General features: G+C 70.1%; 49 protein-coding genes (2 of these 49 running past the window's edge). 29 read left to right on the top strand and 20 right to left on the bottom strand.

Annotated elements, in window-relative coordinates:
• The 3 genes from ACWDEW_RS09435 to ACWDEW_RS09445 all read right to left on the bottom strand — a co-directional run.
• Window positions 1–516, bottom strand: the beginning of a protein-coding gene (locus ACWDEW_RS09435) for an MFS transporter (protein ID WP_450511130.1). Its footprint begins 786 nt before the window's first position; the window shows 516 of its 1,302 coding nt (coding positions 1–516); its start codon is at window positions 514–516; its stop codon lies beyond the left edge, outside the window.
• Between the two features lie 92 nt (window positions 517–608).
• The gene (locus tag ACWDEW_RS09440) at window positions 609–1,163 is read right to left on the bottom strand and encodes a methylated-DNA--[protein]-cysteine S-methyltransferase (protein ID WP_450511132.1); all 555 of its coding nucleotides are present in this window, start codon (window positions 1,161–1,163) and stop codon (window positions 609–611) included.
• Between the two features lie 45 nt (window positions 1,164–1,208).
• On the bottom strand, window positions 1,209–2,084 hold the full coding sequence (locus ACWDEW_RS09445) for a glycerophosphodiester phosphodiesterase (RefSeq protein ID WP_450511134.1): 876 nt from the start codon (window positions 2,082–2,084) through the stop codon (window positions 1,209–1,211).
• 279 nt (window positions 2,085–2,363) lie between these two features.
• On the opposite strand from ACWDEW_RS09445, the gene ACWDEW_RS09450 reads away from it, so the two are divergent.
• The 7 genes from ACWDEW_RS09450 to ACWDEW_RS09480 all read left to right on the top strand — a co-directional run bounded on the left by ACWDEW_RS09450 (window position 2,364) and on the right by ACWDEW_RS09480 (window position 11,041).
• Window positions 2,364–3,227: an MHYT domain-containing protein gene (locus ACWDEW_RS09450; protein ID WP_450511136.1), complete on the top strand. Its 864-nt coding sequence runs from the start codon at window positions 2,364–2,366 to the stop codon at window positions 3,225–3,227.
• Between the two features lie 40 nt (window positions 3,228–3,267).
• Window positions 3,268–5,406, top strand: coding sequence for an excinuclease ABC subunit UvrB (gene uvrB / locus ACWDEW_RS09455; protein WP_450511137.1), 2,139 nt, complete (start codon window positions 3,268–3,270; stop codon window positions 5,404–5,406).
• Window positions 5,407–5,564: 158 nt separating this feature from the next.
• On the top strand, window positions 5,565–6,143 hold the full coding sequence (locus tag ACWDEW_RS09460) for a TerD family protein (RefSeq protein WP_200710494.1): 579 nt from the start codon (window positions 5,565–5,567) through the stop codon (window positions 6,141–6,143).
• A 50-nt stretch (window positions 6,144–6,193) separates the two neighbouring features.
• Window positions 6,194–8,197: a TerD family protein gene (locus ACWDEW_RS09465; RefSeq protein ID WP_450511139.1), complete on the top strand. Its 2,004-nt coding sequence runs from the start codon at window positions 6,194–6,196 to the stop codon at window positions 8,195–8,197.
• 234 nt (window positions 8,198–8,431) lie between these two features.
• Window positions 8,432–9,433, top strand: coding sequence for a TerC family protein (locus ACWDEW_RS09470; protein WP_450511141.1), 1,002 nt, complete (start codon window positions 8,432–8,434; stop codon window positions 9,431–9,433).
• A gap of 128 nt (window positions 9,434–9,561) precedes the next feature.
• A complete protein-coding gene (locus tag ACWDEW_RS09475) occupies window positions 9,562–9,876 on the top strand; it encodes a hypothetical protein (RefSeq protein ID WP_450511143.1) in 315 nt (104 codons plus the stop codon).
• A gap of 61 nt (window positions 9,877–9,937) precedes the next feature.
• Window positions 9,938–11,041 carry a calcium:proton antiporter gene (locus ACWDEW_RS09480; RefSeq protein ID WP_450511145.1) on the top strand — a complete coding sequence of 368 codons (1,104 nt, stop codon included), beginning with the start codon at window positions 9,938–9,940 and terminating at the stop codon, window positions 11,039–11,041.
• A gap of 5 nt (window positions 11,042–11,046) precedes the next feature.
• Here ACWDEW_RS09480 and ACWDEW_RS09485 read toward each other — a convergent pair whose 3' ends face one another.
• Window positions 11,047–12,318 carry an MFS transporter gene (locus ACWDEW_RS09485; protein ID WP_450511392.1) on the bottom strand — a complete coding sequence of 424 codons (1,272 nt, stop codon included), beginning with the start codon at window positions 12,316–12,318 and terminating at the stop codon, window positions 11,047–11,049.
• Window positions 12,319–12,490: 172 nt separating this feature from the next.
• Here ACWDEW_RS09485 and aroQ point away from each other — a divergent pair, with 172 nt between their 5' ends.
• Entirely contained in the window at window positions 12,491–12,964 is a 474-nt protein-coding gene (aroQ, locus tag ACWDEW_RS09490) for a type II 3-dehydroquinate dehydratase (protein WP_026178372.1), read from the top strand.
• A 52-nt stretch (window positions 12,965–13,016) separates the two neighbouring features.
• Here the strand turns inward: aroQ and ACWDEW_RS09495 are convergent, their stop codons facing one another.
• From ACWDEW_RS09495 to ACWDEW_RS09515, 5 genes are all read right to left on the bottom strand, one after another.
• Window positions 13,017–13,778, bottom strand: coding sequence for an amino acid ABC transporter ATP-binding protein (locus tag ACWDEW_RS09495; RefSeq protein WP_450511147.1), 762 nt, complete (start codon window positions 13,776–13,778; stop codon window positions 13,017–13,019).
• Window positions 13,775–14,692 (bottom strand): amino acid ABC transporter permease, encoded by a 918-nt coding sequence (locus ACWDEW_RS09500; protein ID WP_450511149.1) that lies wholly within the window; start codon window positions 14,690–14,692, stop codon window positions 13,775–13,777. Before ACWDEW_RS09500 ends, ACWDEW_RS09495 begins: the two co-directional genes overlap by 4 nt.
• Window positions 14,689–15,573: an ABC transporter substrate-binding protein gene (locus ACWDEW_RS09505; protein WP_450511151.1), complete on the bottom strand. Its 885-nt coding sequence runs from the start codon at window positions 15,571–15,573 to the stop codon at window positions 14,689–14,691. Before ACWDEW_RS09505 ends, ACWDEW_RS09500 begins: the two co-directional genes overlap by 4 nt.
• Before the next feature lie 306 nt (window positions 15,574–15,879).
• The gene (locus tag ACWDEW_RS09510; RefSeq protein WP_450511153.1) at window positions 15,880–16,536 is read right to left on the bottom strand and encodes an MBL fold metallo-hydrolase; all 657 of its coding nucleotides are present in this window, start codon (window positions 16,534–16,536) and stop codon (window positions 15,880–15,882) included.
• Window positions 16,537–16,546: 10 nt separating this feature from the next.
• The gene (locus ACWDEW_RS09515; RefSeq protein WP_450511155.1) at window positions 16,547–17,233 is read right to left on the bottom strand and encodes a maleylpyruvate isomerase family mycothiol-dependent enzyme; all 687 of its coding nucleotides are present in this window, start codon (window positions 17,231–17,233) and stop codon (window positions 16,547–16,549) included.
• 225 nt (window positions 17,234–17,458) lie between these two features.
• Here ACWDEW_RS09515 and uvrA point away from each other — a divergent pair, with 225 nt between their 5' ends.
• A complete protein-coding gene (gene uvrA / locus ACWDEW_RS09520) occupies window positions 17,459–20,437 on the top strand; it encodes an excinuclease ABC subunit UvrA (protein WP_450511156.1) in 2,979 nt (992 codons plus the stop codon).
• 74 nt (window positions 20,438–20,511) lie between these two features.
• Here the strand turns inward: uvrA and ACWDEW_RS09525 are convergent, their stop codons facing one another.
• Both ACWDEW_RS09525 and ACWDEW_RS09530 read right to left on the bottom strand, forming a co-directional pair.
• Window positions 20,512–21,423 carry a carbohydrate kinase family protein gene (locus ACWDEW_RS09525; RefSeq protein ID WP_450511158.1) on the bottom strand — a complete coding sequence of 304 codons (912 nt, stop codon included), beginning with the start codon at window positions 21,421–21,423 and terminating at the stop codon, window positions 20,512–20,514.
• Window positions 21,420–22,523, bottom strand: coding sequence for a LacI family DNA-binding transcriptional regulator (locus tag ACWDEW_RS09530; protein WP_450511394.1), 1,104 nt, complete (start codon window positions 22,521–22,523; stop codon window positions 21,420–21,422). Before ACWDEW_RS09530 ends, ACWDEW_RS09525 begins: the two co-directional genes overlap by 4 nt.
• A 219-nt stretch (window positions 22,524–22,742) precedes the next feature.
• On the opposite strand from ACWDEW_RS09530, the gene ACWDEW_RS09535 reads away from it, so the two are divergent.
• The gene (locus ACWDEW_RS09535; RefSeq protein WP_450511160.1) at window positions 22,743–23,165 is read left to right on the top strand and encodes a Rieske 2Fe-2S domain-containing protein; all 423 of its coding nucleotides are present in this window, start codon (window positions 22,743–22,745) and stop codon (window positions 23,163–23,165) included.
• A gap of 27 nt (window positions 23,166–23,192) precedes the next feature.
• On the opposite strand, the gene ACWDEW_RS09540 is transcribed toward ACWDEW_RS09535, so the two are convergent.
• The gene (locus ACWDEW_RS09540; protein WP_450511162.1) at window positions 23,193–24,137 is read right to left on the bottom strand and encodes a hypothetical protein; all 945 of its coding nucleotides are present in this window, start codon (window positions 24,135–24,137) and stop codon (window positions 23,193–23,195) included.
• A 213-nt stretch (window positions 24,138–24,350) separates the two neighbouring features.
• Window positions 24,351–24,722 (bottom strand): response regulator, encoded by a 372-nt coding sequence (locus ACWDEW_RS09545; RefSeq protein ID WP_450511164.1) that lies wholly within the window; start codon window positions 24,720–24,722, stop codon window positions 24,351–24,353.
• 173 nt (window positions 24,723–24,895) lie between these two features.
• Between ACWDEW_RS09545 and ACWDEW_RS09550 the strand changes: the two genes are divergently transcribed.
• The 15 genes from ACWDEW_RS09550 to pgi all read left to right on the top strand — a co-directional run bounded on the left by ACWDEW_RS09550 (window position 24,896) and on the right by pgi (window position 45,972).
• Entirely contained in the window at window positions 24,896–26,296 is a 1,401-nt protein-coding gene (locus tag ACWDEW_RS09550) for an extracellular solute-binding protein (RefSeq protein ID WP_450511166.1), read from the top strand.
• A 197-nt stretch (window positions 26,297–26,493) separates the two neighbouring features.
• Complete coding sequence (locus ACWDEW_RS09555; RefSeq protein WP_450511168.1) at window positions 26,494–29,202, top strand: nitrate- and nitrite sensing domain-containing protein; 2,709 nt, start codon at window positions 26,494–26,496, stop codon at window positions 29,200–29,202.
• A gap of 321 nt (window positions 29,203–29,523) precedes the next feature.
• Window positions 29,524–30,195: a response regulator transcription factor gene (locus ACWDEW_RS09560; protein WP_450511170.1), complete on the top strand. Its 672-nt coding sequence runs from the start codon at window positions 29,524–29,526 to the stop codon at window positions 30,193–30,195.
• An 86-nt stretch (window positions 30,196–30,281) separates the two neighbouring features.
• Entirely contained in the window at window positions 30,282–32,324 is a 2,043-nt protein-coding gene (gene uvrC, locus ACWDEW_RS09565) for an excinuclease ABC subunit UvrC (RefSeq protein WP_450511172.1), read from the top strand.
• Window positions 32,321–33,328 carry an RNase adapter RapZ gene (gene rapZ / locus ACWDEW_RS09570; RefSeq protein WP_450511174.1) on the top strand — a complete coding sequence of 336 codons (1,008 nt, stop codon included), beginning with the start codon at window positions 32,321–32,323 and terminating at the stop codon, window positions 33,326–33,328. The genes uvrC and rapZ overlap by 4 nt, the downstream gene beginning before the upstream one ends.
• A complete protein-coding gene (locus ACWDEW_RS09575) occupies window positions 33,325–34,392 on the top strand; it encodes a gluconeogenesis factor YvcK family protein (RefSeq protein ID WP_450511176.1) in 1,068 nt (355 codons plus the stop codon). The genes rapZ and ACWDEW_RS09575 overlap by 4 nt, the downstream gene beginning before the upstream one ends.
• Complete coding sequence (gene whiA / locus ACWDEW_RS09580; protein WP_019067568.1) at window positions 34,383–35,372, top strand: DNA-binding protein WhiA; 990 nt, start codon at window positions 34,383–34,385, stop codon at window positions 35,370–35,372. The genes ACWDEW_RS09575 and whiA overlap by 10 nt, the downstream gene beginning before the upstream one ends.
• Before the next feature lie 298 nt (window positions 35,373–35,670).
• Window positions 35,671–38,628: a M14 family zinc carboxypeptidase gene (locus ACWDEW_RS09585; protein ID WP_450511178.1), complete on the top strand. Its 2,958-nt coding sequence runs from the start codon at window positions 35,671–35,673 to the stop codon at window positions 38,626–38,628.
• Window positions 38,629–38,817: 189 nt separating this feature from the next.
• On the top strand, window positions 38,818–39,828 hold the full coding sequence (gene gap, locus ACWDEW_RS09590) for a type I glyceraldehyde-3-phosphate dehydrogenase (RefSeq protein WP_450511180.1): 1,011 nt from the start codon (window positions 38,818–38,820) through the stop codon (window positions 39,826–39,828).
• 159 nt (window positions 39,829–39,987) lie between these two features.
• Window positions 39,988–41,199: a phosphoglycerate kinase gene (locus ACWDEW_RS09595; protein ID WP_450511182.1), complete on the top strand. Its 1,212-nt coding sequence runs from the start codon at window positions 39,988–39,990 to the stop codon at window positions 41,197–41,199.
• A gap of 6 nt (window positions 41,200–41,205) precedes the next feature.
• Complete coding sequence (tpiA, locus tag ACWDEW_RS09600; protein WP_450511183.1) at window positions 41,206–41,982, top strand: triose-phosphate isomerase; 777 nt, start codon at window positions 41,206–41,208, stop codon at window positions 41,980–41,982.
• Window positions 41,983–42,086: 104 nt separating this feature from the next.
• Window positions 42,087–42,320: a preprotein translocase subunit SecG gene (gene secG / locus ACWDEW_RS09605; RefSeq protein ID WP_403655307.1), complete on the top strand. Its 234-nt coding sequence runs from the start codon at window positions 42,087–42,089 to the stop codon at window positions 42,318–42,320.
• A 206-nt stretch (window positions 42,321–42,526) separates the two neighbouring features.
• Window positions 42,527–42,862 carry an RNA polymerase-binding protein RbpA gene (locus ACWDEW_RS09610; RefSeq protein ID WP_003957010.1) on the top strand — a complete coding sequence of 112 codons (336 nt, stop codon included), beginning with the start codon at window positions 42,527–42,529 and terminating at the stop codon, window positions 42,860–42,862.
• Between the two features lie 134 nt (window positions 42,863–42,996).
• Window positions 42,997–44,265: an MFS transporter gene (locus ACWDEW_RS09615; protein ID WP_450511185.1), complete on the top strand. Its 1,269-nt coding sequence runs from the start codon at window positions 42,997–42,999 to the stop codon at window positions 44,263–44,265.
• Between the two features lie 54 nt (window positions 44,266–44,319).
• Window positions 44,320–45,972, top strand: a complete 1,653-nt coding sequence (gene pgi / locus ACWDEW_RS09620; protein ID WP_450511187.1) for a glucose-6-phosphate isomerase — start codon at window positions 44,320–44,322, stop codon at window positions 45,970–45,972.
• A 72-nt stretch (window positions 45,973–46,044) separates the two neighbouring features.
• Here pgi and pgl read toward each other — a convergent pair whose 3' ends face one another.
• Genes pgl through tkt form a run of 5 tightly spaced genes read right to left on the bottom strand, consistent with a single transcriptional unit; the run spans window position 46,045 to window position 52,732 of the window.
• A complete protein-coding gene (gene pgl, locus ACWDEW_RS09625) occupies window positions 46,045–46,827 on the bottom strand; it encodes a 6-phosphogluconolactonase (protein WP_450511189.1) in 783 nt (260 codons plus the stop codon).
• A 6-nt stretch (window positions 46,828–46,833) separates the two neighbouring features.
• Window positions 46,834–47,967, bottom strand: a complete 1,134-nt coding sequence (opcA, locus tag ACWDEW_RS09630) for a glucose-6-phosphate dehydrogenase assembly protein OpcA (protein WP_450511191.1) — start codon at window positions 47,965–47,967, stop codon at window positions 46,834–46,836.
• Window positions 47,964–49,487 carry a glucose-6-phosphate dehydrogenase gene (gene zwf / locus ACWDEW_RS09635; protein WP_450511192.1) on the bottom strand — a complete coding sequence of 508 codons (1,524 nt, stop codon included), beginning with the start codon at window positions 49,485–49,487 and terminating at the stop codon, window positions 47,964–47,966. The genes opcA and zwf overlap by 4 nt, the downstream gene beginning before the upstream one ends.
• 4 nt (window positions 49,488–49,491) lie before the next feature.
• Window positions 49,492–50,610: a transaldolase gene (gene tal, locus ACWDEW_RS09640; RefSeq protein ID WP_427923183.1), complete on the bottom strand. Its 1,119-nt coding sequence runs from the start codon at window positions 50,608–50,610 to the stop codon at window positions 49,492–49,494.
• 34 nt (window positions 50,611–50,644) lie between these two features.
• Window positions 50,645–52,732 carry a transketolase gene (gene tkt, locus ACWDEW_RS09645; RefSeq protein ID WP_450511194.1) on the bottom strand — a complete coding sequence of 696 codons (2,088 nt, stop codon included), beginning with the start codon at window positions 52,730–52,732 and terminating at the stop codon, window positions 50,645–50,647.
• Between the two features lie 356 nt (window positions 52,733–53,088).
• On the opposite strand from tkt, the gene ACWDEW_RS09650 reads away from it, so the two are divergent.
• The 4 genes from ACWDEW_RS09650 (at window position 53,089) to ACWDEW_RS09665 (ending at window position 56,437) form a co-directional block, all read left to right on the top strand.
• Window positions 53,089–54,042 carry a heme o synthase gene (locus ACWDEW_RS09650; RefSeq protein ID WP_051105887.1) on the top strand — a complete coding sequence of 318 codons (954 nt, stop codon included), beginning with the start codon at window positions 53,089–53,091 and terminating at the stop codon, window positions 54,040–54,042.
• Window positions 54,043–54,121: 79 nt separating this feature from the next.
• Entirely contained in the window at window positions 54,122–54,454 is a 333-nt protein-coding gene (locus ACWDEW_RS09655) for a hypothetical protein (protein WP_450511196.1), read from the top strand.
• 105 nt (window positions 54,455–54,559) lie between these two features.
• Window positions 54,560–55,666, top strand: coding sequence for an amidohydrolase family protein (locus ACWDEW_RS09660; RefSeq protein ID WP_200712126.1), 1,107 nt, complete (start codon window positions 54,560–54,562; stop codon window positions 55,664–55,666).
• A gap of 18 nt (window positions 55,667–55,684) precedes the next feature.
• The gene (locus ACWDEW_RS09665) at window positions 55,685–56,437 is read left to right on the top strand and encodes a nucleotidyltransferase domain-containing protein (protein ID WP_450511198.1); all 753 of its coding nucleotides are present in this window, start codon (window positions 55,685–55,687) and stop codon (window positions 56,435–56,437) included.
• 1 nt (window position 56,438) lies between these two features.
• On the opposite strand, the gene ACWDEW_RS09670 is transcribed toward ACWDEW_RS09665, so the two are convergent.
• Both ACWDEW_RS09670 and ACWDEW_RS09675 read right to left on the bottom strand, forming a co-directional pair.
• Window positions 56,439–57,449: a COX15/CtaA family protein gene (locus ACWDEW_RS09670; RefSeq protein WP_450511199.1), complete on the bottom strand. Its 1,011-nt coding sequence runs from the start codon at window positions 57,447–57,449 to the stop codon at window positions 56,439–56,441.
• Window positions 57,450–57,495: 46 nt separating this feature from the next.
• Window positions 57,496–57,671, bottom strand: partial view of an ABC transporter permease gene (locus ACWDEW_RS09675; protein ID WP_450511397.1) — the 3' end only. Its footprint extends 541 nt past the window's final position; only the last 176 of its 717 coding nucleotides appear in the window; the start codon falls outside the window, past its right edge; it ends in the stop codon at window positions 57,496–57,498.

Here is a 57,671-nt window from a genome sequence, read left to right on the forward strand (position 1 = left end):
GCTACGGCCCGCGGGCGCGGCGATGTTGGGTCCGAGGACCGCCCCTATGGTCGTCGCCCACACGACACGGGAGATGGACCGGGCCCGCTGCTCCGGCTCGGCCAGGTCGGCGGCGGCGAACCGGGACTGCAGATTCGCCGACGACGCCGCCCCGAAGCAGGCCATGCCGCCCAGCAGCAGCGGAAAGCTCCCGATGGTCGCCGCGAGCACCACGACACCGGCTCCCAGCGCCCCGACCAGATAGCCGAGGACCAGACCGGGACGCCGGCCGCGCGCCGTCATCAGCGCCGCGAGCGGCATCGACAGCAGCGCGGTGCCCGTGACGGTCGCCGTGGGCGCCAGTCCGGACAGCGACTCGGTCCCGCTGATCTGCTTGGCCAGTACGGCGGCCAGGGCGATCCCGGTGGCGACACCGAGTCCGCCCAGGATCTGGGTCGTGATGAGCACGCCGGAGGTCCGGCGTCGCAGTGCGGGCAGCCCTTCGGCCGTGACGGCCCGCTCCTCCAGGGCGGTCACGGCGCGCACCCGGTACCGCCGTGGCCGCACGCGCAGGTGCAACCGGTCTTCCCCAGCACGGTCTCTCCCCCCGTAGTCCTCTGCCCGAGCCCTCAGAACAACGGCTCCGGCAGCACCCCCTCCAGCGCCAGCAGCTTCCTCTTCGTCTCCAGGCCGCCCCCGAACCCGCCGATGCCGCCGTCGCTCTCCACGACCCGATGGCACGGCACCACGACCGGCAGCGGATTGGAACCCATCGCCACCCCCACCGCCTGGGCCGCGCGCGGCTGACCCACCCGCCCGGCCAGATCGCCGTACCCGACGACCGAGCCGTACGGCACACCGGACGCCAGCTCGCGCAGCACCTGCCGGTTGAAGCCGGAGATCAGGGACCAGTCGAGCGGCAGGTCGAAGTCGCGTTGCGTTCCGGCGAAGTAGGCCTCGAACTGACGTATCGCCTCGGCCAGCAAGGGGGAGTCGGGCGCCTCGACCGGTTCGGTGCCCAGCCGGGACGCCAGCCGGTCGAGTGTCCTGTCGCGCACCGCGTCCGTGGCGTGGAACACGACGTTGACCAGGCCGTCCTGTGTCGCGGCCAGCAGCAGCGGACCGATGTCGGTGCCGACGACGGTCCACACGACCCGCTGCTCGTTCTGCCCATGGCTGTCCATGCGCCCACCGTACGGCCCGGCACTGACAACGCCCCGCGAGCTGTCTCAGAACCCGCTCAGCGCGGACCGCACCACATCCGGTTTGTTGGTGATGATCCCGTCCACGCCGTACCCGGCGACCTTCCACGCCGTGGGCGCGTCGTCGACGGTCCAGGCGTACACCTCCATCGGAGTGCCGTGCGGGCCGGTGAACCCGTGCACGGCGGAGACGTAGCTCGTGGAGATCGAGCCGTACGACGGGTTGATCAGGTCGGTGAAGGCGGCGTACTCGTGCAGGGCCGAGACGGAAGGCGTGCCGAGGAAACCGGTCCTGATGCCCGGGGCGAGGTCGTGCACGATCCGGATGCTGTCCGCGCTGAAGCTCTGCACGATCAGTCGGCTGTCGAGGTGGGACTGGTCCACCCACCCTTCGTTGCCCAGGACCTTGAGGGTCTGCTGCTCGATGCCCGGGTACAGCTCCGGGTTCTTGATCTCCAGGAGCAGGCTCTGGTGGTTGTGCTCCACCTCGCGCATGTACTGCGTGAGCGTGGGTACGCGTGTGCCGGTGTACGCGGGGCCGAACCAGCTGCCCGCGTCGAGGCGGGCGATCTCGGCGGCGGTGAAGTCCTTCACCTTCCAGGGGGCCCGGTCGGGGAACACCGTCGCGACGTCGGTGGTGCGCTTCAGGCTGTCGTCGTGGATGACGACGAGTTCGCCGTCCTTGGTGCGCTGGACGTCGTTCTCCACCCACTGGAAACCGAGCCGGGCCGCCTTGTCGATGGAGGCCAGGGTGTTCTCGGGGGCGTAGGCGGACGCGCCGCGATGGGCGACCACGGTGGGCCACTGGGCGGCGTCACCGGCACTGGCCCGGGGGGAGGGGAGCAGGAGCGCGGCGGCCCCCAGGAGCGCGGTGGTCGAGGCGGCAACTGCGCGCAGGTGCATGCGTACTCCTCGCGTCGAGCGATCACATACGGCTCAAGAATGACAGCGGAACGTCACTACCTGTGGGGTACAGGATGGACACAGAATGAATGGAGTTGCCCAAGTCCGCTCACCGGTGCCGCACAAGTGGGGCAGGGCCGTGTTTCTTTGCCGGAAAATCGTTCGACCATTCCGGTGGGGGTCATACTCTCTGCGTCGACCCTGACCGTTCCTGCGGTCCTGGGGCTGGGCGGGTTTCAGGAATTTGCGGGACGGAACAGGGCAGAAGGGTTACTGCGTATGGAGGGCACGGTCGACGGTTTCAGCTACGGACTCGTCACGCCGCTGGTGGCCTACCTCATGGCCTGCCTCGGCGGTGCGCTCGGCCTGCGCTGCACCACCAGATCGATGCTCGTGGCCCAGTCCTGGAGGCCCGGCTGGCTCGCCCTGGGATCGGCGGCGATCGGTTCCGGCATATGGACGATGCACTTCGTCGCGATGATGGGTTTCTCGGTCCGCCAGACACCGGTCCACTACGACAAGCCGATGACCTTCGCGAGCCTCGCCGTCGCCATCGTCATGGTGGGTGTCGGGATCTTCATCGTCGGCTACCGGGGAGCCAGGGGGACGGCCCTGTTCACCGGCGGCACCCTCACCGGCCTGGGCATCGCCTCGATGCACTACCTGGGCATGGCCGGCATGCGCTTCAACGGAAAGCTCGAATACAACACCTTCACCGTCACGGCCTCCGTCGTCATAGCGGTCGTCGCCGCGATCAGCGCCCTGTGGGCGGCCGGACAGATCCGCGGATTCCTGTGGAGCGTGGGCGCGAGCCTCATCATGGGGCTCGCCGTCACCGGCATGCACTACACCGGGATGGCCGCACTCACCGTCCACGTCCACGGCACGGCCGCGACCACCGACGGGGTCTCCGCCGCGTCACTGCTCGCGCCCATGATGATCGGCCCCCTCGCCTTCCTCCTCCTGGCCGGTGTCGTCGTGATGTTCGACCCGCTGATGGTCATGGGGAAGCCCGCCGGGCTCGCCGTCGAGCACAAGCCCGGCGTCCCGGCCGGCGCCGTCGTCCCGCACCCCCGGCGCACCCCGGTCCGCGCCGACCGCGACTTCGGACACCGCCGCTCCCGCACCCCGCAGAACCGCTGATCCGACCCCGTTGTCAGTGGGGGGTCGTACGGTTGGTTCCATGCGGCCCGTTTCCCACATCGAACGCACGGTGGCGCCTTTCGAGGTCGTCAGTTCCTACCAGCCCAGCGGCGACCAGCCGGCGGCCATCGCCGAGCTGGCCCGGCGCGTCGAGGCAGGTGAGAAGGACGTCGTCCTGCTCGGCGCGACCGGCACCGGCAAGTCCGCCACCACCGCGTGGATGATCGAGAAGCTCCAGCGCCCCACCCTCGTGATGGCGCCGAACAAGACCCTGGCCGCCCAGCTGGCCAACGAGTTCCGCGAACTGCTGCCGAACAACGCGGTCGAGTACTTCGTCTCGTACTACGACTACTACCAGCCCGAGGCCTACGTCCCGCAGTCGGACACCTACATCGAGAAGGACTCCTCGGTCAACGAGGAGGTCGAGCGCCTGCGCCACTCCGCGACCAACTCGCTGCTCACCCGCCGCGACGTCATCGTGGTCGCCTCGGTCTCCTGCATCTACGGCCTCGGTACTCCACAGGAGTACGTGGACCGCATGGTCCCCCTCAAGGTCGGCGACGAGATCGACCGCGACCAGCTGCTGCGCCGCTTCGTGGACATTCAGTACACGCGCAACGACCTGGCGTTCACCCGGGGCACCTTCCGCGTCCGCGGCGACACCATCGAGATCTTCCCGGTCTACGAGGAACTGGCCGTCCGCATCGAGATGTTCGGCGACGAGATCGAGGCCCTCTCCACCCTCCACCCGCTCACCGGCGAGATCATCAGCGAGGACGAGCACCTCTACGTGTTCCCGGCCTCCCACTACATCGCCGGCCCCGAGCGCATGGAGCGGGCCGTCAACGACATCGAGAAGGAACTCGGCGAGCGGCTGGCCGAGATGGAGAAGCAGGGCAAGCTCCTGGAGGCCCAGCGCCTGCGGATGAGGACCACGTACGACCTGGAGATGCTCCGCCAGATCGGCTCCTGCTCCGGCGTCGAGAACTACTCGATGCACTTCGACGGCCGTGAGCCCGGCTCCCCGCCGAACACCCTGATCGACTACTTCCCCGAGGACTTCCTCCTCGTCATCGACGAGTCGCACAACACGGTCCCGCAGATCGGCGCGATGTACGAGGGCGACGCCTCCCGCAAGCGCACCCTCGTCGACCACGGCTTCCGGCTGCCCTCCGCCCTGGACAACCGCCCCCTGAAGTGGGAGGAGTTCCAGAAGCGCATCGGACAGACGGTCTACCTGTCGGCGACCCCCGGCAAGTACGAACTCTCGCGCGCGGACGGCACCGTCGAGCAGATCATCCGTCCCACCGGTCTCATCGACCCCGAGGTCGTCGTCAAGCCCACCGAGGGCCAGATCGACGACCTGGTGCACGAGATCCGCAAGCGCACCGAGAAGGACGAGCGCGTCCTGGTCACCACCCTCACCAAGAAGATGGCCGAAGACCTCACCGACTACTTCCTCGAACTCGGCATCCAGGTCCGCTACCTGCACAGCGACGTCGACACCCTGCGCCGCATCGAGCTGCTGCGCGAGCTGCGCTCCGGCGAGTTCGACGTCCTGGTCGGCATCAACCTCCTCCGCGAGGGCCTCGACCTGCCCGAGGTGTCCCTGGTCGCCATCCTGGACGCCGACAAGGAGGGCTTCCTGCGCTCCGGCACCTCCCTGATCCAGACCATCGGCCGCGCGGCGCGCAACGTCTCCGGGCAGGTCCACATGTACGCCGACAAGATCACCCCGGCGATGGAGAAGGCCATCGAGGAGACCAACCGCCGCCGGGAGAAGCAGGTCGCGTACAACACGGCGCACGGCATCGACCCCCAGCCGCTCCGCAAGAAAATCAACGACATCGTCGCGCAGATCGCCCGCGAGGACGTCGACACGGAGCAGCTGCTCGGCTCCGGTTACCGCAAGGCGGCCAAGGACGGCAAGGGCGCCAAGGCCCCCGTGCCCGCGCTCGGCGGCAAGGCTGCGAAGGCGTCCAAGTCGGCCAAGGGGAAGGCCAACGGGGCGCCGACCGACCGTCCCGCGGCCGAACTCGCCGAGCAGATCGAGGAGATGACCGCGCGCATGCGCGCCGCCGCCGCGGACCTCCAGTTCGAGGTCGCCGCCCGGCTGCGCGACGAGGTGCACGAGATGAAGAAGGAACTGCGGCAGATGAAGGAGGGCGGCCTGGCCTGATCGCCCGGGTGGACCGCCGGACCTCGGGATATGCGCTCTGTGTTGCAAGACCGACACAAAGTCCGATGCGGGGTTCGGCACTGTCAGTGCCGCTGCGTAGGGTTCTGGGCAGCCGCGGATTCCGCGGCAACAGGGGACAGTTCGAGAGGGGAACAGCCGTGACCGTCAACATGACCAAGGGTCAGGCCATCAGTCTTGAGAAGAACGACGGGACCGGCCTGACCGCGGTGCGCATGGGGCTCGGCTGGCAGGCGGCTCCCCGGCGCGGTCTGTTCGGCTCACGCACCCGGGAGATCGACCTCGACGCGTCCGCCGTGCTGTTCGCCGACAAGCAGCCGGTCGACGTGGTGTTCTTCCGCCACCTGGTGAGCGACGACGGCTCCGTGCGCCACACCGGCGACAACCTCGTCGGCGGTGTCGGCCAGGGCGGCGACGACGAGGCCATCCTCGTCGACCTCGCGCGCGTGCCGGTCCACATCGACCAGATCGTCTTCACCGTGAACTCCTTCACGGGCCAGACCTTCCAGGAGGTGCAGAACGCGTTCTGCCGCCTGGTCGACGAGACCAACGGCCAGGAACTGGCCCGCTACACGCTGGCGGGCGGCGGCCAGTACACGGCCCAGATCATGGCGAAGGTGCACCGCTCCGGCTCCGGCTGGACCCTGACGGCCCTCGGCACACCGACCAACGGCCGCACCTTCCAGGACCTGATGCCGGCGATCCTGCCGCACCTTTAGGGCGGCCCGGCGCACACCACACGACACGGCTGAGCAGGGGGACGAGAGCGATGGCGGCCGAGCTGGTGCGAGGGCAGAACCACCCGCTCTCCCAGATGCGTCTGGAGATCCGGGTCGCGGCCGGCAAGCCGGTCGTGGCCGCCGCCACGCTCGGCGACGAGCGCGGCAGGATCCACGGCGTGGAGTGGGTGGCCCACCCGGGCACGCCCACCCTGCCCGGTCTGGAGGTCTCCAAGCAGGCCGCCGCCGATCACCGTCTCGCGGTGGACCTCGGTGCCATGCCGGAGGCCGTGCACCGCGTCAGCGTGCTGCTCGCGCTGCCCCTCGGTGCCGACGGCCCCACCCGTTTCGGGGCCGTCGCCGCACCGTTCGTGGCGGTCACCGGCCTCGACGGCACCGAGGTCGCCAGCTACACGATCACCGGCCTGGACGCCGAATCGGCCGTCGTGGCCCTGGAGTTGTACCGCAGACAGGGCGCATGGAAAGTACGCGCCGTCGGCCAGGGCTACGCGGGCGGCCTTGCCGAACTCCTCACCGACCAGGGCCTGCCCCAGGCCGCCCACCTCGCGGGCGGCATCAACGAAGCGGTGGCCCGGGGCCTGGCCCGCTCCGTGGCAACGCCCCCGCCCCGCACCGCGGACGGCGACCGTACCCGCCAGACGGCCACACCGGGCAGCGGCCCGGACGGGAGCGGCCCTACGGCACCGGGTGTTCCCGGTGCCGTGGCACCGCAGCCGTCGACCTCTCCGTACGCTGCGCAAGGTGCTGTGGCGCCGCCGTCCGGATACCCTGCGGACCCGGCCGCCGCCCAGCCCGCCGCGCCCGCCACCGGCGGCCCGATCGACTACAGCCACCCGCGTCGGGGGACCGGGGCGCCCCCGTCGCCCGCGCCGACCGTGCCGCCGGCTCCGCCCGGACAGGCCGCGCAGCCCGTTGCCGGAGACGCTACCGGGTGGTCGATGGAGGAGCGGCTCTACAACCAGGTGTGGGGCATGTTCGAGGACCTGGCCCGCACCATGGCCGCGTACCGCAGCGCGGTCGACTTCGCCGACTCGCGCATGGAGAAGGAACTCGACCAGGCACTGTCCGACCCGCGCAGCCGGATCGGCGGCCAGGGCGACGCGGCCCGTGAGGTGGCCCAGGCCAAGCACGCCCAACTCGTCGACCAGGCACGGGCGGCCCTGGACCGGGACCTCGCCCAGCTGGCCGCCGAGTCCGACGTGGTGGAACCCGCGCTCCCGCTCGCGTTCGCCGGCTGGGACAACCCGGTCTGGCACGGCTACCGCGTCCCGATGGAGATCCCCATGGCCCTGCGCCTGGGCGACCTCCACCTTCCGGAGAGCCCCGACCTGCGCATTCCGATGCTGGTCCGGCTGCCGTTGGAGCGCGGTCTGTGGATCGACAGCGGTGGCGGGGAGTCCTACGACGGCTCGTTCGCCGACTCCCACGAGCTGCGGCGCCTCGCGCTCGACACGGCTGTGGCACACGCGGCCCGGCTGCTGGCCGTCTATCCGGTGGGCGAGTTCGCGGTGCACGTCATCGACCCGGCCGGTTCGGCGGCGCAGGCGCTGGTCCCGCTGGTGCACACGGGCGTGCTCGCGGCGCCGCCCGCCGTGGGAGCCGCCGGGGTCGCGGACGTGCTGGCCCGGCTCACCCAGCGGGTGGATCTGGTGCAGATGGCGGTGCGCGGCGGAGCCGCCGACTCGCTGCCGCCCGGCCTCGACACGGCCGAACAGCTGCTGATCGTCAACGACTTCCCGCACGGTTTCGACGACCGTGCAGTGACCCAGCTGCGCTATCTCGCGGACGAGGGCCCGGCCGTCGGCGTCCATCTGATGATGGTCGCGGACCGCGAGGACGCGGCGGGCTACGGCCCGTTGCTCGACCCGCTCTGGCGTTCGCTGATGCGACTCACCCCGCTGCCCGACGACCATCTCGCCGACCCGTGGGTGGGTCATGCCTGGACGTACGAGCCCTCGCTCGTGCCGCCCGGCAGCCAGGTGCTCCAGCGGGTGCTGACCGAGGTCGCGACAGCGCGCACCAAGTACAGGTAAAGAGCCCTCACCTGCTGCTTTGTCTTTCTTTTGTCCATCCCTTTACCTTTCCTTGGTGATTGGGGTAAGCTTTTCCGTACGGAGGGGAGTACTCCCTATCTGCTGCGGCGTACCCGTCAATACGGATCAGGCCAGATCCCGGGGCGTCGGCCCTGGACGCCCGTCCAAGGTGGAAGAGACCTCCGGTAGCGACGACGCTGACCATTTGCCGTTAATACCGCCGGAGGAGCAGTAGTGGATGTTTCCGTGACCCTGTGGGTCCTGACCATCGTGGGGCTGGCCGCCCTCATCGCCGTCGACTTCTTCATCGGCCGCAAGCCGCATGACGTGTCGATCAAGGAAGCCGGGATCTGGACGATCGTCTGGATCGCCCTCGCCGGACTCTTCGGACTCGGCCTGCTCATCTTCGGAGGCGGCCAGGCCGGCGGCGAGTTCTTCGCCGGATTCATCACCGAGAAGTCGCTGAGCGTCGACAACCTCTTCGTCTTCGTCCTGATCATGGCGAAGTTCGCCGTGCCCTCGCAGTACCAGCAGCGGGTGCTGCTCGTCGGCGTCCTCATAGCCCTGGTCCTGCGCGCCGTCTTCATCGCGGCGGGCGCGGCCGTCCTCGCCAACTTCGCCTGGGTCTTCTACATCTTCGGCGCCTTCCTCATCTGGACCGCCTGGAAGCTCATCCAGGAGGCCCGGGCCGACGACGAGGACGAGGAGTTCGAGGAGAACAAGCTGCTCAAGGCCGCCGAGCGCCGCTTCGGCGTGGCCGACCGGTACCACGGCACCAAGCTGTGGATCCAGGAGAACGGCAAGCGGGTCATGACCCCGATGCTGGTCGTGATGCTCGCCATCGGTACGACGGACGTGCTGTTCGCGCTCGACTCCATCCCGGCGATCTTCGGCCTGACGCAGGATCCGTACATCGTGTTCACGGCCAACGCGTTCGCCCTGATGGGTCTGCGCCAGCTGTACTTCCTCATCGGCGGCCTGCTGAAGAAGCTGGTCCACCTCAGCTACGGCCTGTCGGTCATCCTCGGCTTCATCGGCGTCAAGCTGGTGCTGCACGCGCTGCACGAGTCCGGGGTCCATGTCCCGGAGATCTCCATCCCGGTCTCCCTCGGCGTGATCTGCGGTGTCCTGATCATCACCACGATCACCAGCCTGATGGCCAACAAGAAGCAGGCGGCGGCCGAGGCGGCGCAGACGGGGACCGAAGGCGCTCCGAAGGACAGCATCGACGCCTGACCGCGCCGGACGTAGGAACAACGATCACCGGGAGCACCGCACGATGAATTGCCGACCACCGCTCCCGGTGCTTCGTTGGATACCGAGCGCCCCCGCCCCGGGGGTGGCACGGCCGGGTGGAGGCATTCATGGACGCATCGAAGAAGTTCGTGCAGATCGTCGACTTCGAGACCGACCGCTTCGACGAGATGCGAGCGGTGGCGGAGGAGGCGGACAAGCGCTTCGCGGGCCGGCCCGGCGGACCCACGCACCGGCTCGTCCTGCGGGACCGGAGCAATCCCGCCCATGTCCTCGTGGTGGTCGAGTTCGACTCGTACGAGGACGCCATGCGCAACAGCCAGGACCCCGAGACCGGCAAGATGGCCGAGCAGATGGCCGCGCTGTGTACCAGGCCGCCGTCCTTCACCGACTGCGACGTACTGGACATGACCGAGTTCAAGTAGCGCGCGACGGGCTCCGCGACGCCGGAGTGCGGGGCCCGTACGCCTCTGCGAGGATCTCTTCATGATCACTCGGCTCAGGTCGCTCACCACCCGGTGGACGACCTTCGTACCGGTGCTCGCAGCCGTCCTGCTGATCTTCACCTGGGGGCGCAAGGACCTGCCCGGCGTGGTCGTCGCCCTGGTGACCCTGGTCCTCGCCGGGGCCGTCCTGGCCGCGGTGCATCACGCCGAGGTCATCGCCCACCGCGTCGGCGAACCCTTCGGCTCCCTCGTCCTCGCAGTCGCCGTCACGATCATCGAGGTCGCCCTGATCGTCACCCTGATGGCCGACGGCGGTGACAAGAGCTCGACCCTCGCCAGAGACACCGTCTTCGCGGCCGTCATGATCACCTGCAACGGCATCGTCGGCCTGTGCCTGATCGTCGCCTCGCTGCGCCACGGCACCGCGGTCTTCAACCCCGAGGGCACGGGTGCCGCCCTCGCCACCGTGGCGACCCTGGCCACGCTCAGCCTGGTCCTGCCGACCTTCACCACCAGCAAGCCGGGCCCGGAGTTCTCCGGCGCCCAGCTCACCTTCGCCGCACTGTCCTCACTGGCCCTGTACGGCCTCTTCGTGGCCACGCAGACCGTGCGGCACCGCGACTACTTCCTGCCGGTCTCCCGGCAGGGTGCGGTGATCACCAAGGACCACCACGCGGACGCGCCGACCGCCCGCACCGCCCTGACCAGCCTGGGCCTGCTCGGCCTCGCCCTGATCGGAGTCGTAGGACTGGCCAAGGGCGTGTCGCCGACCATCGAGTCCGGCGTCGAGGCGGCCGGCCTGCACCACGCCGTCGTCGGCGTGATCATCGCGCTGCTCGTCCTGCTCCCGGAGACCATCGCCGCCCTGCGCTCCGCCCGCCGCGACCGGGTACAGACCAGCCTCAACCTGGCGCTCGGCTCGGCCATGGCCAGCATCGGCCTCACCATCCCCGCCGTCGCCCTGGCGTCCATCTGGCTCTCCGGACCACTCGTCCTCGGCCTCGGCTCCACGCATATGGTGCTGCTCGCCCTGACGGTCGTGGTCAGCTCGCTGACGGTGGTGCCCGGACGGGCGACACCGCTCCAGGGCGGCGTCCATCTGGTGCTGTTCGCGGCGTACTTGGAGCTGGCGATCAACCCGTAGCCGCGTCACCCGGTGGCCGGCTCGGGGACCGCCACCCGTACCGGCCGCGTCTCCGGCAGCAGCGCGAAACAGCCCAGGCTGAACAGTGCGACCCCCGTCAGATAGGCGCCCACACCCCAGGGAACCCGCCCGCCGTGCTCGGCGAGCGCCGTCGCCACGATCGGGGTGAGCGCACCGCCGAGCACGCCGCCGAGGTTGTAGCCCACGGCGGCGCCCGTGCAGCGCACCCGCGGCTCGTACAGTTCCGGCAGATAGGCGCCCAGCACGGCGAACATCGTCACGAACGCGAGCAGCGCCCCCAGGAATCCGAGGAACATCAGCAGGGGCGCACCCGTGGCGAGCAGCGCGACCATCGGGAACATCCACAGCGCGGCGGCCGTGCACCCCAGCAGGCACAGCGACCGGCGTCCGTAGCGGTCGCTCAGCAGCGCCACCAGCGGCGTCAGTGAGCCCTTCACCACCACGGCGGCCATGATGCAGGCCAGCATCTCGGTACGGCCGACCCCGAGCCGCTCCGTGCCGTAGGCGAGGGACCAGGTCGTCACCGCGTAGAAGATGGCGTATCCCACCGACAGCGCCCCGGCGGTCAGCAGGACCAGCCGCCAGTGGTCGCGCACGACTTCGGCGAGCGGCACGCGCGCGTGGTCGTCGATTTCGAGGAACCGCGGGCTCTCGACGAGCGACGAACGCAGCCACAGCCCGCCGAGTGCCAGTGCCCCGGCCACCCAGAACGGCACCCGCCAGCCCCAGTGCGCGAACTGCGCGTCGGTCAGGGTCGCCGACAGCGCCAGCATCACGCCGTTGGCGAGCAGGAACCCCACCGCCGGCCCGATCTGGGGAAAGCTCGACCACAGACCGCGCCGTCCGGCGGGCGCGTGCTCGGCGGTCAGCAGCACCGCCCCGCCCCACTCCCCGCCGAGCCCCAGGCCCTGCAGAAAACGCAGGCCCAGGAGGAGCACGGGAGCGGCCACCCCGATCGAGCCGTACGACGGTACGCACCCGACCGCGACCGTCGAGGCACCGGTCAGCAGCAACGACGCGACGAGCACCGGCCGCCGCCCACGCCGGTCCCCGAAGTGCCCGAACAGGATCGAGCCCAGCGGTCGCGCCACGAAGCCCACACCGAACGTCCCGAAGGCGGCCAGCGTCCCCGCGACCGGCGAGAACGTCGGGAAGAACAACGGGCCGAGGACCAGGGCCGCCGCCGTGCCGTAGACGAAGAAGTCGTAGAGCTCGATCGCGGTTCCGGCGAGGGAGGCGGCGGCGAGCCGCAGCATGGACGGTGGGCTTACGGTGCGTGCATAGTGCATGCCGCGTCAACTACCCACAGTGAACAACGGTTACGGGGGCGCGCGGTGGTGCGGAGGCGGCGTGATAGACCGGGTCCGAGCAGTGGCCGTCAATCGGCGGCCCATCTCGAACGACATGTCCGAACGGACCGGAGGAACCGTGCCCCGCACCCTGGCCAACGCCCCGATCATGATCCTCAACGGCCCCAACCTGAACCTCCTCGGCCAGCGCCAACCGGAGATCTACGGCTCCGACACGCTCGCCGACGTCGAGGCCCTGTGCGTCAAGGCGGCGGCCGGGCACGGTGGCACGGTGGACTTCCGGCAGTCCAACCACGAGGGCGAGCTGGTCGACTGGATCCACGAGGCGCGGCTCAACCACTGCGGCATCGTGATCAACCCGGGGGCGTACTCGCACACCTCCATCGCCATCCTGGACGCCCTCAACACCTGTGACGGGCTACCGGTGTTGGAGGTCCACATCTCCAACATCCACCAGCGCGAGTCGTTCCGGCACCACTCCTACGTCTCGCTGCGCGCCGACGGTGTCATCGCGGGGTGCGGGGTGCAGGGGTACGTGTTCGGCGTGGAGCGGGTCGCCGCGCTGGCGGGGGCGGGGAAGGCCGACGCGTAAGCCTCGGCCTCCGTGCGCACGCCCCTTACAGACCACCAGTTACAGAGTCCCGTCACAGTCGGCCCGCCTCCACGATCCGTCGCAGGAAGCGCTGTGTGCGCTCCTGCTGCGGGTCGCCGAAGATCTGCTGGGCGGTGCCGCGCTCCAGGACCACGCCTCCGTCCAGGAAGCACACCTGGTCGGCGACGTCCCGGGCGAAGCCCATCTCGTGCGTGGCCAGCACCATGGTCATGCCCTCGTCCTTCAAGTCCCGGACGACGGCGAGCACTTCACCGACCAGCTCGGGGTCGAGCGCGGCGGTGATCTCGTCGAAGAGCAGCAGCCGGGGCCGTACGGCCAGGGCGCGCACGATCGCCACCCGCTGCTGCTGACCTCCGCTCAGCCGGTCCGGGTAGGCGCCCGCCTTGTCCCCGAGCCCGAGCCGCTCCAGCAGCTCACGCGCGTGTGCCTCGGCCTCCCCGCGGGACACGCCGTGCACCCGCCGTGGGGCGAGGGTGATGTTCTCCAGGACCGTCATGTGCGGGAACAGGTTGTACGCCTGGAACACCACGCCGATACGGCGCCGAATCGCGTCCTGGTCGACGCGCGGATCGGTGATCTCCTCGCCGTCCAGCCAGATCGCGCCGTCGTCGATGTCCTCCAGGAGGTTCGCGCACCGCAGCAGCGTCGACTTGCCGGAGCCGGAGGCGCCGATCAGCGCGGTCACGGTGTGCTGCGGGACCTCCAGGTCGACGTCCCGCAGGACGACGGACGTACCGAAGGTCTTGCGGACGGACTCCATGCGCAGCACAGGAGCGGTGTCGTCGGTGCTCATGTCGTGCCTCCCTGGGCGCGCTGCTTGTCCATCCGCGCGGTCACCCAGTCCGTGAAGCGGGTCATCGGGATGGTCAGCGCCACGAAGACGAGCCCCGCGACGATGTACGGCGTGTAGTTCAGGGCGCGCTGCGCGATGATGTCGGACGCCCGTACGGCGTCGATCGCGCCGCCGATCGACACGAGCCCGGTGTCCTTCTGGAGGGACACCAGATCGTTCAACAAGGGCGGCACCTGCCGGCGTACGGCCTGGGGGAGCACCACGTGCCGCAGCGCCTGCCGGTTGGTCAGGCCCAGGGCACGGGCCGCGGCGCGCTGCGAGGGGTGGATGGACTCGATGCCGGCGCGGAACACCTCGGCGACGTACGCCGAGTACGTCAGCGTCAGCGCGGTACCGCCCAGCCATACGGGGTCGACGGTCACGCCCTGGAGACGCAGCGCGGGCACTCCGAAGACCACGATCATCAGGTTGATGATCAGCGGCAGCCCGCGGAAGAAGTCCGTGTAGGCCGCCGCCAGTACCCGCAGCGGGAAGAACACCGGCCCGCGCAGGGTGCGTGCGACGGCGATGAGCATCCCGAGGACGAGCACCAGGACGCCGCAGATCAGCAGCAGCCGGATGTTGAGCCACAGGCCTTCGAGGACCTTGGGGAACGCCTCGCGCGCGTAGTGCCCGTCGAAGAACGTCTCCTTGGTGCGCTCCCAGCCCGGCGCGCTGACCACGACGACGTACAGGACGACGGCCGTGATCAGCGTCGACGCCGCGGCGATCGCGGTCGCGCGACGGGCACGCGCGCGCTTGTGCCGCTCGCGCTCCAGGCGTCGCTCGGAGGGGACGTACGAGTCGCCCCCGCCGGGCATGTCGCCCTTGTCGTCCGCGCCCTCCCGGCCCGACTCGTCCTTCACCACGGTCACTTGAGGACCGGGGCGTCGACGGCGTCGGACAGCCACTGCTTCTCCAGCGCCGCCAGGGTGCCGTCCTTGCGGAGCGCGTCCACGGCCGACGTCACGCACGACGTGAGGTCGCTGCCCTTGTCGAGGACGAGCCCGAACTGCTCGGGCGTGCCGCCCTGGTTCTCGAACTGGCCGACGATCTTGGCGTTGGTCACCTCGGCCGAGGTGATGTAGAAGGCGGTCGGCAGGTCGACCACGATCGCGTCGACCTGGCCGTTCTTGAGCGCAGAGACGGCCTGGTCGTTCTTGGAGAACGCGGCCTCCTGCTGCGTCGGCTTCACCACGTCGCTGATGTAGTTCAGGCTCGTGGTGCCCACCTGGGCGCCCAGCTTGAGGCCCTTCAGGCCCGCGATGGTCGTCGCCTTGGCGGCCTTGCTGCCCTTGAGCGCGATGACGGCCTGACGGACGTCGTAGTAGCCGGAGGAGAAGTCGACGGCCTTCTTGCGCTCGGCGCTGATCGACACCTGGTTGATGTCGAAGTCGAAGGTCTTCACACCGGGCGCGAAGGCCTTGTTGAAGGGGACGCTCTGCCAGACGACGGCGCTCTTGTCGTAGCCGAGCTGCTTGGCCACGGCGTAGGCGACCGCCGACTCGAAGCCCTTGCCGTTGGCGGGCTTGTCGTTCTCGAACCAGGGCTCGTACGCCGGTTCGTCCGTCGCGATCGTCAGCTTGCCGGAGGTCTGGGTGGCCAGCTTGCCCTTGGCGCAGGTGGTCCCGGCGGACGTGGAGGCCTTGTCGGAGGCCTTGTCGTCCGGTTGCGGAGCACAGCCGACAGCGGTGGCGAAGAGGGCTATGGTGACGGCGGCTATCGCGCGGCGCGGTGCGCGAGGGGCAAGGTGCATGGCGGGAGAGTGACAGCCAAACGTCCTGTTTGTCGAGGTCACAGCCCTCAATGTCCGCATATTGGGAACGGGTGTTGCGTTTTTGTGAACAACCCCTGTGCGCTCCCGCCCGCGACACGCTTGCCGGGGCCGCCGGTCGAGGGCGGGGATCGATGGACCGGCGGCCCATCCGCACAGGAGCCGTCATCCTGAGCGGGGCTGCTTCCAGTTGACCGCGCAACCAAGTGTGCCGGGAGCGCGCGTATGGCACCGGCGCGTGCGAAGGATTCACACGGGGCGCGCGGGAACCGCTTCACGCCCGGGAGTTCACCACCCGCGCGCGTGCCACTCCGGCAGATGCGGACGCTCGGCGCCCAGCGTCGTGTCGTTGCCGTGCCCCGGGTAGACCCAGGTCTCGTCCGGGAGCGTGCCGAAGATCTTCGTCTCGACGTCGTGGATCAGGCTGGCGAACGCCTCGGGGTCCTTACGGGTGTTGCCCACGCCGCCCGGGAACAGACAGTCCCCGGTGAACACGTGAGGGTGCCCGTGCGGGTCGTCGTAGACGAGCGCGATCGAGCCCGGCGTATGGCCCACGAGGTGACGCGCGGTCAGTTCGACCCGCCCCACCCGGATCGTGTCGCCGTCGTCGACCAGGACGTCGGTCGGCACCGGGATGCCGTCGGCGTCCTCGCGGCCCGCGTGGGTACGCGCGCGCGTGGCCGTCACGACCTCGGCGAGCGCCTGCCAGTGGTCGCCGTGCTGGTGGGTGGTGACGACGGACGCGATGCCGTCGTCGCCGATGGTGCCGAGCAGGGTCTCCGCGTCGTTGGCCGCGTCGATCAGCAGCTGCTCCCCCGTGGCCCGGCAGCGCAGCAGGTAGGCGTTGTTGTTCATGGGGCCGACCGCGATCTTGGTGATCATCAGGTCCGTGAGCTCATGCACGTCCGCCGGACCGCCGACCGTGACCTCTCCGCTGTACGTCATGGCGGTCACCCTATAGCGGGGGAAGCGTCGGCAAGGAGCCGCCGTCGACCGTCAGACCGGACCCGTCACGGCGTCCGCAGAGCCAGCCGAGCAGCTCCGCCGGACCGCCGGTGACGGTGACTTCGGGCTTCTCGGCGGGCCGGCCCGTGCTCCACGCGCGCGTGCCGTCCGAAAGGTGCGTCGACGGCACGTCGGGGTGCCCGGTGAACCGCTCGACGAGGAAGTCGATCTCCCGCTGGGTGAACTCCTCGGGCAGGTCCTCCAGCTCGTACCCGATCCCCATGTCCACGTGATGCAGCTCGACCTCGGCCCACCGCCGGAACGGCACCCGTGCCGCGGTGTCGACGACCCCGTTGCGCAGCTCCACGGTGCGCGACCAGTCCGCCGGAACGGCGCCGACCGCCTGGAAACGGGCCCCGCTCTCGCGCACGTCGGCGAGCTGGACGTCGAGGGGGCGAGGGGCGTCGCGCTCGATGTCGGCGTCACGGACGCTCGCCGTGGCGTACATGGGGCGCCCCTCCAGGACGTTCACGAGGGCGTCCGCGTTGCGGGCGATGTGGGCGAGGACGTGATTGCGGCTCCAGCCCGGGAGCCGTGACGGCTCGGCGGCCGAGGCGTTGTCCAGTGCGGCGGCTGCGGTGAGGAGCCGTTCGGTCGCGTCATGTACAGAGGCCAGGTCATGAGCGTGATCAATCATGCTGCTGACCCTAGTCCCGCCACACCTTTGGGTGAAGGTGGTGAAGCTGTGCCGTAAATCGAATGCACGTGCTATATCGTCGGGTGCGGCGTCGGGCATGCTGGAAGGCCGGAGGTTGTTATGCCTCGGCCGGGATTCCGACCGGCGTTGTCAGTGGCTCCCCCTAGTCTGAGAACGACGGGGGCCCCGCCCCTGTCACTTCTCTCAAGAAAGGTGCGGACCGGCGTGGCCGACCGTCTCATCGTCCGTGGCGCGCGCGAGCACAATCTGAAGAATGTCTCGCTCGACCTGCCACGCGACTCGCTCATCGTGTTCACGGGCCTGTCCGGGTCGGGCAAGTCCTCCCTGGCCTTCGACACGATCTTCGCCGAGGGCCAGCGGCGCTACGTGGAATCGCTCTCCTCGTACGCCCGCCAGTTCCTCGGCCAGATGGACAAGCCGGACGTCGACTTCATCGAAGGTCTCTCCCCGGCCGTCTCCATCGACCAGAAGTCGACCTCGCGCAACCCGCGCTCGACGGTCGGCACCATCACCGAGGTCTACGACTACCTGCGCCTGCTCTTCGCGCGCATCGGCAAGCCGCACTGCCCGGAGTGCGGCCGCCCGATCACGCGACAGTCGCCGCAGGCCGTCGTCGACAAGGTCCTGGCGCTGCCGGAAGGCAGCCGCTTCCAGGTCCTGTCGCCGCTGGTGCGCGAGCGCAAGGGCGAGTTCGTCGACCTGTTCGCGGACCTCCAGACCAAGGGCTACAGCCGCGCGCGCGTGGACGGCGAGACCATCCAGCTCTCCGAGCCGCCCGTCCTGAAGAAGCAGGAGAAGCACACCATCGAGGTGGTCATCGACCGCCTCACGGTGAAGGACTCCGCCAAGCGCCGCCTCACCGACTCCGTGGAGACCGCCCTCGGGCTCTCCGGCGGCATGGTCGTGCTCGACTTCGTCGACCTCCCCGAGGACGACCCCGAGCGCGAGCGCATGTTCTCGGAGCACCTGTACTGCCCGTACGACGACCTGTCCTTCGAGGAGCTGGAGCCCCGCTCCTTCTCCTTCAACTCGCCCTTCGGCGCCTGCCCGGAGTGCTCCGGCATCGGCACGCGCATGGAGGTCGACGCCGAGCTGATCGTCCCGGACGAGGACAAGTCGCTCGACGAGGGCGCCATCCACCCCTGGTCGCACGGCCACACCAAGGACTACTTCGGCCGCCTCGTCGGCGCTCTCGCGGACGCCCTGGGCTTCCGCACCGACATCCCCTTCGCGGGCCTACCGCAGCGCGCGAAGAAGGCCCTGCTCTACGGCCACAAGACCCAGATCGAGGTGCGGTACCGCAACAGGTACGGCCGTGAGCGGGTCTACACGACGCCCTTCGAAGGCGCGGTCCCCTTCGTCAAGAGGCGGCACGGCGAGGCGGAGAGCGACGCCAGCAGGGAGCGCTTCGAGGGCTATATGCGCGAGGTGCCCTGCCCCACCTGTCACGGCACGCGCCTGAAGCCCGTCGTCCTCGCGGTCACGATCATGGACAAGTCGATCGCCGAGATCTCCGGCATGTCCATCAGCGACTGCGCGGAGTTCCTGGGCGCGATGAAGCTCGACGCCCGCGACAAGAAGATCGCCGAGCGCGTGCTGAAGGAGTGCAACGAGAGGCTGCGCTTCCTGGTCGACGTCGGTCTCGACTACCTCTCGCTGAACCGCGCGGCCGGCACCCTCTCCGGCGGCGAGGCCCAGCGCATCCGTCTGGCCACCCAGATCGGCTCCGGACTCGTGGGCGTCCTGTACGTCCTGGACGAGCCGTCCATCGGCCTGCACCAGCGCGACAACCACCGGCTGATCGAGACCCTGGTCCGGCTGCGCGACATGGGCAACACGCTCATCGTCGTCGAGCACGACGAGGACACCATCAAGGTCGCCGACTGGATCGTCGACATCGGCCCCGGCGCGGGCGAGCACGGCGGCAAGGTCGTGCACAGCGGCTCCCTGAAGGAGCTGCTCGCCAACGACGAGTCGATGACCGGGCAGTACCTGTCCGGCAAGAAGGCCATCCCGCTGCCCGAGATCCGCCGCCCGCTCGACCCCTCCCGCCGGCTCACGGTCCACGGCGCCCGGGAGAACAACCTCCAGGACATCGACGTCTCGTTCCCCCTGGGTGTGTTCACCGCGGTCACCGGCGTCTCCGGCTCCGGCAAGTCGACCCTGGTCAACGACATCCTGTACACGCACCTGGCCCGCGAGCTGAACGGCGCGAGGAACGTACCGGGACGGCACACGCGCGTGGACGGCGACGACCTCGTCGACAAGGTCGTGCACGTCGACCAGTCGCCCATCGGCCGCACCCCCCGGTCCAACCCGGCGACGTACACCGGAGTCTTCGACCACGTCCGCAAGCTGTTCGCGGAGACGACCGAGGCGAAGGTGCGGGGCTATCTGCCCGGCCGCTTCTCCTTCAACGTCAAGGGCGGCCGCTGCGAGAACTGCGCGGGCGACGGCACCATCAAGATCGAGATGAACTTCCTGCCGGACGTCTACGTCCCGTGCGAGGTCTGCCACGGCGCCCGCTACAACCGGGAGACCCTGGACGTCCACTACAAGGGCAAGTCCATCGCCGACGTCCTGAACATGCCGATCGAGGAGGCCACGGAGTTCTTCGAGGCGGTCCCCGGTATCGCCCGCCACCTCAACACCCTCAAGGACGTCGGCCTCGGCTACGTCCGGCTCGGCCAGTCGGCGACCACTCTGTCCGGCGGTGAGGCCCAGCGCGTCAAGCTCGCCAGCGAGCTCCAGCGCCGCTCCACCGGCCGTACGGTCTACGTCCTGGACGAGCCCACCACCGGCCTGCACTTCGAGGACATCAGCAAGCTCCTCACCGTGCTCGGCGGCCTGGTCGACAAGGGCAACACGGTCATCGTCATCGAGCACAACCTCGACGTGATCAAGGTGGCCGACTGGGTCGTCGACATGGGCCCCGAAGGCGGCGCGGGCGGCGGACTCGTCATCGCCGAGGGCACCCCGGAGCAGGTCGCAGCCGTGGGGGCCAGCCACACCGGCAAGTTCCTGCGCGAGATCCTCGACGCCGACCGGATCAGCGACGGAGCCCCCGTGAAGGCCCCGCGCAAGGTCGCCGCCAAGAAGACCGCGGCGGTCGCGAAGAAGACCGCCGCGCCTGCCAAGAAGGCCGCGCCCGCGAAGAAGACGACGCGGGCCCGCAAGGCCTGACCATCGCGGAGCAGACACAAGGACGCGGCGCCCCACGGGAACTCCCGTGGGGCGCCGCACTCGCTCAACACCCGCTACAGATCGCCCAGTTCGGAGGCGTACGGCGGCTCCGCCCCCGCCCGGGAACAGGTGATCGCCGCCGCCCGCGCCGCGTACCGCAGCAACCGGGTCCAGCCGTCGCGGCCGAGGCCCGCCAGCCCCTCCGGGGACAGCGCGTCGCGGGCGGACAGGCCGTGCAGCAGCGCCGCGTTGACGGTGTCGCCGGCCCCGATCGTGTCCACGACGTCGACCTTCTCGCCCGGCACCGGATACACCTTGCCGTCCCGGGTGAACGCGGTGAGACCGTCGCCGCCCTGGGTGATCACGACGGCCGAGGGACCGGCGTCCAGCCACTCGACGGGGTTGCCCCCGAGCCACAGGGCGTCCTCCTCGGAGAGCTTCAGCAGCGACACATGCGGCAGCCAGCTCTTGAAACGCGCCCGGTAGGCGTCCGCGTCGGGGATCAGACCGGCCCGGATGTTCGGGTCGAGCGCGGTGAACACGCCCCGTGCGGCAGCGGTCCGCAGCAACTCCTCGTAGGCGCTCGCGCCCGGCTCCAGGACGAGCGAACAGGTGCCGAAGGACACCGCCTCGGTCTCGGCCGGCAGCGCGTAGGGCATCGCGAACAGCCGGTCGGCGGTGCCGTCGACGTAGAAGGAGTAGGTGGCCGAGCCGTTCGCGTCGAGCGTGGCTGCCGCGAGCGTGGTCGGCTCCGGGCCGCGCTGTACGTCCAGGACGTCCACGTCGGCCTGGCGCAGCCCGGCGAGCAGGGCCTCGCCGAAGGCGTCCTGGGAGACGCGTGAGCAGAAGGCGGTGGCGGAGCCCAGACGGCCGAGCGCGACGGCGGTGTTGTAGGGGCCGCCGCCGAGCGCCGGTTTGAGGACCGCGAGGGCACCCGGGCCCTGCGGTACCAGATCGATCAGGGCCTCACCGGCGACGACGATCACGAGACATTTCCCTTCGTGGACTTCTCGGGCTGGTCGGGGCAGCCGCACGACGTGCGGTGTACGAACGCGCAGGGGAGCCGCAGCACACGGGCGGGCCGGTCCGGCGCGGCGAGTCGGTCCAGCAGCAGCCGTACGGCCTCGGCGCCGATCTCCTTGCTGGGCTGGGCGATCGCGGTGAGCCGGGGCTCGAACAGGTCGGCCCAGGCGAAGTCGTCGAAGCAGCACAGCGCGAGGTCGCCGGGGACGGACAGACCGCGCTCGCGCAGGGCGCGCAGGGCGCCGATGGTCATCGCGTTGTTGGCGGTGACCAGGGCCGTGGGCGGCGCGGCGAGGGAGAGCAGGGCCGCGGTGGCCCGCTCGGCGGCGGCCGACTCGGAGTCACCGTGCGCCAACAGCCGCTCGTCGTAAGGGAGTCCGGCGGCGGCGAGGCCGTGCCGGTATCCGGCGATCCGCTCGCCGGTGGTGCTGAGCCCGGGCAGGCCCGCGACGAGGCCGATCCTGCGGTGGCCGAGTCCGGCGAGATGGGTGACCAGCCGCGCCGTCGGTTCGATGTTCTCGGCGCACACCTGGTCGAAGGGACCCGCCTGGTGGGAGGGGGATGCCTGGTCGGAGGGGGACGCGTCGTCCGATGGGGACGCGGTGTCCGAGGGCACCTCGACCACCCGGTCCAGGAACACCGTCGGTACGGAGTGCCGCCCGAGGTACGCGACGAGTGCGTCGGGGTCCGCCGACGGCGCGACGATCATGCCGTCCACCCGGCGCTCGTGCAGGAGTCGGCCGACCTTGAGCTCGTGCTCCGGGTCGTCGTGCGGGTCGGCGATGAGCAGGCTGTAACCGTGCTCCAGGGCGCCGGCCTCGACGCCCTGGAGGATCTCCGTGAAGTACGGGTTGCTGATCGCCGACACCGCGAGGCCGATGGAGCGGGTGCGGGACGTCACCAGGGAGCGGGCGAGGGTGTTGGGGATGTAGCCCAGCTCCTCGATCGCGCTCAGCACGGCCTGCCGGGTGCCGGGCAGCACCGGGCGGGTGTCGTTCAGGACGTGCGAGACGGTCGCGACGGACACACCGGCGCTGCGTGCGACATCCACCATGGTGGCCACCGTGAGTCCCCCTGTCTCAAGCACGGCAGGTCTTCAGGCCGGGAACCTATCTCATCCGGTGCCCGACGTAAACGCTTGCGCAAACGTTTACGTACCGTGAACGCCCATCGGGTGAACCCGCCTCAAAGCGGGCGGAACTCCACCGGTATCGTCGGCGTGCGGCGACCTCCGAAAGGTCGCGCACCGCTCCCTGAACAGCCCGAACAGCTGGAGACCCGCATGCCCGGCCGCCCCGTCCCGAGCCGTCGTACCGTCCTGCGCGGAGCGGCCCTCACACCCGTCGCCGGGCTCGGGCTCGCCGCCTGCTCGGGCGGCGGCTCAGGGGCTCCCGCGACGCCGACCGCGCCCGTGGACCTCGGCGCGGAGAGCGAGGTCGCCAACGGGAGCGCGAAGCTGTACCGCGATCGGAACGTGGTCGTGAGCCGCGCCGCGAACGGCACCCTCAAGGCGTACAGCACGATCTGCACGCACGCGCAGTGCCCCATCAACAAGCTGGACGGCACGACTCTCGTCTGCCCGTGCCACGGCAGCCAGTTCGACGCCACCACGGGCAAGGTGCTCCGGTTCCCGGCGACCGAGCCGCTGACGGAGCTGAAGGTGACGGCCGAGAACGGCAGGATCGTGGCGGGACCGGGCGCCTGACCCCTGGAGCGCCGGGGCTGCGGCGGCTCACTCCCAGTCCCAGCCGATGCCCACGATCCCCGACCGCATCCGCGGCTCCACGAGGTGCACCGAGTGGTGTCCGGTCAGCCGCAGCTCCTGACGGCCGCTGCGCGGGGCCGCCGCCGAGTGCTGGGTGAAGCGGTGGCAGCGCGCCGGCAGCGAGTTCTCGTCGAAGCTCACCTGAAGCGCGTACTGGCCGCCCGCGGAACCGAAGTCACGGACGTACTCGCGGGAGACGCCGGCCGTGCCGTCCTCGACGCCGTAGCGGAAGAGGAACGTATCTCCCGAGCGCAACCGGGTGCCGAAGAGGAGCTCGGCGACCAGCATTCCGGTGTCGTGGTGGCGGCGGACGCGGCCCGTGCGGCAGTTCTCCAGGGCGTGCACCGTCATGTGCTCCGGGGTGCAGCCCGGGTCGCCGTAGTGGACCGCGATGAAGCGGTCGATGCCGTCCCGGTGGGCGCGGACGATGTGGTGCGACTCGCGGCTGGCCAGCTCGCGGCGCGGGCCGACGCGTACCCGCTCGTGGTGCCCGAAGGTGTGCAGCCCGCTGTCGGGCGTGGACTCCAGCTCGGCCAGCAGCTGCTCCAGGACGCCCGAGGCCTCGACGAAGGAGCGGTAGGAGCGGGCCGCGGGGCGGGCGGCCACCGAGCGTTCCTCGGCCTCGGCGAGCAGCCGGATCAGCGACTCCTCCGGGAGCTGGAGGATCTCCTCCAGGGCTCGTACGGCGCGCAGCGACTCGGGGCGCTGCGGGCGGCGGGCGCCCTGCTGCCAGTAGCTCAGGCTGGTGACGCCGACCTTGACCCCATAGCGCGTCAGGTGGTGCTGGACGCGCTGCAGCGGCAGTCCGCGGGCGGCGATGGCGGCGCGCAGCGCGACATGGAAGGGGCCGCCGCGCAGGGCCGAGTCGAGTTCCGCGGTGGCGGCGTCCGCCTGCTGTGTGGCGTGCGGCATGCAGGGGCCCTTTCTGTGAATGTTCACAACGGCTGGTCAGACCGTTCACGCGGGTTGCTTCGGGGCCCCCGTCGGCTCCGGAGAAGGGTCTTCACATCCGTACGCCGTAGTTCACGCCCCGAGTTCCCCCGCATTGAAGCGTGTTGACCAAGTCCCGACAACACCTGTCGCCCATCAGGCATATGTGATCTGGCCTAGTCGCGGCGGGTGGTCTCACGGCGGCGCGGGCCGCTCGTCGTCGCCCAGCACGTCCCTGATCGCCCGCGCGGACAGGGACGACTTGTGCAGGAATCCGCGCGCGGGGCTGGCGGCGATCAGTTCCTGGAAGTCCTCCCGGGAGTGGGTCGAGATGAGGATCACCGCCGGTACGTCGCACACCAGGCGGCGCGCGACGTCGAAGCCGTTCTCGCCGTCGAGGTCGAGATCGACCAGGACGACGTCAGGAGCCGTCTCCCGAGCCCGGGAGACGGCGTCCGCGCCCGTCGAGGCAGTACCGACGACCTCGACTCCGCCGCGTTCCAGCAGGGCGCGAGCCGCCTCCAGGAACCGGGCGCTGTCATCGACGAGGAGACAGCGCAGCGACATGTCCACAGCTTGCCAACGAGCGGTCTCTCGCGCCTTCCGGCTAGCCGGAAAGTGCTGAAGTCCCGTGCCGGGAACGGAGGTTCTCGTGCACACAGGGCGATGGCGCTACGACGGGCGGTAGCATGTCGCCACCCTGGGGAGGCCGAGTCGGCCGGTCGAGTGGGGGGTGTGCGGTGAGCGGTACGAGCGCCACGCGCGCGTGGCCCGCGGTCCGCCGGAGCCGCCGGGTACGGGGCACCCTGACTCCGTGGGTGCTGTGCGCGGCCCTGTTGCTGGCCGCGTGCGACGGCGGCGGGAGCGACGCCAAGGGGGTGAGCGCGTCCCCGAAGGACACCACCTGCGACGGGAAGATCAACGGCACCGCGCACATCACCGTGTGGTTCCACGCGGGCCCGAGCGGCGAGCTCACCACGCTGCAGAGCCAGGTGAAGGAGTTCAACAAGCGGCAGAAGCAGGTGCGGGTCGAACCGGTCACCCTCCCGGAGAACCGCGCCTACACCGACCTGGTGCTCTCCGCCGCCGCCAGTGGCGACCTGCCCGACCTCCTCGACTTCGACGGCCCCAACCTCTACAGCTACGCCTGGTCGGGCAAGCTCCGGCCGATCGACTCCTGCGTGCCCGCGGGCGTCCGCGCCGACCTGCTGCCGACAATCCGCCAACAGGGCACCTACGCGGGCAGGTTGTGGGGCATCGGCACCTTCGACTCGGGCATGGGCCTGTATGTGCGCAAGTCCGTCATGAAGAAGGCCGGAATACGCATCCCGACCGGCCCCAAGGACGCCTGGACGGCCACCGAACTGACCGGCGTCCTGCGCAAGTTGCGCACCCTGGGCTATCGGGCGCCGCTCGACCTGCGGCTCGTCTACTCGCAGCCGGGCCAGGAGTGGAACACCTACGGCTTCGCGCCCGCCGTGTGGTCGGCGGGCGGCGACCTCGTCGAGCCCGGCAACCACCGCACCGCCGACGGCTATGTGAACGGCCCCGGTTCGGTCAAGGCGCTCACCGTCATGCAGAACTGGGCCAAGGCCGGGTTCATCGACATGGTCAAGGACGACAAGGCGTTCGTCGGCGGCCGCAGCGCGATCTCCTGGTGCGGCCACTGGACCTATCCGGAATTCAACAAGGCCTTCCCCGGGGACGTCACGATCGTCCCGCTGCCCGATTTCGGCCAGGGCACCGTCACCGGCATGGGCTCCTTCCAGTGGGGCCTCCCGGCGGGCAACGCCGACGGGGACGCCGTCTGGCGCTTCCTGTCCTTCCTGCTCCGGCCCGCCCAGGTGCACCGGATGACCGTGGCCAACGGGGCGATCCCGGCCACCGAGAGCGCGATCAAACTCTCGCCGCAGTACGCCCGGGGCGGCCCCGAGCACCTGTTCATCGAGCAGCTCCGGGACGGCGTGGCCCGCCCCCGGCCGCAGACGCCGGCCTATCCGGCGATCACCGACGCCTTCTCCCGGGCCTTCGTGAAGATCATCTTCGATCGGGCTCCGGTCCAGGCCACCCTGGACGAGGCCGCGAAGAAGATCGACAAGGACCTCGCGGCGCACGACGGGTATCCGACGAACACCTCGTGAAAACGGGCCCCACGCGCGCGTGCCCGCCCCGAGCGCCACGCGCGCGTGCCCGCCCCGAGCGCCACGCGCGCGTGCCCGACTTCGCGGCACCCGTACTCCCCAAGACCCTGACGATCATGGCTGGTTCGGGGCAGGCTGAGCACGTGACCGACCACCATCCGCACTCCCCACCCACCGGCCGCTGCTGAGAACCCGCCATGCGCCGCTCCCGGTCCACCGCCGCCCTCCGCGTCCCCTTCCTCGCCCGCCTGCGCGTCGGGCGCAAGCTGATGCTCCTGGTGCTGCTCCCGGTGACCGGCATGATGGCGTTCACCGCGTTCGGCGCCGTCTCGCAGTGGCACGACGCCCAGACCCTGCGAGGCTTCCGTACGGCGACCGAGCTGTCGTTCCGGACCACCGCGCTGACCGACGCGCTCGCCAGGGAACGCATCGCCGCCGTGAAGGTCAGGCTGCGTCCCGGACCGGCGACCCTGAAGGAACGCGCCGTCGCGCAGCACGCCACCGACGGGGCCCTGCACGCGGCCCTCCGCGGCACCGCCGACTGGACCGGACCGCTCGACGTGCCGGGCCGCCTCGACGCCCGCAGCCGTCAACTGCGCGCCCTGCGGCTGCAGACCGGGACCGGCTCCCTCACCGCGCCCCAACTCGCCGACCAGTACGACACGATCGAGAGCGACCTCCTGGAGCTGACCGCCACCCTGGAGTCCGGCCGCCCGACCCGCACCTCGGGCCAGGCCGCCGACGCCCACATCGCGCTCCTGAACGCCATCGAGGCCGCCGAACGCGAACGCACCGAACTGGCCGTCCTGTTCGCCGGCCCCGACGCCCCGCACCCCATCGCCACGGACCGCTGGTCCGCCCTGGAGAAGGCGCTCCTGGACGACTTCGGCCAGACCGCGCCCGCCGGCCTCAAGGGCAGGCTGTACGTCGTCCTCCTCCAGCACCCGGGCCTCGTCGTCCGCCGGACCCGCGAGACCCTCGCCGACCCGCACGCCGAGCGCAACGCCTGGCCCACGTACGACAGTTGGCTGACCGCCTCCACCCAACGCATTGCGGCACTGCGCGTCATCCAGCACCGGGCCGCCGCGGAACTCGGCCGGGACGCCACGGGGGACCTGTACACCGCACGCGCGCGGGAGACCCGCGACCTCAGCGTGTCGCTGGCCGTCCTGGCCGCCGTCACCGTCCTCGCACTGGCCCTGCGGCTGTCGATCACCCGCCCGCTCAGCGAGGTCGCCGCGGGCGCCCGGGCACTCTCCGAGGGCGACCTGTCGTACGACATCCGGTACGCCGGCCGGGACGAACTCGGCGCCGTCGCCGACACGTTCCGCGAACTGCGGGTCACCAGCGGACGGCTCGCCGCCGAGATCAACGCCATGAGCGCGGCGATCGACGACAACCGGCTCGGCCACCGCGCGGACGTCGTCGCCTTCGAGGGGGCGTGGGCGCGGTTGCTGGACGGCATGAACGGCACCGTGGCCTCCTTCGTCGCCGCCCACGGGCGCCGCGACAAGGCCGAGCAGGAACTGGCGGGCATCTTCCACCTCTCCCTCGACCTGTTGTGCATCGCGGGCCTCGACGGCTACTTCAAGCGCGTCAACCCCGCCTTCGAGCGGACCCTCGGCCACTCCGCCGAGGTGCTGCTGGACAGACCGTGGCTGGAGTTCGTGCACCCGGAGGACCGGGCACGCACGCGTGCCGCCCTCGACCGGCTGGCGAAGGGTGTCGAACTGGGCGAGTTCGAGAACCGCTTCCTCCGGGACGACGGCACCGAACGCTGGCTCCAGTGGACCGCCCGCCCGGTCACCGGCGAGGGCCTGATCTACGCCGCCGCACGCGATGTCACCGAGAGCCGCCGCGCCGCCCGAGAGCAGACCGCGCTGCGCCGGGTCGCCACCCTCGTCGCGCGCGGGGTGCCGCCGCACGAGGTGTTCTCCGAAGTCGCCGACCAGGTCGGCAAGGTCCTGGGCAGCGGCTCGGCCGCCGTCCTGCGCTACGGCGCCGACGGAACGGCCACTGTCGTCGGTTCCGCCCGCAGTCCCGCTGTGGAGGCCGAGACGGCCGCGGCGGCGGAGGTGGCGCGTACCGCCCGCCCCGCCCGCGTGGGCCGTTCGGTCGGCGTCCCCATCGTTCTGGACGACCGGTTGTGGGGTGCCGTCGTCGCGGCCGTCGCCGGCGCGGAACCCCTGCCCCCGGGCATCGAGTCCCGGCTCGCCGACTTCACCGAACTCGTCGCCACCGCCCTCGCCAACGCCGACAGCCGCGACCAGCTCACGGCGTCACGCGCGCGCGTGGTGGCAGCCGGGGACGCCTCCAGGCGCCGTATCGAACGCGATCTGCACGACGGGGTCCAGCAGCGGATCGTCTCGCTCCAACTCGACCTCAGAATCGCCCAGTCGATGCTGGACGAACAGCCGGAGGAACTCGCCGAACAACTGGAACACATCGCCAAGGGCCTGGACGACGCCTTCACCGACCTGCTGCAGGTCGCGCGCGGCATCCACCCCGCGATCCTCTCCAAGGGCGGCCTCGGCCCCGCCCTGCGCGCGCTCGCCCGCCGCTCGGCCGTCCCCGTGGAACTCGACCTGAGGCTGCCCCCGGGCCGCCTCCCGGAACAGACGGAGGTCGCCGTCTACTACGTGACCTCCGAGTCCCTCACCAACGCCGCCAAGCACGCGCGCGCGAGCTTCGTGCAGGTGACGGCGCGGGCCGGGGACGACGTCCTGGAGGTGACGATCGCCGACGACGGAGTGGGCGGCGCCGACCCCGGGGACGGCTCCGGGCTCATCGGACTCGTCGACCGGGTCGAGGCGATCGGCGGCAAACTGCGCGTCGACAGCCCACCGGGGGAGGGCACGACACTCACCGTGCGGCTGCCGCTGCCGCTGCCCCGGAGGGAGTCGTGACCGCCCGAGGCGTACGCGATGGGGGTCCAGGAAGTCCTTCGGAAACCGGGTGTCGTCCTCGTACCGGCGGACATGGACCGACCGTAGTCGTCTCTCCGCCCGTGTCCGCCGCATCTCCCGCAGCCCTTGCGACCCGCGGCCCGTAACCCCTCACCGGGGGCGACCGGTCCGCTCGCGTTCGCACTGCTACGAGAATCGTCCGGACCCGGCCTCCTGTCGTCACGGTCACCCCCCAATTCCCGTACCCGCTGGCCGTACCCGACCCCGTCCGGCAGGCTGTGCCTGGCGCACGGCACCGGTCGGGCAAGGGGAGCCGAGACGATGGACGCATCGCAGCAGACCGCGCGGGGACGGGTCGTTCTCGCGGACGACGACGTGCTGCTCAGGGAGGGCCTGGCGAGCCTGTGCGAACGCGTGGGCTACGAGGTGGCGGGCCAGGCGGGCGACGCCGTACGGCTCCTGGAACTGGTCGACACCGAGCGGCCCGACCTCGCGATCGTCGACATCAGGATGCCCCCGGACCACTCCACCGAGGGCCTCAAGGCGGCCCGTACGATCCGGGAGCGCCACCCCGCCACCGGCATCCTCGTCCTCTCGGCGTACGTCGAGGTCGAGGAGGCCCTGGAGCTGCTGGCCGGCGGGCACCGGATCGGCTATCTGCTCAAGAGCCGGGTCACGGTCGTCGACGACTTCATCGAGGCCCTCGACCGCATCCGCAAGGGCGGCTCGGTCGTCGACCCCTCCCTGGTGCACGAACTGTTCTCGGCGCAGCACCGCGACGACCCGCTGTCCGTCCTCAGCACCCGGGAGCGCGAGGTCCTGGCGCTGATGGCGGAGGGCCGCTCCAACGCCGGCATCGGCCGCAGGCTGTGGGTCACCGAGGGCACCGTCGAGAAGCACGTCCGCAGCATCCTGGGCAAACTCCGCCTTCCGGAGGCCGCCGACGACCACCGCCGGGTCCTGGCGGTTCTCACCTTTCTGGAGTCGCGGTAGGAGTTCCGGCCGGAGTTCCGCCGGGCGCGCCCGGCGTTGTCCACAGCCCCGCCGCGCTGTCACTCCGCGCCAGTAGGGTGTGAAACATGGCCGATCCCTCCAGCTACCGCCCCAGGCCGGGAGAGATCCCGGACTCGCCCGGGGTCTACAAGTTCCGCGACGAGCACCGCCGGGTGATCTACGTCGGAAAGGCGAAGAGCCTGCGCCAGCGCCTGGCGAACTACTTCCAGGACCTGGCCGGACTCCACCCGCGCACGCGCTCGATGGTCACCACGGCCGCGTCGGTGGAGTGGACGGTCGTGTCCACGGAGGTCGAGGCACTTCAGCTGGAGTACTCCTGGATCAAGGAGTTCGACCCCCGGTTCAACGTCAAGTACCGCGACGACAAGAGCTACCCGTACCTCGCGGTGACGATGAACGAGGAGTACCCGCGCGTGCAGGTGATGCGCGGTCACAAGAAGAAGGGCGTCCGCTACTTCGGGCCCTATGGACACGCGTGGGCGATCCGCGACACCGTGGACCTGCTGCTGCGCGTGTTCCCCGTCCGCACCTGCTCGGCCGGCGTCTTCAAGAACGCCACCCGCACCGGCCGCCCCTGCCTGCTCGGCTACATCGGCAAGTGCTCCGCGCCCTGCGTCGGCCGCGTCTCCGAGGAGGAACACCGCGAACTGGCCGAGGAGTTCAGCGACTTCATGGTCGGCCGCACCGGCACGTACATCCGCCGCCTGGAGCAGCGGATGACGGAGGCGGCCGAGGAGATGGAGTACGAGCGGGCGGCCCGGCTGCGCGACGACATCGAGGCCCTGCGCAAGGCCATGGAGAAGAGCGCGGTCGTCCTCGCCGATGCGACCGACGCCGACCTGATCGCGGTCGCCGAGGACGAGCTGGAGGCGGCCGTCCAGATCTTCCACGTCCGCGGCGGACGCGTGCGCGGCCAGCGCGGCTGGGTCACCGACAAGGTCGAGGACGTCACGACCGCGGCCCTCGTCGAGCACGCCCTGCAGCAGCTCTACGGCGAGGAGACCGGGGACTCCGTCCCCAAGGAGGTCCTCGTCCCGGCCCTGCCCGACCCGGTGGAGCCGGTCCAGCAGTGGCTGACGGACCGGCGCGGGTCGAACGTCTCGCTGCGCATCCCGCAGCGCGGCGACAAGAAGTCCCTCATGGAGACCGTCGCGCGCAACGCCCAGCAGTCCCTGATCCTCCACAAGACCAAGCGCGCCTCCGACCTCACCACCCGCTCGCGCGCCCTGGAGGAGATCTCCGAGGCCCTCGACCTGGACAGCGCCCCCCTCAGGATCGAGTGCTACGACATCTCGCACCTCCAGGGCGACGACGTCGTGGCGTCGATGGTCGTCTTCGAGGACGGACTGTCCCGCAAGAGCGAGTACCGCCGCTTCCAGATCAAGGGCTTCGAGGGCCAGGACGACGTCCGCTCCATGCACGAGGTGATCACCCGCCGCTTCCGGCGCTATCTCGCCGAGAAGGAGAAGACGGGGGAGTGGGCCGACGGCGACGAGCTGAAGGACGAGGAAGGCCGTCCCAAGAGGTTCGCCTATCCGCCGCAGTTGGTGGTGGTCGACGGCGGCCAGCCGCAGGTCGCCGCCGCCCAGAAGGCCCTCGACGAGCTCGGCATCGACGACATCGCCGTGTGCGGTCTCGCCAAGCGTCTGGAGGAGGTCTGGCTGCCCGGCGAGGACGACCCGGTGGTGCTGCCCCGCACCAGCGAGGGCCTCTACCTCCTGCAGCGCGTCCGCGACGAGGCCCACCGCTTCGCGATCACCTACCAGCGCGCCAAGCGCGCCAAGCGGTTCCGGGCGAGCCCCCTGGACGACGTGCCCGGACTCGGCGAGACCCGCAAGCAGGCGCTGATCAAGCACTTCGGTTCGGTGAAGAAGCTGCGATCCGCGACAATCGATCAGATCTGCGAGGTTCCGGGCATAGGTCGCAAGACCGCCGAGACCATCGCGGTGGCCCTCGCCCAGGCGGCCCCGGCCGCACCCGCCGTGAACACGGCGACTGGAGAGATCATGGATGACATGGAAGACGGGACACCCGGGACGACGGCGGGTGCCCCGGGGGAGCCCGTACCCGCGGGCGCCCCGGACGAGCGACGGGGGCAGGAGACATGACGGAACAAGAGAAGCAGCCCACAGCGGACCGAGATCGGACGCACAAGGAAACCGGCGACGATCAGGCTTCGCAGCAGGCGGTCCAGGACGACGGAGCACAGGTGAGTACGGACAGCACGACAGCCGCCGGGGTGCCCGAGGCAGCCATCCCCGAACTGGTGATCATCTCCGGCATGTCCGGGGCCGGGCGGTCCACGGCCGCCAAGTGTCTGGAGGACCTCGGCTGGTTCGTCGTCGACAACCTCCCGCCCGCCCTGATCCCCACCATGGTGGAACTCGGCGCCCGCTCCCAGGGCAACGTGGCACGGATCGCGGTCGTCGTCGACGTACGCGGGCGGCGCTTCTTCGACAACCTCCGCGAGTCCCTCGCCGACCTGGAGTCGAAGAACGTCACCCGGCGGATCGTCTTCCTGGAGTCCTCCGACGACGCCCTGGTGCGCCGCTTCGAATCCGTGCGCCGCCCGCACCCCCTCCAGGGCGACGGACGCATCGTCGACGGCATCGACGCCGAGCGCGAGCTGCTGCGCGAACTGCGCGGCGACGCCGACCTCGTCATCGACACCTCCAGCCTCAACGTCCACGAACTGCGCGCCAAGATGGACGCCCAGTTCGCCGGCGAGGAGGAGCCCGAACTGCGGGCCACCGTCATGTCCTTCGGCTTCAAGTACGGCCTTCCCGTCGACGCCGACCTCGTCGCCGACATGCGCTTCCTGCCCAACCCGCACTGGATCCCGGAGCTGCGCCCCTTCAACGGCCTCAACGAGGAGGTCTCGGCGTACGTCTTCAACCAGCCCGGCGCCAAGGAGTTCCTCGACCGGTACGCCGAGCTGCTGCGCCTCATCGCGGCCGGTTACCGCCGTGAGGGCAAGCGGTACGTGACGATCGCGATCGGCTGCACCGGCGGCAAGCACCGCTCGGTCGCCACGGCGGAGAAGCTCGCCGCGCGGCTCGTGGCCGAGGGCGTCGAGACGGTGGTCGTGCACCGGGACATGGGACGGGAATGACGGGACGCAGCCCACGGCTCGGCCGGCTGCGCCGAGCGGTGCCCGAGGGACGTACGACCAGGCCCGTGGAGGCGCGCGGCGGCAAGCCGCGCCGGCGGGGCACCCAGCCCAAGGTGGTCGCCCTCGGCGGCGGCATGGGCCTGTCCGCCTCGCTCACCGCACTGCGCCGGATCACCGGCGACCTCACCGCCGTCGTCACCGTGGCCGACGACGGCGGCTCCAGCGGACGCCTGCGCGACGAACTGGGCGTGCTGCCCCCGGGTGACCTGCGCAAGGCGCTGGCCGCGCTGTGCGGCGACGACGACTGGGGCCAGACCTGGGCCCGCGTCATCCAGCACCGCTTCCAGTCCAAGGGCGACCTGCACGAGCACGCGGTCGGCAATCTGCTGATCGTCGCCCTGTGGGAGCAGCTCGGGGACCATGTGCAGGCCCTCGACCTGGTCGGCAAGCTGCTCGGCGCGCACGGGCGCGTGCTGCCCATGTCCGCCGTACCGCTGGAGTTGCAGGCCCTGGTCAAGGGGCACGATCCGGCGCGGCCCGACGACGTCGACACCGTGCGGGGGCAGGCGACCGTGGCGCTGACGCCCGGCGAGGTGCAGTCCGTGCACCTCGTGCCGCACGACCCGCCCGCCGTGCCGGAGGCGGTCGCCGCCGTGCTCGACGCGGACTGGGTGGTGCTCGGTCCCGGCTCCTGGTTCTCCTCGGTGATCCCGCATCTGCTGGTGCCGGAACTGCTCGACGCGCTCACCGAGACGAAGGCGCGCCGGGTACTCTCCCTGAACCTCGCTCCGCAGCCCGGAGAAACCGATGGCTTCTCCCCGCAGCGTCATTTGGAGGTTTTGGGACGACACGCCCCTAAACTCGCCCTGGACGTGGTGCTGGCCGACGAGGCCGCCGTGCCCGATCGCGCGTCGCTCACCGAAGCCGCCAAGCGGCTCGGCGCCGCGGTCGAGCTGGCGCCGGTGGCCCGGACCGACGGAACTCCAAGGCACGACCCGGAGCTGTTGGCCGCCGCGTACGACCGTATTTTTCGGATGCATGGAAGGATCGGCCCATGGCGATGACGGCAGCGGTGAAGGATGAGATCTCCCGGCTCCCCGTCACCCGTACCTGCTGCAGGAAGGCGGAGGTCTCCGCCATTCTGCGGTTCGCCGGAGGCCTCCACCTGGTGAGCGGGCGCATCGTGATCGAGGCGGAGCTGGACACCGCGATGGCGGCGCGCCGGCTCAAGCGGGACATCCTGGAGATCTTCGGCCACAGCTCCGAACTGATCGTGATGGCGCCCGGGGGCCTCCGCCGCGGCTCCCGTTACGTCGTCCGGGTGGTCGCGGGCGGCGATCAGCTGGCCCGGCAGACAGGGCTCGTGGACGGCCGTGGACGCCCCATCCGGGGCCTGCCGCCACAGGTGGTCTCCGGGGCGACCTGTGACGCCGAGGCGGCCTGGCGCGGCGCCTTCCTGGCCCACGGCTCGCTGACCGAGCCGGGCCGGTCCTCCTCCCTGGAGGTGACCTGCCCGGGTCCGGAGGCCGCGCTCGCGCTGGTCGGCGCCGCCCGTCGGCTGTCGATCGCGGCGAAGGCCCGTGAGGTGCGCGGGGTCGACCGGGTGGTCGTCCGTGACGGCGACGCGATCGGCGCGCTGCTCACCCGGCTCGGCGCGCACGAGTCGGTGCTGGCCTGGGAGGAGCGCCGGATGCGCCGCGAGGTCCGCGCCACGGCGAACCGTCTCGCCAACTTCGACGACGCCAACCTGCGCCGCTCGGCCCGCGCGGCCGTCGCCGCCGGCGCCCGGGTGCAGCGCGCGCTGGAGATCCTCGCCGACGAGGTTCCCGAGCATCTCGCCGCCGCCGGCCGGCTCCGCATGGACCACAAGCAGGCCTCCCTGGAGGAGCTGGGCGCCCTCGCGGACCCGCCGCTCACCAAGGACGCCGTGGCCGGCCGTATCCGCCGACTGCTGGCGATGGCCGACAAGCGGGCCCAGGACCTCGGCATCCCGGGCACGGAGTCCAGCATCACCGAGGAGATGGCCGACAACATGGTCGGCTGACGAGCGGTCAGGGCGGGCCGGGGACGTATGGAGTTGAGAAAGCGTGACACTCCCGAGAGGGGTGTCACGCTTTTTCGGATAGGTGCCCCTGCCCCCGCCGCCCTTCCCCCCCCGCCCCCCTGCCCCCGCCTCCAGGTCCCGCCGACCGCGCGGCGCCGGTTCAACACGCCGGTACGGATGCCTTCTTGGATCCCCACCCGGCGTTTGACCGTCCCGAGGCGCCCCCTTGACTCGATCATGAAGTGTCATGAGCCTGGCAAATGTTCGCTGCTGTGGCGAACAGTCGCAAGGGGGGTTCATGAGACACAGAGCGAGATCGATCCTCGCTGTCGGCGCGCTCCTGATGGCCGGGGCGAGCATCGCGCCCATCGCCCAGGCGCAGGGCGGGAGTTCCGCGAAGGCCGACCCCGACGAGGTCAAGGTCTTCCACGCCGACGTCACCCAGAAGCAGATACCCCTGCTCCTGAAGGCCGGACAGGACGCGCACGAACTCGGTGACAACCAGTTCTCGGCCGCCGGCAAGACCTCCGTCGAGGTCTACCTCACCGACCAGCAGGCCCAGAAGCTGGAGAAGCAGGGCGTCGACCTCACCGAGCACACCCTCTCGGCGAAGGCCGAGACCCGCGTCGAGGACGCGGCACAGGGCGTGTTCCGGCCGTACAGCGGAAGCGGCGGTCTGAAGGAGGAGATCGTGAAGACCGGGCAGGCCAACCCCGGTCTCACCAAGGTCGAGTCCATCGGCAAGACGATCAACGGCCAGGACATCCTCGCGCTCAAACTGACCAAGAACGCGAAGAAGACCAAGGACGGCTCCAAGCCCTCGGTGCTGTACGTGTCCAACCAGCACGCGCGCGAGTGGATCACGCCGGAAATGACCCGCCGGCTGATGCACTACTACCTGGACAACTACAAGACCGACAAGCGCATCAAGAAGATCGTCGACTCCACGGAACTGTGGTTCGTGCTCTCCGCCAACCCGGACGGCTACGACTACACCTTCAAGGACTCCGGCACCCGCCTGTGGCGCAAGAACCTGCGGGACGTCAACGGCGACGGTGTCATCTCCACCGGCGACGGCGTCGACCTCAACCGCAACTTCGCCTACAAGTGGGGCTACGACGACGAGGGTTCGTCCCCGAACCCGACGAGCGAGACCTACCGCGGCACGGCCCCCGCCTCCGAGCCCGAGACGCAGGCGCTCGACAACTTCGAGAAGCGGATCGGCTTCACCTACGGCATCAACTACCACTCCGCCGCCGAACTCCTCCTCTACGGAGTCGGCTGGCAGGTCGCGACACCGACCCCGGACGACGTGCTCTACAAGGCGCTCGCGGGTACGCCCGACAACCCGGCGATCCCCGGCTACCACTCACAGGTCTCCTCGGAGCTGTACACGACCAACGGCGAGGCGGACGGCCACGCGTCGAACGTCAACGGCATGTCGATGTTCACCCCCGAGATGTCGACCTGCCAGACCGCGTCGAACATCGACCCCAGCGACGCCTGGAACGCGGCCGACTGCCAGTCCGTCTTCAACTTCCCCGACGACGAGAAGCTGATCCAGGACGAGTTCGCGAAGAACATCCCCTTCGCGCTCTCCGTCGCCGAGACGGCCGTCCACCCCGACCGGCCGAAGTCGTCCGTCGGCCTCAGCGCCGCCGACTTCACCCCGGCCACCTTCGCCACGTCGTACGCGCGCGGCACCGACCAGGAGGTCTCCGTCGTCGTACGGAAGTCCGTGCGCGACAAGGAGCTCAAGTACCGCGTCAACGGCGGCCGTACGCAGGACACGGCGCTCAAGGCGTGGAAGGGCGGCCAGACCTACGGCGGGGACGACAACCTGTACTTCGACGAGTACCGGGCCAAGGTCAAGAACGGTGACCCGGGCGACAAGGTCGAGGTGTGGTTCACCGGCAAGACGAAGGCCGGGAAACCCACCTCCAGCGCCCACTTCACCTACACGGTCGCCCAACGGCCCGCCGCCGACACCCTGGTGGTCGCCGAGGAGGGCGCTGCCGCCACCCAGACGCAGGCCTACGTGGACGCGCTGAAGGCGAACGGCCGTAAGACCGTCGTCTGGGACGTCGCCACCCAGGGCGCGCCCGACGCGCTCGCCGTGCTCGACCACTTCAAGACGGTCGTCCACTACTCGGGCCCGGCCGGACCGGGCAACGACACCCAGCTCCAGCTGCGCGCCTTCCTCAACGAGGGCGGCAAGCTGATCGAGGCCGGCGAACAGGCCGGCGGCTCCGTCGCCCTCGCCGACGGCATCCCCTCGAACGACTTCAGCCAGTACTACCTGGGCGCCTACTCGCGTACGTCCACCCCCGGGGCCACCGGCTTCACCGGCTCCGGCAAGCTCGACGGCTTCACCGGAGCGCTCAGCGGCGCGCCCGGCAACCCGCTGGACCGGGCGGGCACCTACAGCGTCACCTCCGACTCGCTGTCGCCCGCCAAGTACCCGCAGTTCGCTAGCGCGGGGGCGGGCAAGTTCGCCGGGACCCTCAACCCGTACGGGCCCTACGCGGGCTCCTACATGGCAGCCGCCGTCCACACCGACGACGCCTACAAGCGCCTCACCCGCACCATCGACCTCACCGGGGTGACCGCGGCCGACAAGCCCACGCTCCGCAGCGAGCTGCTGTGGGACACCGAGCCCGGCTACGACCACGCCGTGGTCGAGATCCACACCACCGGGGCCGACGACTGGACCACGCTCCCGGAGGTCGGCGGCGCCACCAGCACCGCCGTACCGACGGAGTGCGAGGCCGGCTTCCTGGTCGCCGAGCATCCCTGGCTCAAGCACTACCTCACGGTCGCGAGCAGCGGCTGCACCGCGACCGGCACCACCGGCTCGTGGAACAGCTTCACCGGCGCCTCCAACGGCTGGCAGCAGGTCGGCTTCGACCTGAGCGCCTACGCGGGCAAGTCCGTGGAGGTCTCGCTCAGCTACATCACCGACCCGGGCACCGGCGGCCACGGCGTCCTCGCCGACGACACCGCGCTCGTCGTCGGCGGCACGGCGACGCAGACCGAGGGCTTCGAGACCTCCCTCGGCGCCTGGACCGTGTCCGGCCCGCCCGCCGGCAGCCCCGCGGTCCTGAACGACTGGACCCGCACCGGAGCCCTCTTCCAGACGTACGGCGCGGTCACCACCGACCGGACCGTACTGCTGGGCTTCGGTCTGGAGCAGGTCACCTCGGCGGCCGACCGTGCCACCTTGCTCAAGAAGGCACTGGCGGCTCTGAAGAGCTGACTCGGTATGACGATGTCATGAACATCCAGGGCGGTCCGTACCCCTACTGGCGGGTACGGACCGCCCTGCGGTGTATGGGGCATCTCGATGTCACCACGGAGGGCTCAGGGAGGTAGGGTCGTAGGCGGTCGGGGACATCCCATACAACTCGCCGGCACTGAGCCGGCGTACCAACGAGGAGATCGGTTCGTGACGATCCGCGTAGGCATCAACGGCTTTGGCCGCATCGGTCGTAACTACTTCCGCGCGCTGCTGGAGCAGGGTGCTGACATCGAGATCGTGGCTGTCAACGACCTGGGTGACACCGCGACCACCGCTCACCTTCTGAAGTACGACACCATCCTGGGCCGCCTCAAGGCCGAGGTGTCGCACACCGCCGACACGATCACCGTCGACGGACACACCATCAAGGTGCTGTCCGAGCGCAACCCCGCGGACATCCCGTGGGGCGAGCTGGGCGTCGACATCGTCATCGAGTCGACCGGTATCTTCACGAAGAAGGCCGACGCCGAGAAGCACATCGCCGGCGGCGCCAAGAAGGTCCTCATCTCGGCTCCGGCCAAGGACGAGGACATCACCATCGTGATGGGCGTCAACCAGGACAAGTACGACGCGGCCCAGCACCACGTCATCTCGAACGCCTCCTGCACCACCAACTGTGTGGCGCCGATGGCCAAGGTCCTCGACGAGAACTTCGGCATCGTCAAGGGCCTGATGACGACGGTCCACGCGTACACCAACGACCAGCGCATCCTGGACTTCCCGCACTCGGACCTGCGTCGCGCGCGTGCCGCCGCCGAGAACATCATCCCGACCACCACCGGTGCCGCCAAGGCCACCGCCCTGGTCCTCCCGCAGCTCAAGGGCAAGCTCGACGGCATCGCGATGCGCGTCCCGGTCCCGACCGGCTCCGCCACCGACCTCGTCGTCACGCTGGCCCGCGAGGTCACCAAGGACGAGGTCAACGCCGCGTTCAAGAAGGCCTCCGAGGACGGCGACCTCAAGGGCTACCTGGCGTACACCGAGGACCCGATCGTCTCCTCGGACATCGTCAGCGACCCGGCGTCCTGCACCTTCGACTCCTCCCTGACCATGGTCCAGGAGGGCACCACGGTGAAGATCCTCGGCTGGTACGACAACGAGTGGGGCTACTCCAACCGCCTCGTCGACCTCACGGTCTTCGTCGGCGGCCAGCTCTAGTTCCCAGAGCAGGCAACTCGATGTGAGCCAGGGCTCGGGCAGCGCACGCCGCGCTGTCCGAGCCCTGTACTGCGTGGTGATCGATCGGCTACTACGTAGTGATCGATCAGCCCTCTCGGATCCGAAGAGCCTGAAGAGTCTTCCCAAGGAGCCCTTTTCATGAAGACGATCGACGAACTTCTCGCCGAAGGCGTGGACGGCAAGCGGGTCTTCGTCCGCGCCGACCTGAACGTCCCGCTGGCCGACGGCCTCATCACCGACGACGGCCGCATCCGTGCCGTACTGCCCACCGTCAAGGCCCTCGTCGAGGCGGGCGCCAAGGTGATCGTGGCCTCGCACCTGGGCCGCCCCAAGGGCGCCCCGGACCCGGCCTTCTCCCTGCTCCAGCCCGCCGAACGGCTCGCCGAACTCCTCGGCGCGCCCGTCGCGTTCGCCCAGGACACCGTCGGCCCCGCCGCCCACGACGCGGTGCGCGGCCTGGAGCCCGGCCAGGTCGCGGTCATCGAGAACCTGCGCTTCAACGCCGGAGAGACCTCCAAGGACGACACCGAGCGCGGCGAGTTCGCCGACCAGCTCGCCGCCCTGGCCGACATCTACGTGGGCGACGGTTTCGGCGCCGTGCACCGCAAGCACGCCTCCGTGTACGACCTCCCGGCCCGCCTGCCGCACTACGCGGGCTACCTCATCGCCACCGAGGTCGGCGTCCTGAAGAAGCTCACCGAGGACGTCAAGCGGCCCTACGTCGTCGCCCTCGGCGGCTCCAAGGTCTCCGACAAGCTCGCCGTCATCGACCAGCTCCTCGGCAAGGCCGACCGGCTGCTCATCGGCGGCGGCATGGCCTTCACCTTCCTCAAGGCCAAGGGCTACGAGATCGGCGCCTCCCTGGTCCAGGACGACCAGCTGCCCGCCGTCACCGAGTACGTCGAGCGCGCCGAGAAGAACGGCGTCGAGCTGGTCGTACCGGTCGACGTCGTGGCCGCGACCGCCTTCCCGGACCTGAAGACGAAGGCCCCGTCCCACCCCGTCACCGTCGCCGCGGACGCCATCCCGGCCGACCACATGGGTCTCGACATCGGTCCCGAGACCGCTGCCCTGTACGCCTCGAAGCTCGCCGACGCGGCCACCATCTTCTGGAACGGCCCGATGGGCGTCTTCGAGCACCCCGACTACGCCGAGGGCACCAAGGCGGTCGCCCAGGCCCTCGTCGACTCCCAGGCCTTCACCGTCGTAGGCGGTGGCGACTCCGCCGCCGCCGTCCGCATCCTGGGCTTCGACGAGACGGCATTCGGACACATCTCGACCGGCGGCGGCGCCTCCCTCGAATACCTAGAGGGCAAGACGCTCCCCGGTCTCGCCGCACTGGAGGACTGACCCCTTATGAGCACGCGCACGCCGCTGATGGCGGGCAACTGGAAGATGAACCTCAACCACCTTGAGGCCATCGCCCACGTCCAGAAGCTCGCCTTCGCCCTCGCGGACAAGGACTACGAGGCCGTCGAGGTCGCCGTCCTGCCGCCCTTCACCGACCTGCGCTCCGTGCAGACCTTGGTCGACGGCGACAAGCTCAAGATCAAGTACGGTGCCCAGGACATCTCGGCCCACGACTCCGGCGCCTACACCGGCGAGATCTCCGGAGCGATGCTGGCCAAGCTGAAGTGCACCTACGTGGCCGTCGGCCACTCCGAGCGCCGCCAGTACCACGCCGAGACCGACGACGTCGTCAACACCAAGGTCAAGGCCGCCTACAAGCACGGCCTCACCCCGATCCTGTGCGTCGGCGAGGAACTGGAGATCCGCGAGGCGGGCAGCCATGTCGCCCACACGCTCTCCCAGGTCGAGGGCGGCCTCAAGGACGTCCCGGCCGAGCAGGCCGAGACCGTCGTCATCGCCTACGAGCCCGTCTGGGCCATCGGCACCGGCAAGGTCTGCGGCGCCGACGACGCCCAGGAGGTCTGCCAGGCCATCCGCGGCAAGCTCGCCGAGCTGTACACCCAGGAGCTGGCCGACCAGGTCCGCATCCAGTACGGCGGCTCCGTCAAGTCCGGCAACGTCGCCGAGATCATGGCCAAGCCCGACGTCGACGGCGCCCTGGTCGGCGGCGCCTCGCTGGACGCCGACGAGTTCGTCAAGATCGTGCGCTTCCGCGACCAGTGAGACCGTGAGTAGGCCTTAGCGACGATCCGTCGTACCCTTGCGGGGACATGGCTCCACGGCCGTGTCCCCGTCGTCCGTCCGAATCCGAGGAAGTTGGTCCAGCCGTGGTTTTGGGGTTCTCGATCGCCCTGATCGTCTTCAGCCTGCTGCTGATGCTGCTGGTGCTGATGCACAAGGGGAAGGGCGGCGGTCTCTCCGACATGTTCGGTGGCGGCATGGCGTCGTCCGTCGGTGGTTCTTCGGTCGCCGAGCGCAACCTCGACCGCATCACCGTGGTGCTCGGTCTGCTCTGGTTCGCCTGCATCGTCGTGCTCGGCCTGCTGATGAAGACGAGCTGACCGCACGTTCCTTCGCACATTCCGTACGTAAGGCCCCATGTTCGGTACGCGCAGCTGAGCGCGGCCTATCATGGGGCTTGCGTCTAGGTGTAGGGGCTGTAACTCCAACCACTGGACGCGCGTTGGGCCTTACGTAGACTGAGGCGCTCGCAACGGAGCGAAACGCCGACTCGCTTCGCGGCACCATCACGCAGGGAGTTACGACCGTGGCAAGTGGCAACGCGATCCGTGGAAGCCGGGTCGGGGCGGGGCCGATGGGCGAGGCCGAGCGTGGCGAGTCCGCGCCCCGGCTGCGCATCTCCTTCTGGTGCTCCAACGGGCACGAGACGCAGCCCAGCTTCGCCAGCGACGCGCAGGTCCCCGACACCTGGGACTGCCCCCGCTGCGGCTTTCCCGCCGGACAGGACCGGGACAACCCGCCGGACCCGCCGCGCACCGAGCCCTACAAGACGCACCTCGCGTATGTACGGGAGCGGCGCAGCGACGCGGACGGCGAGGCGATCCTCGCCGAGGCGCTCGCCAAACTGCGGGGAGAAATCTAGGAGTTGAACCGGCCGGACGCCCACAAGGTGTCTGGCCGGAGCTGTTTCGCCAGCCGGTGGCCGCCCCCGCCTCCGGACCGATTGTCAGTGGCACCCTCTACGGTTCGTGCATCGGTGAATCATGAGGGGGAGCAGTGACGACGGTCGAGGTGACGGGCAGTCATGTGCCCGCGTGGCGCGGGGGATTCGGGCGGCTGTGGAGCGCCGCCGTGATCTCCCGGTTCGGGGACGCGCTGCGTACGGCCGCGCTGCCCCTGCTCGCCGTGCGGCTCACCGACGACCCGCTCGTCATCGCCTCCGTCACCGCCTGCGGATACCTCCCCTGGCTGCTCTTCGGACTGCTCGGCGGGGCCGTCGCGGACCGGGTCGACCAGCGGCGCGCGATGTGGGCGGTGGACTCGTTACGGGGGCTGCTCGTCGCCTCCTTCGCGCTCGCCGTCGGACTCGGTCACGCCTCGATCCCACTGGTGCTCGCCCTCGCCTTCTGTCTGACCACGCTCCAGACCCTCTTCGACAACGCGTCCACGGCCCTCCTGCCTTCCCTGGTGGCCCGTGAGGCACTGGGCAGCGCCAACGCCCGGCTGATGACCGGCCAGCAGCTCGCGGGCGGTCTGCTGGCAGGCCCGCTCGTGCCGCTGCTGCTCACGGCCGGGGCCTTCATGCCGTTCGCCGCCGATGCGAGCACCTATCTCCTGGCCGCCGCCCTGGTGGCCTCGCTGCGCACCGCGCCGCCCGAGCGGGAGCCGCGCCCGGCCGGCAGCACCCTCAGGACGGAGATAGGGGAGGGTCTGCGCGCGCTGTGGGGCGACCGGGCCCTGCGCGCGGTCTGCGTGGCCACCCTGCTGTGCAACATCGGCATGGGCGCCCTGATCGCCACGCTCGTCCTGCACGTCACGCGCTGGCTGGACGCGGGCAACGCCGGATACGCGGCGGCGATGACGGCGTACTCGGCCGGCAGCTTCTGCGGCGGCTTCGTCGCCCAGCGGATCGCACGCCGCACCGGCCGGGTCCGGGCGCTGCTGCTGGCCGGGAGCGTCCAGACGGCGTCGCTGCTGCTCATCGGCACCGTCCGCCACCTGGGCGCCCTGGCCGTGGGCATGCTGCTGCTCGGCGCGATGAACATGGTGTGGAACGTCAACCAGGTCACCCTGATGCAACAGCGCAGCCCCGCCGCCATGGTCGGCCGCATCTCCTCCGCGTTCCGCACGTCCTCGACGTCGGGAGCCCCGCTCGGCGCGCTGCTCGGCGGAGTCGTGGCCGGGGCCTTCGGGCTGAACGGGCCCGCCCTGCTCGCGGCGGCCCTCTTCGGGCTAGCCGTCGCCTCGTTGATACCCGCGGTCAAGCCGGACGTACCTGTTGTTGCCCAGCAGGACAACGGGACGACCGCTCGCGCCACGGGCTGATCAACTAGGTTGGAACCGGCCCCCAGGTCGGTAGGAAAGAAGGCTGAAGTCGCCATGAACGCAGACGGCCGTACCAGGCTCAACCAGACGCCCGAGTGGACCGCTCTGGCCAAGCACCGTGAGGAGCTCGACGAGGTCGGGTTGCGGGAGCTGTTCGCCGCCGATCCCGGACGTGGCACCGGCTACACACTCCGGGTCGGTGACCTGCACCTCGACTACTCGAAGCACCTCGTCACCGACGAGACCCTGCGGCTGCTGCACGCGTTGGCCGCCGCCACGGACGTGTTCGGCCTGCGGGACGCGATGTTCCGCGGCGAGAAGATCAACGTGACCGAGGACCGCGCGGTCCTGCACACCGCGCTGCGCGCCCCGCGTGACGCGGTGATCGAGGTCGACGGCGAGAACGTGGTGCCGCAGGTGCACGCGGTCCTCGACAAGATGGCCGGCTTCGCCGACCGGGTCCGCTCCGGCGAGTGGACCGGCCACACCAGCAAGCGCATCAAGAACATCGTCAACATCGGCATCGGCGGCTCCGACCTCGGTCCCGCGATGGCGTACGAGGTGCTGCGGAGCTTCACCGACCGAGGTCTGACGGTCCGCTTCGTGTCGAACGTGGATGGCGCCGACCTCCACGAGGCGACCCGTGACCTCGACCCGGCCGAGACGCTGTTCATCATCGCGTCGAAGACCTTCACCACCATCGAGACGATCACCAACGCGACCTCGGCCCGCGACTGGCTGCTCACCGAGCTGAAGGCTGGTCAGGACGCCGTCGCCAAGCACTTCGTGGCGCTGTCGACGAATGCCGGCAAGGTGAGCGAGTTCGGCATCGACACGGCCAACATGTTCGAGTTCTGGGACTGGGTCGGCGGCCGCTACTCCTACGACTCGGCCATCGGCCTGTCACTGATGATCGCCATCGGCCCGGACCGCTTCCGCGAGATGCTGGACGGTTTCCACCTCGTCGACGAGCACTTCCGCACCGCGCCCGCCGAGTCCAACGTTCCTTTGCTGCTCGGCCTGTTGGGCATCTGGTACGGCAACTTCCACGACGCCCAGTCGCACGCGGTCCTGCCGTACAGCCACTACCTCTCCAAGTTCACCGCCTACTTGCAGCAGCTGGACATGGAGTCCAACGGCAAGTACGTGGGCCGGGACGGCCAGGAGGTCGACTGGCAGACCGGGCCGGTGGTGTGGGGCACGCCCGGCACGAACGGGCAGCACGCCTACTACCAACTCATCCACCAGGGAACGAAGTTGATCCCGGCGGACTTCATCGGCTTCGCCGAGCCGGTGGGTGAGCTGAGTGACGGGCTGAAGGCGCAGCACGACCTGCTGATGGCCAACTTCTTCGCCCAGACCCAGGCCTTGGCGTTCGGCAAGACACCGGACGAGGTGCGCGCCGAGGGGGTCCCCGACGAACTCGTGCCGCACAAGACGTTCAAGGGCAACCACCCCACGACCACCATCCTGGCCCGCGAGCTGACCCCTTCCGTGCTCGGCCAGCTCATCGCGCTCTACGAGCACAAGGTGTTCGTGCAGGGCGCGGTCTGGAACATCGACTCCTTCGACCAGTGGGGCGTCGAGCTGGGCAAGGTCCTCGCCAAGCGCGTGGAGCCCGCCCTCACCGAAGGCGTCGACGTACCGGGCCTGGACGCCTCGACGACGGCCCTGGTCGCCAAGTACCGCGAGCTGCGCGGGCGTTGAGACAGCGAAGAGCCCGTACGACGGACGTGACGTCGTACGGGCTCTTCGGCAGGTCGCCGGTGTTTTCGGGCGTCAGGCCGAAGCCGGCGGATACAGCGCGCGGGGCAGCTGCGAGGCCGCCGCCGCGTCCAGCAGCCACAGGGTGCGGGCGCGGCCCTGGGCACCGGCGGCCGGTGCCTGGATCTCGCCCGCGCCGGACAGCGCGATCGCCGCGGCCTCCGCCTTGTCCGCGCCCGCCGCGAGCAGCCACACCTCACGCGCGGAGCGGATCGCCGGCAGGGTCAGGGTGACCCGGGTCGGCGGCGGCTTGGGCGCTCCGTGCACACCGACCACCGTGCGCTCGGTCTCCCGTACGGCGGGCAGCTCCGGGAAGAGCGACGCCACATGGGTGTCCGGGCCGACGCCCAGCATGAGGACGTCGAAGGTGGGAACGGCGCCGTGGTTCTCGGGACCGGCGGACCGGGCGAGCTCCTCGGCGTAACCGGCCGCCGCTGCGTCCACATCGGTGCCGTAGAGACCGTCCGACGCGGGCATGGCGTGCACGCGCTTCGGGTCCAGCGGCACCGCGTCGAGCAGCGCCTCGCGGGCCTGGGTGACATTGCGCTCCGGGTCGCCCTCGGGCAGGAACCGCTCGTCGCCCCACCACAGGTCGAGGCGGCCCCAGTCGATGGCGTCCCGGGCGGGCTGACCCGCGAGGGCGGCCAGCAGACCGTTGCCGTTGCGGCCACCGGTGAGCACGATCGAGGCGTAGCCGCGCGAGGCCTGCGCGTCCACGATCTTCGTGATCAGCCGGGCCGCGGCGGCCTGGGCCATCAGTTCCTTGTCGCGGTGGACGACGAGTTGGGGAGTGCTCACTGCGGATCAGCCTTCTTGCTTCTTGACCGGGGGCATCTTCGCGGGGGTCGGCCGGTCGGCGTCACCCTCGCCCGCCGAAGCGGAAACCGGTGCCGGAGCCGACTTGGCAGCCGCTGCCGGAGCCGACGCGGGCGCCGCTTCCGGTACCGCGCGCACCGGCAGCGCCGGCACGGGCTGGTCGGCCGCCGCCTCCGCCCGCTCCGCCGCCGACTGGATGCCGCCCAGCCGGTCCACGCCGAACCGTAGCGCTGACGCGTAGGTGTCGTCCGGGTCGAGCCGGCGCAGCTCCTCCGCGAGCAGCTCGGAGGTCTCGCGGCGCTTGAGCGCCACCGCGCGGTCCGGCTGGCCGGGCAGCGCCAGGGTGGCCATCGCCCCGTCCGACCGGTGCAGCGTGATGGGGCCGCCGGTCGTCTCCAGGCGGACCTGGGTCAGACCGGGACCGGCCGAGATCGCCCGCCGGACATGCACGTGGAGGCGGTCGGCGAGCCACATCGCGAGCAGTTCGACACTCGGGTTGGACTCCTCGCCCGCCACCTCGACGGAGACGATCTCCGCGGAGACCTGGTCGAGCGCGGCGGCCAGCATCGAACGCCACGGGGTGATCCGGGCCCAGGCCAGGTCGGTGTCGCCCGGTTCGTAGCTCTCGGCGCGGGACCGCAGCTCCTCGACGGGCTTCTCCGCCGCGTAGCTGTCGGTGACCCGGCGCTGGCTCAGGGCGCCCAGCGGGTCGTTCGCCGGGTCGCGCGGCGCGTCCACCGACCACCAGACGACCACCGGCGCGTCCGGCAGCAGCAGCGGCAGCACCACGGACTGGGCGTGGTCGGAGACCTCGCCGTACAGCCGCAGGACGACCGTCTCGCCGCTGCCCGCGTCCGTGCCCACCCGTACCTCGGCGTCGAGGCGGGACTGGGTGCGGTCCCGGGGCGAGCGCGAGACGCGCTTGATGACGACGAGCGTGCGCGAGGGGTGCTCGCGCGACGCGTCGTTGGCGGCCTTCAGGGCGTCGTAGGCGTTCTCCTCGTCCGTGACGACGACGAGGGTGAGCACCATGCCGACGGCCGGGGTGCCGATGGCGCGGCGGGCCTTCACCAGCCCCTTGTTGATCTTGCTGGCAGTGGTGTCGGTGAGGTCTATCTTCATGGCCGGCGCCAGCTCCGTCCCTCTCGTGCGAGCATTTCGTCGGCCTCGACCGGACCCCAGGTGCCGGACTGGTACTGCGCGGGCTTGCCGTGCTTGTCCCAGTACCGCTCGATCGGGTCGAGGATCTTCCAGGACAGCTCGACCTCCTCGGTGCGCGGGAAGAGGTTCGAGTCGCCCAGAAGGACGTCGAGGATCAGCCGCTCGTACGCCTCGGGGCTCGACTCCGTGAACGACTCGCCGTAGGCGAAGTCCATGGAGACGTCCCGGATCTCCATCGAGGTGCCGGGGACCTTGGAGCCGAAGCGGACCGTGACGCCCTCGTCGGGCTGGACGCGGAAGACGATCGCGTTCTGGCCCAGCTCCTCCGTCGCCGTCTGGTCGAAGGGGGAGTGCGGGGCGCGCTGGAAGACGACCGCGATCTCGGTGACGCGGCGGCCCAGGCGCTTGCCGGTGCGCAGGTAGAAGGGGACGCCCGCCCAGCGGCGGTTGTCGACCTCGACCTTGATGGCGGCGTAGGTATCGGTCTTCGACTGCGGGTCGATGCCGTCTTCCTGGAGGTAGCCGACGGCCTTCTCGCCGCCCTGCCAGCCCTCGGCGTACTGCCCGCGGACCGTGTTCTTGCCCAGGTCCTTCGGCAGCCGTACCGCGCCGAGCACCTTCTCCTTCTCGGCGGCCAGCGCGTCGGCGGAGAAGGAGGAGGGCTCCTCCATCGCGGTCAGCGCCATCAGCTGGAGCAGGTGGTTCTGGATGACGTCACGGGCGGCGCCGATGCCGTCGTAGTAGCCGGCCCGGCCGCCGATGCCGATGTCCTCGGCCATGGTGATCTGCACGTGGTCCACGAAGGACCGGTTCCAGATCGGCTCGAACATCGTGTTGGCGAAGCGGAGCGCCAGGATGTTCTGGACGGTCTCCTTGCCGAGGTAGTGGTCGATACGGAAGACCTGGTCGGCGGCGAACACCTCGTGGACGACCCTGTTGAGGTCCTCGGCCGACTTGAGGTCGTGGCCGAAGGGCTTCTCGATGACCGCGCGGCGCCAGGAATTCTTGTCCTGGTCGGCGAGACCGTGCTTCTTCAGCTGCTGGATGACGACCGGGAAGGAGCGCGGCGGCACCGACAGATAGAAGGCGAAGTTGCCGCCCGTGCCCTGCGCCTTGTCCAGCTCGTCGATCGTGTCGCGCAGCCGCTCGAACGCGTCGTCGTCGTCGAAGGTGCCCTGGACGAAGCGCATCCCCTGGACGAGCTGCTGCCAGACCTCCTCACGGAACGGCGTACGGGAGTGCTCCTTGACCGCGTCGTGGACCTCCTGCGCGAAGTCCTCGTGGGCCCACTCACGCCGGGCGAAGCCGACGAGCGAGAAACCCGGCGGCAGCAGACCACGGTTGGCGAGGTCGTACACGGCGGGCATCAGCTTTTTGCGTGACAAATCGCCTGTGACGCCGAAGATGACCAGGCCCGACGGCCCCGCGATTCGCGGGAGCCGTCGGTCGGCGGGGTCACGCAGCGGGTTGCTGCTCGACAAGGTTTCAGCCCTCCGAGGGGGCGAGGCGCGAAAGCTCCGCCTCGGTCGACTTGAGCAGGTCGGTCCAGGCCGCCTCGAACTTCTCGACGCCCTCGTCCTCCAGCAGCTGCACCACCTCGTCGTACGAGATCCCGAGCGCCTCTACGGCGTCGAGCTCGGCACGCGACTGCTCGTACGTGCCGGCGATGGTGTTGCCGGTGATCTGACCGTGGTCCTCGGTGGCCTCAAGAGTGGCCTCCGGCATGGTGTTCACCGTGTTCGGCGCCACCAGGTCGTCCACGTACAGGGTGTCCTTGTACGCCTTGTCCTTGACACCGGTCGAGGCCCACAGCGGACGCTGCTTGTTGGCCTGCGCCTTGTCCAGGGCCAGCCAGCGGTCGGAGGAGAAGACCTCCTCGTACGCCTGGTAGGCGAGCCGCGCGTTGGCGAGACCGGCCTTGCCGCGGGCCGCCTTGGCCGCGTCGGTGCCCAGCGCGTCGATCCGCTTGTCGATCTCGGTGTCCACGCGGGACACGAAGAAGGACGCCACCGAGTGGATCTTGGAGAGGTCCAGGCCGCGCTCCTTGGCCTTCTCCAGGCCGGTGATGAACGCGTCCATGACCTCGCGGTAGCGCTCCAGCGAGAAGATCAGCGTGACGTTGACGCTGATGCCGAGGCCGATGGTCTCGGCGATCGCCGGGAGGCCCGCCCTGGTCGCCGGGATCTTGATCAGGGTGTTGGGACGGTCCACCAGCCAGGCCAGCTGCTTGGCCTCGGCGATGGTCGCCGCCGTGTTGTGGGCAAGCCGCGGGTCGACCTCGATCGACACCCGGCCGTCCTGGCCGCCGCTCGCGTCGAAGACCGGGCGCAGGATGTCGGCGGCGTCACGGACGTCCGCCGTGGTGATCATGCGGATGGCTTCCTCGACGGTGACCTTGCGGGCGGCGAGGTCGGTGAGCTGCTGCTCGTAGCCGTCGCCCGACGAGATGGCCTTCTGGAAGATCGACGGGTTGGTGGTGACGCCCACGACGTGCTGCTGGTCGATCAGTTCGGCGAGGTTGCCGGACGTGATCCGCTTGCGCGACAGGTCGTCCAGCCAGATCGCGACGCCTTCCTCGGAGAGGCGCTTGAGTGCGTCTGTCATGGAAAATGCATCTCCTACGTGTCGTTTGTCAGCGTCAGCTCTGGGCGGCGGCGAGGGATTCCCGGGCCTTGGCGGCCACGTTCTCGGCAGTGAAGCCGAACTCCTGGAAGAGCACCTTGCCGTCGGCGGAAGCCCCGAAGTGCTCCAGGGAAACGATGCGGCCGGCGTCCCCGACGAACCGGTACCAGGTCAGACCGATCCCGGCCTCGACCGCGACCCGCGCCTTGACCGACGGCGGCAGCACGCTGTCCCGGTACTCCTTGTCCTGCGCGTCGAACCACTCCACACAGGGCATGGACACGACCCGGGTCGGAACCCCGGAGGCCTCCAGCTGCTCGCGCGCCTCGACGGCCAGGTGGACCTCGGAACCGGTGCCGATGAGGATCACCTCGGGCGTACCCGTGGACGCCTCGAACAGGACGTAACCGCCCTTGGCGGTGCCCTCGTTGGGCTCGTACGTCGGCACACCCTGGCGCGTCAGCGCGAAGCCGTGCGGGGCGCCCTCGCCGTAGACCTTGGTGTAGCGGCGCAGGACCTCGCGCCAGGCGATCGCGGTCTCGTTGGCGTCGGCCGGGCGGATCACGTTCAGACCCGGGATGGCGCGCAGCGAGGCCAGGTGCTCGACCGGCTGGTGCGTCGGGCCGTCCTCGCCGAGGCCGATGGAGTCGTGCGTCCACACGTACGTCACCGGCACGTGCATCAGCGCGGAGAGACGGACCGCGTTGCGCATGTAGTCGGAGAAGACGAGGAACGTACCGCCGTAGACACGGGTGTTGCCGTGCAGCGTGATGCCGTTCATCTCCGCGGCCATGGAGTGCTCGCGGATACCGAAGTGGATCGTGCGGCCGTACGGGTTCGCCTCCGGCAGCGGGTTGTCCGCCGGGAGGAACGACGAGGTCTTGTCGATCGTCGTGTTGTTGGAACCCGCGAGGTCTGCGGAACCGCCCCACAGCTCGGGGATGACCGCGCCGAGCGCCTGGAGCACCTTGCCGGACGCGGCACGGGTGGCGACACCCTTGCCCGCCTCGAACACCGGAATGGCGTCCTCCCAGCCGGCCGGCAGCTCGCCCGCGGCGATGCGGTCGTACTCGGCGGCGCGCTCCGGGTTGTTGGCCCGCCACTCCTGGTACGACGGCTCCCACGCGGCCTTCGCCTCGCGGCCCCGCTCCAGCGCCTGACGGGTGTGCTTGAGGACGTCGTCGGAGACGTCGAAGGACTTCTCCGGGTCGAAGCCGAGAACGCGCTTGGTGGCCGCGACCTCGTCGGCGCCGAGCGCCGAGCCGTGCGCGGCCTCGGTGTTCTGCGCGTTCGGCGCGGGCCAGGCGATGATCGAGCGCATCGCGATGAACGACGGCTTGTTCGTCACTTTCTTCGCGGCCTCGATGGCGTTGTAGATGGCGTGCGGGTCCAGGTCGCCGTCCGGCTTCGGGGCGACGCGCTGGACGTGCCAGCCGTAGGCCTCGTAGCGCTTGACGGTGTCCTCGGAGACCGCGGTCTCGGTGTCGCCCTCGATGGAGATGTGGTTGTCGTCCCACAGGAGGATCAGGTTGCCGAGCTCCTGGTGGCCGGCGAGAGATGAGGCCTCCCCGGAGATGCCCTCCTGGAGACAGCCGTCACCGGCGATCGCGAAGATGTAGTGGTCGAAGGGGGACTCGCCCTGCGGGGCGTCCGGGTCGAACAGACCGCGCTCGTAGCGGGCGGCCATGGCCATGCCCACGGCGTTGGCGACACCCTGGCCCAGCGGGCCGGTCGTCGTCTCCACTCCGGTGGTGTGGCCGTACTCGGGGTGACCCGGGGTCTTCGAGCCCCAGGTGCGGAACGCTTCCAGATCGGCCAGCTCCAGGCCGAAACCGGCCAGATAGAGCTGTGTGTAGAGGGTCAGGGACGAGTGGCCGGCGGACAGCACGAACCGGTCGCGCCCCACCCAGTCGGCGTCGGCGGGGTCGTGCCGCATCACCTTCTGGAAGAGGGTGTAGGCGGCGGGCGCGAGGCTCATGGCCGTACCGGGATGGCCGTTACCGACCTTCTGTACGGCATCGGCGGCCAGGACGCGGGCGGTGTCCACGGCCCGCTGGTCCAACTCGGTCCACTCGAGGTCTGTGGTGGTCGGCTTGGTGCTCACCCTGAGTCAGGGCTCCTCTCCACATGTCACGCATGTCGGATGCCGGTGCACTTGGCGCCCACCGGCCGTTGTCGAGCCTACCCCCGTAAGAACGTGCATTTTTTCGAGTCATTCCAGACTGCCGGGACTCTCGCGGATCCGCCTCCCGACTGGCCCGTTTCGTATTCGGCAACTGAATACGGAGGTGCTCGTTCGAGTGCTCAACAGAGTGCTGATCAGCTCTTCCGGGGGTGGTGCCCAACACGACCCCACCCCCGCGAATGTCCGGGTCTGGGCAACGTCTACAGTGGCGTGGTACGCGCGAGCCTTTACGGGGAGTTCACACCCGGAGGCTTGCTGGGATGTCTCTGTCAGGGGTGTGCGTGACGGCCGTTGAATCCCGTCCAGCGGGGATTGTCGGGGCGAGTCAGAGCCCGAGCCGGCGGCCGATCGGGGCCCGGGTCATGGCGTTCGTGGCGCTGACCAAGCCGCGGATCATCGAGCTGTTGCTGATCACCACCGTTCCGGTGATGTTCCTGGCCCAGCAGGGTGTGCCGGACCTCAAGCTGGTCCTCCTCACCTGTCTCGGCGGCTATCTCTCCGCCGGTGGCGCGAACGCGCTCAACATGTACATCGACCGCGACATCGACGCGCTCATGGACCGCACCTCGCAGCGGCCCCTCGTCACCGGGATGGTCAGCCCCCGCGAGTGCCTCGCCTTCGGCATCACCCTCGCCGTCGTCTCGACGCTCCTCTTCGGCCTGACCGTCAACTGGCTGTCCGCGTGGCTCGCGCTCGGAGCGCTCCTCTTCTACGTCGTCGTCTACACGATGATCCTCAAACGACGTACCTCGCAGAACATCGTGTGGGGCGGAATCGCCGGCTGCCTCCCGGTCCTCATCGGCTGGTCGGCGGTCAAGGACTCCATGTCCTGGGCCCCGATCATTCTCTTCCTCGTCATGTTCTTCTGGACGCCGCCGCACTACTGGCCGCTCTCCATGAAGGTCAAGGACGACTACGCGCGCGTGGGCGTGCCGATGCTCCCGGTCGTCGCCTCCAACAAGGTGGTCGCCCGGCAGATCGTGATCTACAGCTGGGTCATGGTCGCCGTCTCCCTCCTCCTCACGCCCCTCGGCTACACCGGCTGGTTCTACACCCTGGTCGCGCTGCTGGCCGGAGGCTTCTGGCTGTGGGAGGCGCACGGCCTCCAGAACCGCGCCAAGGCGGAGGTGACGGGCGGCAAGCTCAAGGAGATGCGCCTGTTCCACTGGTCGATCACCTATGTGTCGATCCTCTTCGTGGCGATCGCGGTGGACCCCTTCCTGCGATAGGGACTGGGCTGGGGCCTGAGGCGGGAGTCACTCCCCCCGCCCGTCGCCGTTCGACCTACCCGTCGGTAGCATCCTGGCCATGGCAGACACGCAGCAGGTTGACGCGAAGGCCGAGCGCCAGGTGGCCCGCCTCGCCAAGCAGATCGGCACCTTCTCCAAGGCGCACGGCGGGGCCGAGGGCCAGGTCGCGTACATCGGGGAACGCGGCGCCCGGATCGTCCTCGTCGGCGAGGACGGCGGCTGGGGCGACCTGGTCGCCACGACCTACGAGATCGCCCAGCAGGCCGTCGAGAAGTCCGGCATCACCGTCCACGAGGCCTTCGACGGCGAGTTCGCGGCGAAGGTGACGACGGGGCGGTACGAGTGGAGCCGCATGGCGGGCATCCAGGTCGGCGGTCCGAGCAACGGCTGACGACTGGGCGCACCCTCACACGGGGTGCGTACGAGCAACACCTCACCCCCGGTTCACCCGTTAGGCCCCGTACAAGCGACGCAGTCACCGCCACGGGGAGCCCGGATGATCGAAACGCCGTCCCTCGTGGACCAGTACTGCCACGGCGTACTGAGAACGGAGTTGGGCCTCGGCACCTTCGAGGCCCAACTCGCCCGCACCGAGGGCCCACCCGCCCCCGGCACCACCCTCTTCGACACCCAGACCGGCTTCGCCGTACGGCGCTGGTGCCCGCCCCTGCTCGGCCTGGAGCCGCACTGTCCGCCCGCCCGCTATCTCGCCCGGCGCCGCGAACTCGGCGTACTGGAAGCGGGCCGCAGGCTGCTGCGCGGCAGCGGCATCACGACGTATCTGATCGACACGGGCCTGCCCGGCGACCTCACCGGCCCCGCCGAGATGGCGACGGCCGGTCAGGCGGACGCGCGGGAGATCGTCCGCCTCGAACTCCTCGCCGAACAGGTCGCCGACACCTCCGGCACCGTCGAGTCCTTCCTCGCCAACCTCGCCGAGTCGGTGCACGGCGCCGCGGCCGGCGCGGTGGCCTTCACCTCCGTGGCGGGCGTACGGCACGGTCTCGCGCTCGCGCCCGAACCCCCCGGCCCGGGCGAGGTCCGGGGCGCGGCGGGCCGCTGGCTTGCCGGACGGCGGGTCGGCGGAGCGCTGAGCGATCCCGTGCTCCTACGACACCTGCTGTGGATCGCCGTGGCGTCCGGGCTGCCCCTCCAACTCCACGCGGGCCTCGGCGAACCGGGCCTGCGGATCGACCGCACCGACCCCGTCCTGCTCACCGACTTCGTGCGCGCGACGGCCGGACTCGGCACCGACCTGGTGCTGCTGCACAGCTATCCCTACCACCGGCACGCGGCCCACCTCGCGGGCGTCTTCCCGCACGTCTACGCCGACTCCGGCGCCGCCCTCGTCCGCACCGGCGCACGCGCCGCGACCGTGCTCGCCGAGATCCTGGAGCTGGCCCCCTTCGGCAAGATCCTGTTCTCCAGCGGGGCCCACGGGCTGCCCGAACTGCACGTCGTGGGCGCCCGGTTGTTCCGCGAGGCGCTCGGGCGGGTGCTCGGCAACTGGGTCGCCGAGGGGGCCTGGTCACTGGCCGACGCGCAGCGGGTCGCGGGACTGATCGCGGTCGGCAACGCGAAACGGGTGTACGGGCTGGAGTGAGCTGTACAGACTGGGCCAATGCCGACCGACGCGTTGCTCGACCGCTTCCTGAACGAACTGGCGCCTATGAAGCCCGTCGCCGTGTGGGCCCACGGTTCGCTCGCCGGGGGCGACTACCAGGAGGGGCGCAGCGACCTGGACCTGATAGCCATCCTGGACCATCCCCTCAAGCCGAGCACCGCCCGCCGACTCGTCTCCCTGCACCGGGGGTTGCGCACCGACCCCCTCGCCACCCACCTGCACTGCAGCTACCTAGCCCCCGGCACCCAGGACGCCCCGAACCAGCGCCACCTGACCTGGGCCCACGACCACGTCACCCGCCGCCCGGTCACGCCCGTCACCCGGCGTGAACTGCACGAGTTCGGGCGGGTGTTGCAGGGCGGATCACCGAAGCAGTTGCTGCCGGCGGTGACGGACCAGGAACTGGCCGAGTTCGTCGTACGCGACCAGCGGGAGTACTGGCGCCCGGCCGTGGACAAGCCGCTGCTCTGGCTCCAGGACATCTGGGTCGACGTGGGCCTCACCACCTTCGCCCGCGCGACCGTCACCCGACGGGAGGGCCGGCTCATCACCAAGCGCGAGGCCCTCGACGTACTGCCCGGCCTCGGGGCCCCGGCGGAGGTCGTGGAGGACGTCGTGCGGCGGCGTTACGACGATCCGGCACCGCCCTCGTCCCGCTCCGGAGAGGGCGACTGGCCCGACCGCCGGGCGAAGCTGACGCGGGCCTATCTCGGCCCGGCGATCGACGAGTTGGTCACCCGCTACGGGTGACTCACGCGCGCGTGGGCAGCGTCTGCTCCACCGACGGTCCCGGCAGGTCCGCCACGACCGCCGGCCGCTCGCGCAGCGACAGCAGCACCCGCAGCACCCCGATCCACACCAGGCAGGAGCCGAGCATGTGGACGGCGACCAGGGCCTCGGGGAGGTTCGTGAAGTACTGGACGTAACCGACGACGCCCTGGGAGAGCAGGATCAGGAACAGCTCGCGGGTGCGGTCCAGGGGCCCCTTGGGGGCGTCGACCGCCTTGAGGACGAACCACAGGGCGAACGTCAGCGTGACCACGATCCAGGCGAGCACCGCGTGCAGCTTGGCGACCGTCTCCCAGTCGATCGGGATCCGCTCGACCTCCTTGGAGTCACCCGCGTGCGGGCCCGCGCCGGTCACCACCGTCCCGACCGCGATCAGCAGCACGGAGGCGGTGACCAGGAACCACACCAGCTGCTGCACGGCCTTGCCGACCAGCGCCTCGGGCTCGCCGTCGCCCTCCCGGCTGCGCTGCCACATCAGCGTGGCGACCGCGATCAGCGCCGAGGAGAGCAGGAAGTGGGCCGCGACCGTGTACGGGTTGAGGCCTACCAGCACCACGATCCCGCCGAGAACCGCGTTGCTCATCACGATCCAGAACTGCGCCCAGCCCAGCCGGGTGAGGGCGCGGCGGTACGGCTTCTCCGAGCGCGCGGCGATGATCGCCCAGCCGACGGCGGCACACAGCACGTACGTCAGCATCCGGTTGCCGAACTCGATGGCACCGTGGAAGCCCATCGCGCTCGTCGTGGTCAGCGAGTCGTCCGTGCACTTGGGCCAGGTCGGGCAGCCGAGCCCCGACCCCGTCAGCCGCACGGCACCGCCGGTGACCACGATGACCACCGACATCACGAGCGCGGCGAGAGCCGCCCGCTGAACCGTCCGGGGATCCGGGGTCCAGCGCGCGGCGATGAAGGCGAGGGGGTTGCGCACGGCGGCTACGGCGTCGGCGTGGGTCAGGTTGGGCACGGGGTCCATCGTAGGGGGGTGCTTGTGCACGCTTTCACGAGGGTCCGGCACCGGCCTACTCCCAGCGGAAGAACGCCCCCGCCGCCGCCAGCCCCACAACCGCCCAGACCCCCAGGATCCCCAGGTCCCCCCACGGCATTCCGGCCCCGTGCTGCAGCACGTCCCGCAATCCGTCCGACAGAGCGGAGATGGGCAGCAGGCCGAGCACGTCCTGCACCCCCGCCGGGTACT

Source organism: Streptomyces sp. NPDC001100 (assembly GCF_053598575.1).

Excerpts from the sequence above, each read along its gene's own strand:
- ACWDEW_RS09440 (WP_450511132.1), bottom strand. The coding sequence starts at position 1,163 with ATGGACAGCCATGGGCAGAACGAGCAGCGGGTCGTGTGGACCGTCGTC.
- ACWDEW_RS09445 (WP_450511134.1), bottom strand. The coding sequence starts at position 2,084 with ATGCACCTGCGCGCAGTTGCCGCCTCGACCACCGCGCTCCTGGGGGCC.
- ACWDEW_RS09450 (WP_450511136.1), top strand. The coding sequence starts at position 2,364 with ATGGAGGGCACGGTCGACGGTTTCAGCTACGGACTCGTCACGCCGCTG.
- uvrB (WP_450511137.1), top strand. The coding sequence starts at position 3,268 with ATGCGGCCCGTTTCCCACATCGAACGCACGGTGGCGCCTTTCGAGGTC.
- ACWDEW_RS09465 (WP_450511139.1), top strand. The coding sequence starts at position 6,194 with ATGGCGGCCGAGCTGGTGCGAGGGCAGAACCACCCGCTCTCCCAGATG.
- ACWDEW_RS09475 (WP_450511143.1), top strand. The coding sequence starts at position 9,562 with ATGGACGCATCGAAGAAGTTCGTGCAGATCGTCGACTTCGAGACCGAC.
- ACWDEW_RS09480 (WP_450511145.1), top strand. The coding sequence starts at position 9,938 with ATGATCACTCGGCTCAGGTCGCTCACCACCCGGTGGACGACCTTCGTA.
- ACWDEW_RS09485 (WP_450511392.1), bottom strand. The coding sequence starts at position 12,318 with ATGCTGCGGCTCGCCGCCGCCTCCCTCGCCGGAACCGCGATCGAGCTC.
- ACWDEW_RS09495 (WP_450511147.1), bottom strand. The coding sequence starts at position 13,778 with ATGAGCACCGACGACACCGCTCCTGTGCTGCGCATGGAGTCCGTCCGC.
- ACWDEW_RS09505 (WP_450511151.1), bottom strand. The coding sequence starts at position 15,573 with ATGCACCTTGCCCCTCGCGCACCGCGCCGCGCGATAGCCGCCGTCACC.
- ACWDEW_RS09510 (WP_450511153.1), bottom strand. The coding sequence starts at position 16,536 with ATGACGTACAGCGGAGAGGTCACGGTCGGCGGTCCGGCGGACGTGCAT.
- ACWDEW_RS09515 (WP_450511155.1), bottom strand. The coding sequence starts at position 17,233 with ATGATTGATCACGCTCATGACCTGGCCTCTGTACATGACGCGACCGAA.
- ACWDEW_RS09535 (WP_450511160.1), top strand. The coding sequence starts at position 22,743 with ATGCCCGGCCGCCCCGTCCCGAGCCGTCGTACCGTCCTGCGCGGAGCG.
- ACWDEW_RS09540 (WP_450511162.1), bottom strand. The coding sequence starts at position 24,137 with ATGCCGCACGCCACACAGCAGGCGGACGCCGCCACCGCGGAACTCGAC.
- ACWDEW_RS09545 (WP_450511164.1), bottom strand. The coding sequence starts at position 24,722 with ATGTCGCTGCGCTGTCTCCTCGTCGATGACAGCGCCCGGTTCCTGGAG.
- ACWDEW_RS09555 (WP_450511168.1), top strand. The coding sequence starts at position 26,494 with ATGCGCCGCTCCCGGTCCACCGCCGCCCTCCGCGTCCCCTTCCTCGCC.
- ACWDEW_RS09560 (WP_450511170.1), top strand. The coding sequence starts at position 29,524 with ATGGACGCATCGCAGCAGACCGCGCGGGGACGGGTCGTTCTCGCGGAC.
- uvrC (WP_450511172.1), top strand. The coding sequence starts at position 30,282 with ATGGCCGATCCCTCCAGCTACCGCCCCAGGCCGGGAGAGATCCCGGAC.
- rapZ (WP_450511174.1), top strand. The coding sequence starts at position 32,321 with ATGACGGAACAAGAGAAGCAGCCCACAGCGGACCGAGATCGGACGCAC.
- ACWDEW_RS09575 (WP_450511176.1), top strand. The coding sequence starts at position 33,325 with ATGACGGGACGCAGCCCACGGCTCGGCCGGCTGCGCCGAGCGGTGCCC.
- whiA (WP_019067568.1), top strand. The coding sequence starts at position 34,383 with ATGGCGATGACGGCAGCGGTGAAGGATGAGATCTCCCGGCTCCCCGTC.
- ACWDEW_RS09585 (WP_450511178.1), top strand. The coding sequence starts at position 35,671 with ATGAGACACAGAGCGAGATCGATCCTCGCTGTCGGCGCGCTCCTGATG.
- ACWDEW_RS09595 (WP_450511182.1), top strand. The coding sequence starts at position 39,988 with ATGAAGACGATCGACGAACTTCTCGCCGAAGGCGTGGACGGCAAGCGG.
- tpiA (WP_450511183.1), top strand. The coding sequence starts at position 41,206 with ATGAGCACGCGCACGCCGCTGATGGCGGGCAACTGGAAGATGAACCTC.
- pgi (WP_450511187.1), top strand. The coding sequence starts at position 44,320 with ATGAACGCAGACGGCCGTACCAGGCTCAACCAGACGCCCGAGTGGACC.
- opcA (WP_450511191.1), bottom strand. The coding sequence starts at position 47,967 with ATGAAGATAGACCTCACCGACACCACTGCCAGCAAGATCAACAAGGGG.
- tal (WP_427923183.1), bottom strand. The coding sequence starts at position 50,610 with ATGACAGACGCACTCAAGCGCCTCTCCGAGGAAGGCGTCGCGATCTGG.
- ACWDEW_RS09655 (WP_450511196.1), top strand. The coding sequence starts at position 54,122 with ATGGCAGACACGCAGCAGGTTGACGCGAAGGCCGAGCGCCAGGTGGCC.
- ACWDEW_RS09660 (WP_200712126.1), top strand. The coding sequence starts at position 54,560 with ATGATCGAAACGCCGTCCCTCGTGGACCAGTACTGCCACGGCGTACTG.
- ACWDEW_RS09665 (WP_450511198.1), top strand. The coding sequence starts at position 55,685 with ATGCCGACCGACGCGTTGCTCGACCGCTTCCTGAACGAACTGGCGCCT.
- ACWDEW_RS09670 (WP_450511199.1), bottom strand. The coding sequence starts at position 57,449 with ATGGACCCCGTGCCCAACCTGACCCACGCCGACGCCGTAGCCGCCGTG.